The organism is Sporolactobacillus inulinus (genome assembly GCF_006539285.1).
Classification (GTDB): Bacteria; Bacillota; Bacilli; order Bacillales; family Sporolactobacillaceae; genus Sporolactobacillus; species Sporolactobacillus inulinus.
The window spans coordinates 1-54290 of the sequence record NZ_BJMS01000022.1 but is presented as its reverse complement, the minus strand read 5'-3'; the positions used below and the strand labels follow the sequence as shown (position 1 = coordinate 54290).

The following is a 54290-nucleotide window of genomic DNA, read 5'->3' as shown; positions in this document are numbered from 1 at the left end:
ATTTATATTGTTACCAAGTCTTTATATATATTGTTATGATCTGAGAGGGGAATTGCGGATGTCCGCAGGAATATTAGGAATGGGCAAGTTTGTTCCTGAACATGTGGTTACGAATACGGATTTAGAAAAAAGAATGGATACTTCTGATGAGTGGATTCGGACAAGAACCGGCATTTCTGAACGGAGAATTGCCGACGAGCAAACGAATACCTCGGATATGGCGTTTGAAGCAGCAAAAAAAGCAATTCATAATGCCGGTTTGACTGCGAAAGATATCGATCTCATTCTTGTTGCTACGGTAACGCCGGATCATCCATTTCCATCGGTTGCCTGCATGCTTCAAGAACGGTTAGAAGCAAATCATGTACCCGCTATGGATATTAGTGCCGCATGTTCCGGGTTTATGTACGGAATGGTTACTGCCAAACAATTTATCGACAACAATACGTATCGTCATGTACTCATCGTCGGCGTTGAAAAGCTGTCGAAAATCACCAACTGGGAGGATCGCGGAACAGCGGTTCTCTTTGGGGATGCAGCTGCAGCAGCGGTTATGGGTCCCGTTTCGGACGGAAAAGGAATCTTATCCTTTGAACTTGGTGCGGACGGGAATGGCGGTAAATATCTCTATCAAGAGGATCAATTTATCAAAATGAATGGTCGGGAAGTCTTCAAGTTTGCGGTTCGCCAGATGGGTGAATCGGCTGTTCACGTTGCTGAAAAAGCAGGACTCAAAAAGGAAGATATTGACTATTTGATCCCGCATCAAGCCAACATCCGGATTATGGAAGCTTCCCGTGAACGACTTGGGATACCTGAAGAGAAAATGATTAAAACCATACAAAAATATGGCAATACATCGGCTTCATCCATTCCGCTCGCATTAGCCGATGCGCTTGAAGAAGGAAAGATTAAAGATGGTGATCTGATTGTTATGGTCGGCTTCGGCGGCGGATTGACGTGGGGTGCGCTGACACTCAAATGGGGAAAATAAACGCAAGTGGATTCATGAACATTTTATGCATTTTAAATCCTATTGCAAGGAGAGAATTGAATGAACAGAAGAGTCGTTGTGACCGGTCTTGGCGCAGTAACTCCGCTTGGCAACGATGTTGCGACAACATGGACGAATGCGATTAACGGAAAATCAGGAATCGGCATTGTTACACGTGTTAATCCTGATGATTTTCGTGCCAAGGTTGCCGGTGAAGTGAAGGACTTTGATCCTGAAAAATATATCGATCGTAAAGATGTACTTCGCATGGATCGATTTTCACAGTTTGCAGTGGCTGCATCAAAAATGGCTGTTGCCGATGCAAAGTATACAATTGATGAAACGAATGCAGAACGTACCGGCGTGTGGATTGGTTCGGGAATTGGCGGCATGGAAACTTATGAAAAAGAATTGACGGTTGCGATGAAACGCGGATTCCGACGTGTCAGCCCATTCTTCGTTCCGATGATGATACCGGATATGGCTTCCGGCCAAGTGTCGATTCTTTTGGGAACCAAAGGAATCAATTCGTGTACGGTGACTGCTTGTGCAACCGGATCCGACTCAATCGGCAGCGCATATAAAGCGATTCAGCGGGGCGATAATGACGCCATCATCTGCGGTGGCAGTGAAGCGCCACTGACCAATATGTCCTTTGCCGGTTTCACATCGGCACGGGCGCTTTCGACGAATCCGGATCCGGAAACTGCTTGCCGCCCATTTGATAAAAACCGCGACGGATTTGTCATGGGGGAAGGCGCAGGCGTACTGTTGCTTGAATCTTTGGAATCTGCACAAAAGCGCGGCGCACATATCTATGCGGAAATTTCCGGATATGGGGCAACCAGTGATGCATTCCATGTCACACGTCCGGATCCGGAAGGCAAAGGGGCGGTTCGCGCCATGCGTATGGCACTTGAAGATGCCAGAATTACTCCAGACGATGTTGACTATGTGAATGCTCACGGAACAAGTACACAAGCGAATGATTCCACAGAAACAGGCGCTGTGAAGACGGTTTTTGGTGAGAAGGCCTATGATTTGGCCATCAGTTCGACGAAATCGATGATGGGACACTTGCTTGGTGCATCTGGCGGTGTCGAGGCTATTCTCTCCATTAAAGCGATTGGAACGGGGATCGTTCCCCCAACGATTCACTACGAGACACCGGATGAAGCGTGTGATCTCAATTATGTGCCTAACGAAGCGATTAATAAGCCCGTTCGCGTTGCATTGAGCAACTCCTTCGGTTTCGGCGGCCATAATGCAACGCTCGTCTTTAAAAAGTTTGAGGCTTGAAAAAACTGCGAAACAGCGTAAATGTCATTTCCGCAAACTATTTGCGGAGGTGGCATTTTTACGTTTAAAGTGCATCTTAATCGAGCAGACAATAAATGTATGACAGCGAATAAAATCTTCCAATAATGACCATAATGTTGGCAAAACAAACAGAGGAGATGGAATCTCATGGAGATCGTCAGTGATATCTGGGTCAACTGGTTTGAGGGAGAAGAAAACAGTTATAATGTTTGCGAATTTTACGAGTGGCGCAAACATGATTTCATTGAACTGCTTGATCAGACCCCACTAATTCGAGTGGAGAAACCGCTCCTGAATTACATTGAAAACAACTTGCAGGACCTGCCTCAGGAATTGCTAAAGGATGTGCGCAATCGAAGCGTTATCTGTAAGAATAATCAACGAGAAATCATCGAATATTGTTTCATTGCAACCGACGGGGAACGTTGTATTGTCGCTGATACACTTGGCTATACCATCCCCGTTCGCAAGAGCAGACTGATTCCGCGACAAGAAAGTCTGATCTTGCAAAAAGCAGAAAAATTAGAGACCGCTTCTTATCCGCTTCCTGATGCAGCGATCCGAAAGAAAGAATACCACATGTTGTCGCTAGATCCTAAGTGGATGATCGGGTTAACGCGTAAGGAACGGCAGCTGAAGCAGCTGCTGTTCATGGCCCTGGATCAACTTCACGCCTCAAAGAATGTTGAGGAAATGCGCTATTGGTATACAGAATGGTATCCAACACGCTATCTGCAAAGCAGGACGCTGCGTTTTGAGGAAGCATGGCAGGGACTGGTGGAAGGAATGATTCCCGGATGGTCGGCCAAACATAGTGATCTCTGCGAGCGTATGGTAAAAGGACAAGCCTATTTTGAAAAACTGTGGGAACTTGAAAAAGGTTCAAAAGTGAACTAAACGAAAGTGCAGTAGGGAGGGTCAAGTTTTTTACTTGATCCTCTTTTTTTAGTGTGCCGGCATGTGCGACGGCTAGGCGGTGAAAGTTCGCTACAGCCCTCAGCAGTCGGAACTGTTAGCCAAGGGCAAAGGTGTACATCGCGAGGCTGAATCTGAAGGAAGCCGGACGATCAGGTAAGGATAGTATGTGATATTTGGTCGCGGAAAAGACTGTGCATCAAACGCGCAGATGCTCTGGCGCCTGCGGAGCGTCTCTGTTGATCACAGGCCAAAGAGGAGACCCCGCAGATACCTGCCTGTCTGAGGAGGCTCGCGGTGCGCTCGCGGCAAGCGAGCAGCTGGAGTGCCCGTCGTGCATAAGGTAATGAATCAAAACCGCATCCTGCGGAAGTAAGGACTAGGTGTAGCCTGGTTTTTCTTAACTTTTTTTAGACTAACCTTAACGATGCTGATTTTTTTCTCAACAAGTAGTCGCTATAGACAAATGGGTGATAAGTTCGTATTATAGAATTAAAATTTAACTATATTAAAAAGGAGAAGCGATGAAACATCCGGGCGCAACATTACGATTTCTGCGAAAATCGAAAAAAATGACACTTAATGAACTTGCCCAAGGTGAAGTCTCTGTTGCTTTTCTTTCACGATTTGAACGTGAAGACTGTGATATATCCTTCACACATTTGCTTCATTTGCTTGAGAGGCTGCATGTGAGTGTCGATGAATTTCTTTATATTAGTAATGGTTATGAGGTCGGCGACTTTCAAGATTTCTTTACGCATTTAAAAAGATACGTTATGGAAGATAATCTTCATATGCTTCAAGTCACTCGTGAAAAAATGCGTGACTACTATAATAGGAAGAAACGCGATCACTATCTTCACTTTTCAGCGCTCGCAGCCCTTTACGCGCATCGTATTTCAAAGCAGGATCCCGATCCGAACGATGTACGTATTTTAAGCGATTATCTTGAACGCGTAACGATTTGGGGGTATTACGAGCTGGTGGTTTATGCAAACTCAATGTACTCCTTTCCTCCCGAGCTGATCATTAAATTTTCACGAATGGCTTATGAGAAGAGCATGGACTATCAGCCACTTGAGATCGGGCTCGACAAGAAACAACTCATCCTAATGAACACGGCAACCGTTCTGATGGAAGTTGGCCGTTTAGCGGAGGCCAATACGTTTCTTGTTCTCTTAAACGATTCGATTAATAAAGAGAACGACTCTTATATGAAGATTAAACTGATTTATTTAAGAGGGATCTATCTGATTAAACAAGGCTATCGCAAGAGAGGTGAATCGATGGCGCGGCAAGCCATTCAGATCTTTACCGAATTAGAAAGTGTTTCACAAGCTGCGACTCATGCGAACTACCTTCAGGATGTCCTTAATTCTACTATAGTAAAAAAGGATTGAGCGAATAAATAGAAAAGACAGCTGTTTTGATGTCGTCCATCAAAGCGGCTGTCTTTTTGGATTCTTGATTAATGTCGGTTATGACGACCGATCCCCAATGCTTTTTCCGTCTTTCTTAATGTTTCTTTTGCGATTGCGTAAGCACGTTCGGCACCTTCATCGAGAATTCGATCCAGTTCGGAAGACTCGATTAATTGTGCATAGCGTTCTTGAATCGGCTTCAGAGTGCCAACTACTGCTTCGGCAACATCGGTTTTAAATTCACCATATCCTTTGCCTTGATAAGCAGCAACTAACGCATCAACAGAACGGCCGGAGCAGAGCGAGAAGATATCGAGCAGGTTCGAGATTCCCGGCTTTGCGTCGCGGTCATAACGGACAACGGCTTCATCATCGGTAATTGCAGATTTAATTTTCTTGATGATGTCTTTTTCCGGATCCAGTGTGAAGATCGTTGCTTTTCGGTTCGTATCCGACTTGCTCATTTTCTTCGTCGGTTCCTGGAGTGACATGATGCGCGCGCCAACTGGAGGAATATAGGGTTCGGGAATTGTAAACACATCGTCGTATTTATTGTTGAACCGTTCTGCTAAATCGCGTGTGAGTTCCATATGCTGTTTCTGATCTGCACCGACCGGGACAAGTTCGGTTTGATAAAGCAGAATATCTGCAGCCATCAACGGTGGATAAGTAAGGAGTCCAGCAGGAATGGCCTTCTTGCCTTTTGATTTATCTTTGAATTGGGTCATTCGTTCCAACTCACCCATATAGCTTGTACATTGCATGATCCATCCGAGCTGGGCGTGGCAAGGCACTTCAGACTGAATGAACAGAATTGATTTCTTTGGATCGATGCCCATAGCGAGGTACAGAGCAGCCAGATTACGAATGTTCTTTTGAATTTCTTTAGGATCCTGAGGTACGGTAATCGCGTGTTCGTCAACGATGCAATAGATACAATCGTTGCCTTCTTGGAGGGTTACAAAATTGTGCATCGCACCTAAGTAATTGCCAAGCGTCGGGATGGAGGTCGGCTGCACGCCGGAAAATATTTTTGCCAAAATGAATCACCTTTCTGTGTTTTCGATTTTTTTGAATATATAAAAAGGCCTATCCATCCACAAGGGACGAATAGACCGCGGTACCACCCTGATTTTTCTGCAAAACAGAAACAGCTTATCTGATCCTTACAAAACGAGAATCATCACCATGATAACGCATGGATGCGTCAATGCCTACTGACAGATTTGATTCTGAGGTTCGGATTGCAGCTCAAAAGTCCATTCCCATGCAGTCCGTCACCCCGGTCTCACCAAGTCCGAAGTTCTCTGAGGACTTTCTGCAAGGTACTCTTCTTTATCATTGCTTCATATACACTGTTATTGCTGAATATTATAGTCAATATTCTTTTTTCATGCAACTTCACTTTTAAAAAGTTAAAGAGCAAGCGAGATTAAAACCGTTGTAACAAACAAGACCAAACTGGAAAGAATCAGCGGCCAGGTAATCGGCCAGCGCTGCGATCCTTCACGGTGCTTCATCTCGGCAAGCGGCGCCTCAGCTTCCTGCTCCCCAAGCTGTTTTTTTCTAAAGGCACGCGCGACCCGTTTAAAGCTGTACGTCATTCCGTCGAAAAAGCCGCCTTGAATGATGAAAATAATGAGTCCAAGGTTAAGAGAAAGCAGACTGACAACGGAAAGATGGTTGATCAAAGTGATTAGAGAAAAGGAGCGGTCGGATAGTCCCTGCACGACTATGGAAATGAGAATTTCCACAAAAAGAAAGAATAGATACAGATTTTTTGTTTTAAATCTAATTTTACTCATGGAACACCTCGAATGATTTTTTTTATTTGTTAGATAAAGGCCGACTCATGGAACTTTTGTTAGAAATTATAACATAATTTTAAAAAATATATTTTCAAAAAATAGCTTTGCATCAATATATTCTACATTTTCTGTTAGATTAAGATAGCAAAATTCAAAAAAAAAACATGCAAAAATTACAGATAACTTGTATAATAGCTTCTGTAGGTTGAATTGTTCTTGTTATACATACAAATATAGCGGGAACGGGCCTAAAAAAAGATAGCAATTTAGGGGAGGTTATTGCTTTTATGAAAAAGGCAAAATGGTCACTCGTGCTGTCCTTTGTGCTTGCATTGAGTCTTGTACTTTCCGCTTGCGGAAGCTCAAGCAGCAGCGACAGCGGCAAAAAAAGCGGCGCTTCAAACAAATTAGCGTCGAAACAAGAGTTGAAATTTGCGATTACAGCTGATATTCCTACTCTTGATCCAAATCTTGCAACCGATACAACGTCAACAAACGCAATTGATATGACGCAATCCGGTCTGACAAGAATGCACAACAACAAGTTCGAATGGGATTTGGCAAAAGGTGAGCCAAAGGTAAGCGCAGATAAGAAAACGTATACCTTTACCCTTCGCGATCAAAAATGGTCGGACGGCAAACCTGTAACTGCTCAGGACTTTGTTTATGGATGGCATCGTCAGAATGATCCAAATGCAAAACCGGCTTACAACTTCTTATTTGCATCTGTAGGAATTAAAAATGCAGCGAAAATCCAAAATCAGGATGATTCGTTGTATGGCAAGTATGATCAATTAGGCGTTAAAGCCTTGGATGACAAGACTTTGCAAGTAACCTTGGATCAACCGGCCCCGCCATTCTTCTACAGCATTCTGTCTCAACCGCAATTCTTCCCAGTACGTGAAGATGTTGTTAAGAAAAACGGAAGTAAATATGCAACATCCGCAGATACAATGCTCTATAGTGGTCCGTTTGTCCTTTCCGACTGGAAAAAAGGTACTGGCTGGACTTATAAGAAAAACAAAGACTACTGGAATGCAAAAGCAACGAAGCTTGAAACTGTTGACTTCAAAGTCGTAAAAGAACAAGGTACAGCGATCAATCTGTACAAAACAGGTTCGATTGATGAAGTCGGACTTTCCGCTGAATATGTTGATCAATTCAAGAAAACAAACGCAAGTGAAATGAAATCGGCTTTGGAATCCGGTACTTTCTTCCTATACATCAACCAAAAGACAAACAAGAATTTGAAGAACCTCAATTTGCGTAAAGCGCTGAACGCTGCAATTGATCGTGATGGATTAGTTAATTCAATTCTAAACAACGGTTCTGCAGGATCTGATTACATTGTTCCGAAAAACTTTGTCGCGGGTCCGGATGGCAAGGACTTCCGTTCTGCTGACCCGGATGGCTTCTCAGCTGGCTCTGCTTCCGAAGCTAAGGACTATTGGAATAAAGCAAAGAAAGAACTTGGCATTAAGACTCTGAAACTTAACTTCTTAAGCCAAGACAGCAGCTCAACACAACAATTAAACCAATATGTTGCGAACCAGATTAAGAAAAATCTTCCTGGCGTAACGGTAACAATCAATGCTCAACCTTGGGCAAACTATCTGAAACTTAATCAAGAATTCAAATTTGACCTTGCATTCAGCGGCTGGTTCCCAGATTATCAGGATCCAATGACTTACCTGGATATGTGGACCTCTAAAAACCCACAAAATACCACAGGATGGTCAAATAAGAAATTTGACAGCCTGTTACAGTCAGCACTTACAGGTACAGCTGATCAACAGAAACGTTGGGATAATCTTCTTGCAGCTGAAAAACTGATGATGTCCGAATACCCAATTGTTCCTCTCTATCAATCTGGACATACTTGGGTAGAAAAACCTTATGTTAAGGATCTTTCATTCCCATCATACGGTCCTGAAATTGATTTTGCACGTGCTTATATTACACAGCACTAATTTATATAAATCAATGGATGATATGTGAGGTATTTTGAAGGAGAGTATGTGTCGACCCTGACATGTACTCTCCTTTCCATTAATTTTATAATAACTTTATTCATTTACTATGATAAACTATTTACTATTGAATACTAGGAAATACAAGATAGATAATTGTTTTTTAGGGGGTACGTTTGTGGGCCGATATATTTTAAAGCGAATTGGCTATATGATTGTCACTTTTTACGTTGTGGTTACGCTGACGTTTCTGTCCATGAAGATGCTGCCTGGTACACCATTTAAGTTTGCCAATCGTCTCTCACCTGAGCAGTTAAATCAGTTGAAGCATTATTATGGCCTTGATCAACCTGTTCCAGTCCAATATCTGCAGTATATGTGGAACTTTATTCATGGTGATCTCGGTGGCTCGTTTCAGTATGGGATGCAGCCGGTCACTGAATTTTTAATGCAGCGTTTCCCAGTATCGATGCAGCTTGGCATTGAATCGATGATTTTTGGAACGATATTGGGCATCCTCTTAGGGATCATTTCGGGAATTTATCGCGGTAGATTTCTTGATTGGGGTATGGTCACATTGACCGTTGTGTTTATTTCAATTCCTTCGTTTATTTTTGCGGCAATTCTGCAGTATTTCTTTTCGGTACAAATCCGAATTTTCCCTGTAATCGGATGGAGCGGCCCCATGACTCATGTACTACCGGTCATCTCTATTGGTGTCGGAGTCATGGCATCAATCGCTCGATTTATGCGGACAGAGATGGTTGAAGTCTTGAATCAAGACTACATAGTAACAGCGCAAGCAAAAGGGTTGAGCACATCTGCCGTTATTTATAAGCATGCGATTCGTAATGCAATGATTCCGATTGTTACCGTAATCGGCCCCATGACAGCAGCTGTTGTTACGGGATCGTTAGTCATTGAAAATATTTTTGCTATTCCTGGTATTGGATCTCAATTCATTGATGCGATTGTCACCAATGATTATCCGATGATTATGGGGACAACCGAACTGTATGCCGCTTTATTTATTGTTACGATTTTTATCGTTGATATTTTGTACGGCGTGATTGATCCAAGAATCCGCGTGTCTGGAGGGAAGCCATCATGACATCGTCTAATCATGACATAACCAAAGACTTATTTACTCTTGCAGACTTGGGTGATACAGCAGCTGATAAGATCGCTGGTGAAAGCGTCAGTGCATGGAAAGACGCCCTTCGACGATTCGTCACCAATAAAGGTGCCTTTATATCGATGATTATTATTGCCTTAATTGTGTTTTTTGCAATTGTTGGGCCGCATTTCTTTGGCTATGACATCGATAATCAAGATGTATCACGCGCCAACCTTCCGCCTAAAATCAGTGGTTTGGAATGGATTCCGGCGTTCAGCGGTCATGAAAATGGCGTGGATGTTTACAAAGAAAAGAATGTTAAAACCGCCTACTGGTTCGGTACTGATCAGCTTGGACGTGATCTTTGGACAAGAACCTGGCATGGAACGCAGATTTCGTTGATTATTGCCTTGATTGCGACGCTTGCAGATGTGCTCATCGGAGTTGTTTACGGTGGTATTTCCGGCTACTTTGGCGGTATGACTGATAATGTTATGCAGCGTATCATTGAAATCATCGCCGGTATTCCGAACCTTGTCTGGATCATTTTGCTGATTTTGATTATGCAGCCAGGACTATTAGCGATTACAGTTGCTATTTTAGCGACAAGCTGGCTCTCAATGGCGCGAATTGTTCGCGGCGAGATGCTGAAGTTGAAAAATCAGGAGTTTGTTCTTGCTTCGAGAACGCTTGGCGCAAGCGACCGACGTATTATTTTCCGGCATTTGATACCGAATTCGATCGGTATGATTATTATTAACACTATGTTTTCCGTACCAAGCGCAATCTTCTTTGAGGCATTCCTGAGCTTCATCGGTCTAGGAATTCGTTCGCCGCAATCATCGCTCGGTTCGTTGATCAATGACGGGTATCAGATGCTGCAAATTCATCCGTATCAGACACTTTACCCGGGTATTATTATTTCGCTCCTGTTAATTTGCTTTAATATCATGGGTGATGGGCTTCGTGATGCATTTGATCCGAAGCTTCGTCGATAAGTACAGGAGGTGCACTAATGGATCACTTAATGAAAATTACAGATTTAAATGTTGTCTTTCATATATTTGGAGCAGACGTCCATGCGGTTCGCGGTATTGACTTGGAATTAAATAAAGGTGAAACGCTGGCAATTGTCGGAGAATCTGGTTCCGGTAAATCCGTAACATCAAAATCGATTATGGGGCTGATTCCGAACCCACCTGGAGAAATTACATCCGGTGAAATTTTATTTGAAGGAAAAGATCTCGTCCAATATTCACAAAAGCAGATGCAGAAAATTCGTGGAAAAGACATTTCGATGATTTTCCAGGATCCAATGACTGCCCTTAATCCGACCATGAAAATTGGCAAACAAATCATGGAGGGCCTAATTAAACATCAAGGCTTATCTAAGCATGATGCAAAAGAACGCGCCATTGAACTGCTGCAGCTGGTAGGCATTCCAAATCCAGAGAAGCGAGTCGATGAATATCCGCATCAATTTTCCGGTGGGATGCGGCAGCGTGTTGTGATTGCCATTGCTCTTGCCTGCAATCCGAAAATATTAATTGCAGACGAGCCGACAACCGCGCTGGATGTAACCATCCAAGCCCAAATTCTTGATTTAATGCGTGATTTGCAAGAAAAAACCGGAACGGCAATTATATTGATCACTCATGATTTAGGAGTCGTTGCCAATCTGGCCAAACGTGTTGCTGTTATGTACGGCGGCAAAATTGTTGAAACAGGTACATTGGATGAAATTTTCTATAATCCGAAACACCCGTATACATGGGGGCTGCTGTCCTCTATGCCGAAACTGCACGCAAAAACGGATAAGCTTTTGGCAATTCCAGGAACGCCTCCTGATTTGAGCCATCCGCCGAAGGGCTGTCCTTTTGCCGCCAGATGCCCTTATGCCATGAAAGTATGTATTGATCATATGCCTGAGTACACAGAACTGTCGAAGACGCAGAAGGCGGCTTGCTGGCTTCTTGATGAGCGTGCGCCAAAAGTAGATCCGCCGTCAACGATAGGTGTGGGAGGGGAAGCATAATGGCTGCTAAAACTGAAAAATTATTACAAGTGAAGAATCTCAAGAAATACTTCAATGTTTCCCGTAAGGATGTGCTCAAGGCCGTCGACGGCGTGACCTTTGATGTCTATAAAGGCGAGACACTGGGACTTGTAGGTGAGTCCGGATGCGGTAAATCTACTACCGGTCGAACGATTATTCGACTTTATGATCCCACTGAAGGTGAAGTTATTTTCGATGGTCAGGATGTTGGCGGAAAGCTGAACCGCAATGAAAAAAAGAATTTGTCAAAACGGATGCAGATGATCTTTCAGGATCCTTATGCCTCGCTGAATCCGAGAATGATGGTTAAGGATATTATTGCTGAGGGCATTGATATTCATCACTTGGCTAAATCCCCCAAAGAACGGATTGAACGGGTTTACGAAATGCTTGAAACGGTTGGATTGAACCGTGAACATGCGAATCGTTATCCACATGAATTCAGTGGGGGGCAAAGGCAGCGTATCGGCATTGCACGGGCACTTGCAGTAGATCCCGACTTTATCATTGCCGACGAACCGATTTCAGCCCTAGATGTTTCCATCCAAGCTCAGGTTGTCAATTTGATGCAGGAGCTCCAGGAAAAACAGGGATTGACCTATTTGTTTATTGCTCATGATCTTTCTATGGTGAAGCACATCAGCGATCGTGTCGGTGTTATGTATCTCGGGAACATGGCCGAACTTGCATCCAGTGATGACGTTTATGGTCATCCGCTGCATCCGTATACGCAGTCGTTGCTGTCGGCAATCCCGGTTGCTGATCCTAAGATTGAGCGGACACGCGAGCGTATTATTCTTGAAGGCGATGTGCCAAGTCCAATTGATCCGCCAAGCGGCTGCCGCTTCAGAACACGTTGTCCATTTGCTATGGATATCTGTGCAAAAGTTAGACCGAAATGGCATGAAGCAGAAAAGAACCACTGGGTTGCCTGCCACCTTCATGATGAAGAAATAAAAACAGAAAACGTATAAAAAATAATCCTTGCAGGATATTCTGCAAGGATTATTTTTTTCGATAAGTGATGAAAAGATGCACAAAATAAAAAAGAATGTTAAAGAGAAGCAGCACGATAATCATCGGCATCGTCAGCAAGTGAAAAAAATGGTACAAAACGATGGCGATGATCAGAAGCAAGGCGAGAAAGCAGGTAATCCAGCGAGTCATAAAATCAGCTCCATTAAAAGGTTTGTTCCTGTGAATACTTTCTGCGCGCTTCACATATAGTATAAGAGGAATGTCTCGTGAAGACATTTAGCCCAAGGTTCGGTGAAACGGCGATATGTTCCATAACGATGTCCAAGCTTAACATAATCACAGTCGAGTCTCAAGAAGAGGCACTGCTTCTTTGAAATGGGGCATGTCAAAATTTTACCTTGACAACCAAGCGTGTCGGGTTGAGAATAAAGGCAGACAAAGAATACTCTTCTGAGATCCACTTGAGAAGAGATTTGGACGAATGAGTGAGGAGGCGATCATCAGTGAAACCGAAAGACGTCAGACGGAGGCGCAAACATTCTATTCGGAAATGGTTGAAAGAGACCTTAGGACAGCTTCAACCGAAGTCGCAAGATGCACCGTCAGCGAACCTGAAATTACCGGCGTAAGGTGAATATGATGCGGGTAAAACCGAATAAACATAGTGAATGTGTATTGAAGAGCTTCTTTTTTGAGAAGCTCTTTTTGCATCCCTTTTACATACTGAGCGCAAGTGGGTTTCGCAGCGAAATGAGAATCCGCATTTTTATTGGAAATGATCGTAACATGTCGAATCATGGTGCAAAATAGCTTGTTTTCTGGTGAAATATGAAATTATTTTCATACAAAAAAGGGTATAAAATTTATAAGAATTATTATATAATAAAAGAAAGCCTTAGTGAATAGAATGCTTCTATTATTCAAAGGAGGGCGAGATATGGTTACATTGTATACATCACCAAGCTGCACGTCGTGCAGAAAAGCAAAAGCTTGGCTCAGGGAGCATGACATCCCATTTAAAGAACGGAACATATTCTCCGAACCACTATCGATTGAAGAGATTAAAGATATTCTGCGTATGACTGAAAACGGTACGGACGAGATTATCTCGACACGATCAAAAGCCTTTCAGGAACTGAATATTCAACTGGAGACCATGTCAATCCAGCAGTTGTTTGAATTGATCAAAGAAAATCCTGGATTGTTGCGCCGTCCGATTATGCTTGACGACAAACGGTTGCAGGTTGGCTACAACGACGATGAGATTCGCCGCTTTCTTCCTAGAAGGGTACGTACCTTTCAGTTGCAAGAAGCACAGCGATTGGTTAATTAACGCGTGAATGGATTTTTTTAATTGACATACGATTCATTGTTTAAAAATAAGAACGGCCGTCCTTGATTGGGCGGTCGTTCTTGCTTCACGACTCGTGCTAAGACCTCTTTGCAAATCTCCATGAGGAATAGAGGTTGTATAGCCATCCGGTCACAAGCAGAGCAGCAATGAGCAGAACCGGAAAGATATGGGCGAAATGAGGATAAGACTCAAAAATCCAACGAATTTCCTGTTCATCCATGATCATTTCGGAGGCCGTGTAGCCAAGAATGCCGCCGCCAGCATAGATGAGAAGAGGAATATGTTCCATAGCGATTAAAATAATTTTACTTCCCCAAACAATGATTGGAACAGAAAAGATAAGACCGATTGCAATATAGCCGATATGACCTTTCGATGCACCGGCAATTGCAAGCATGTTATCAAAACCCATGACCATGTCTGCAAGCACGATCGTTCGTACAGCAGCTACCAATGATATTCCTGCGCGAATGTTATGTTTTTCTTGTCTATTCGTAATCAGACGGATGGCAATGATGATTAAGAAAAAGCCTCCGGCGAGAAGAAGGTAAGGAATATTCAGCAGTGAAACAACGATTGCGGTCAATGCAATACGGATGATCACCGCTATTCCGGTACCTAAAAGAATTGCTTCATTGCGTTTTTTTTCTTCGAGCCTGCGGCACGCTAAAGCGATGACAACCGCATTGTCTCCGCCTAGAATAATATCGATGAAAATGATTTTTAAGATAAAAAGCAGTGTATCAAGATCAAAAGACATGCGTGATGAGCTCCTTTCTTCTGTCTCCGTTCAATTTATGCGGACTTGTCCCGAATCATTCCGTCAACGCTTGTTTTAAACAATCTTTGTCATTTGCTGCATAATTAGATTAAGCAATCAATAGAATGAAGCAATTAATCGAAACCGTGCTTGTTGATGGGGCAAGTGCGGAATCGTTTAAATACGGATTATTTTTATTTCCATGGTGGACGTTTTATCATACAATAGAGGTACAGGATACATGTTGTCCTATCGGCAGTTGTCACTCCCATACCTATTGATAAAGAAGGGAGAGATCGCAGTGAAAATCGAACGGATTAATGAAAATACGCTGAAGTTCTATATCAGTTATTTGGATATTGAGGATCTTGGCTTTGATCGTGAGGAGATATGGTATAACCGCGATCGAAGTGAAGAACTCTTTTGGCAAATGATGGATGAAGCACACACTCAAGAATCTTTTTCACTTGAAGGTCCGCTTTGGATTCAGGTTCAAGCCTTGGAAAAGGGTATGGAAATTATTGTGACTCGTGCACAGATTTCGAAAGATGGATCCAATCTTCAATTGCCGCTATCAGATGACAAACATCTGGACATACCAATTAACGACCATGACGCCGATCAGAATTCAAACCGGGCCAAGGTGTCCGAAAACAAGGATGAGGAGCTTGATCATTCAGAAGACGATGCTTTTCAGGATGATCAGCCGATTTCATTTATAATCGGATTTGCCGATTTTGAGAATTTGATCGCTTTGAGCCATGCTTTTCCGGCTCATGAGGCGATGGATACCGCACTTTATGCATACAAGAACAGCTACTATTTAAACGTTACGTTTGATGATTGCCTGTCTGATGAAGATCAGGATAATGATTTAAGCAAGATGCTGGAGTATGGGCTTGACACCAATCTTACACAGTATGTACTCGATGAGTATGGAAAAGAAATCATTAAGACAGAAGCACTGCAAACCATTAGGACGCACTTTCCTCTGCTTAAATAATCGTTTCCCTCTGAAAACGAGCCTGCCGATCATCGGCAGGCTTTTTTTCACAGGTAAAGGAAGTTTGTGATTTTGCTTTGTGGTATAACGATAAGCGGCATAAATACGTCCTGTATGCAACGCGAAAGTCATCACATCCTGCGGAAGTAAATAGACGGAGAGATTCCGCTTATCAACCTGAAAAACGTGAAAATGGGGGATTTTCCTTTGCATAACCGGAAAACCTCCCCTTATGTCCCCCTGAAATGAGCTCTGCTTTGCATATAACCGAAAAATCTCCGCTTATTTTTACTTAATTATGGACCGGAATGCTTAATGAAACAGAAGTGAGAGGAATGGGGATCATTTTTTCAAGACACTGAGACAAGCAGATTCTGCATGGAAGCAGGAGTCCAGCCTGTGCGTGCAGAATAAAGTAACATGAAAAGAAGAGGTGGTGATTTTTTGCTCATCGCGTCAACAGTCGATGCGCAGCGTATTTCGCTGGCTGAAAGGGAAGGGTCACGCGAAGAATTAATGCGGTTGCGCAATCAGTCGTTCCGTTGTCCGATCTGCCATGCTCCCGTGCTGCTCAAAGCAGGCGAGAAGCGGCGCTGGCATTTTGCACATCGCCCGCATCATACGTGTCTCGTAGAGAATGAACCTGAGACAGAGGCGCATCTAGCCGGCAAATATGATCTGTTTCATTGGAGCCGTTCCGCCGGCAGAGCGCCCCGTTTGGAATACTATTTACCCGAACTGCGCCAAAGGCCGGATGTGTATTTACCCGGGATCGAACCGACAGCGCTTGAGTATCAGTGCAGCGCGATAGCGGAAAAGCGATTAGCAGAACGGTCAATTGGTTATCTTCACAGACATATAACCCCGGTTTGGATTATTGGTATGCATCATCACAGCTGCAAACGAAACATGATTCGTCTCTCTGGTTTCGTTTCTATGGCGATTCGCCGATCTAGAGCTGCTCCAGCACAACACCCGTTTTCTTCACCCTATTTCATTTGGTTTTATAATGCTTCGACGAAATGTTTTCTTCGATCTTCCTGCCTGACTCCATGGTCAAAAACTTATTTTATTTCCCAGGAAAGTTGCTGTACACTTTCTGAATGCAGGCCCTATCAATTGCTTGCTCCTTATCTCGATTTTTCACCCAAATCATTTATGCGGCTCTGGCTTACCATGAAGAAAAGAAAAAGACTCGCACGTCCTTTGCGGATGACTCGTGAAGAATGTCTTTTGCGCAGTCAAGTCTATCAATTTCGTCAGCACTTTGCTTGGTTCCCGAGTTATGTCGGCTTGCCGCATCATTCGTTCGTTTATTTTCTGAATCCTCCTTTGCTTTGGCAGATGTGGCTGGTTCTTTTGCTCGGCCGAATCCAACCCGGCTATTGGTTTACGCCCGAACGGATGCTTGAAGAAGCAAGCCGAAGAGGGGTTGCTGATTTATTCGCGCTTCGCCCGCTTCCGCTGTGTCCCACTAAAACAGCCGGGCAGCTGATTGCTGTCTATTTAACACAATTGGTACGTTTGCGTGTTGCTGAACAGAGCGGTGCATCTTATCGTTTGTTTCCGTATCAAGTGAACGAAACAACGTTCACTGAATGTCTCAAGCAGGATCGCCAAACGCTGGTACAGTTAGAAGCGGCACTGCTTGATGATCCGCTCAAAGAATAAGCAAATTTTTGCGCAAATGTTCAAAAAGAAGTAGGATATAATTATTGGTAAATACATGAAATACGGAGGTGCCGCAATGGCTGAAGGGAAAACGACCGCCCTCCCAAAACGAGAGGATATACCGGTTGAAGAAACTTGGGATTTGGAAGCGATCTACCCGAGTGTTGCTGCTTGGGAGCAGGCTTTTGAAAAAGTGAAAGAGCTGATCGCTGAAGCCGAACAGTTTAAGGGGAAAATCGGCGAGTCAGCCGATTCCTTATATGCATTATTGAAAAAGCAAGATGAAGTCACCGAATTGTTGTACAAGGTTTATGTGTATGCACATATGAAAAATGATGAAAACACGGCAAATGCAACGTTTCAGGCTCTTCATGACCGGGCGAGCAGTCTTGCTGCAGTTGCCGGCAGCAAGCTGGCCTTTATCGTTCCGGAAATTCTGGCAATTGATCCCAAACGGCTGAATCAATTCGTTGAAGGAAGCACGTCATTGCAGCTCTATCGCCATGCACTTGACGAAATCATCAGGACGCGCCCCCATGTGCTTGACAGTGAAAAAGAAGCACTGCTTGCTGCTGTTGAAGAGGTTACCGATGCGTCATCGACTACGTTTGGGATGCTGAATAATGCGGACTTGAAGTTTCCGACGATCAAAGGCGAAGCCGGACAGGATGTTGAAATTACACATGGTCGCTACGGCACGCTTATGGAAAGCGAGAACAGACAGGTGCGCAAAGATACGTTTGAAGGCGTCTACAAAACGTACGGTGCGTTTAAAAATACACTCGCTTCCACTTTGAGCGGACAAATCAAACGCGATTCGTTCTATGCTAATGCGCGCAAGTATACATCGGCACGTGAAGCTGCTTTGTTCCGAAATGATATTCCTGAAGCAGTGTATGATAACTTGATTAAAACGATTCATGAACATTTGCCATTGATGTACCGCTATGTAGCACTGCGTAAGAAAGCATTGCAAGTGGATGAGCTGCATATGTATGATCTTTATGCGCCGCTGGTGCCGAATGCAAAAATCAAGGTCACCTATGATGAGGCAAAAGAAATCGTGCTCAAAGCGCTTGCACCGCTTGGTGAAGACTATTTGGATAGCATTCGAGACGGATTTAAGAAACGCTGGATCGATGTCCGTGAAACGCAAAACAAGCGGAGCGGCGGCTACTCGGGCGGAAGCTACGGCACGATGCCGTACATCTTGCTGAACTGGCAGGATAACATCGACAGTATGTTCACGCTGGCTCATGAACTTGGCCATTCGATGCACAGTTACTATTCACGCACCAGCCAACCTTATCCGTACTCTGATTACTCGATCTTTGTTGCAGAAGTAGCTTCCACCTGCAACGAAGCATTGCTGAATCACTATTTGCTCAATCACACGGATGATAAGAAAAGAAAACTGTATTTGCTCAACAATCAGTTGGAAGGCTTCAAAGGCACGGTCTTCAGGCAGACCATGTTTGCCGAGTTCGAACACATCATCCATGAAAAGGTGCGTGCGGGCGAAGCACTGACAGCGGATCTTTTGACTGAAACCTATTACAGTTTGAATAAAACTTATTTTGGACCGGATATCGTTGTTGATCCGCAAATCGGTCTGGAATGGGCACGAATCCCGCATTTCTACTACAACTATTATGTTTACCAATATGCAACGGGATTCAGCGCTGCCTCAGCACTGTCTGCGCAAATTCTTCAGGAAGGGACAGCGGCTGTTGAACGCTACAAGAACTACCTTAAATCGGGAAGTTCGGAATCGCCGATTGAAATTCTTAAAAAAGCAGGCGTAAATATGGCTGAACCGAAACCGGTGCAGCAGGCAATGGATGTATTTGCGAACGTTCTTGATGAAACGGAACGCTTGCTTTTCAGCTAATTGAACCACAATTAAAAAACAAGGACTGAAGCAAATTGCTTCAGTCCTTGTTCGCTTAGTGCAAGATAAGAACCCGCCTGCGGAGCGGCTCTGTTGATCACGAGCCATGGGAGATCCCACAGGCAATAGTGCGCTCGCGGTGCGCCCGCGGCAAGCGAGTAACCGAAGCGACGATTCAGCACCGAAAAGACACGAATCCATCACACATGGCTGGAGATAAAGGACCAAGCACAGCTTGGTTTTTCTTATAAGCTACAAGCCATTCAGCGGCTGCGTTTCTGATTCCACGTGAGCATGCGAACGATCAAAAAAATAAGGGTAAAGAAAAGGATTCCGGACAAGAACAGGGACTCTAAATGCAGCAGTCCAAGCAGAAAATAACCAAAACAAAGGACTGCCATTGCGGACAAAAGACAGAGCATAACCAATTTCATCGGGTTCAACCTCCGTAGCTTGTTTAAAACAAGCTTATGACGACTTGTACGAAAACATGCAGCGGAGGGCTTAAGGCCTAAGGTAACCGCGTACACGCTCGTAAATCCAATCCATTGCTACACTTTTTTGATAGACCAATTCAAATAAACGCCCGCGTGCATATACCTCATAGCAGAACCAGTCATGACGAATCATCTGCATATGGCGGTCAAAAAGTTCTTGTTTATTCTTTATCAGATCTGCTCTGACCTGTTCTGTCATGTCGTCAAGAACTTCTAAATAAAGGTGCTTAAATTTGGCACCCGAAGCTGCAAGCGCTTTGCGATCATGGACGAAAGCCCTTTTAATCAGCGGCAGAAGCATGTATTCAGCAGCAATACGGGTTTCATCTTTGCTCATTTCCGATGCGGGAAGAAATACATCATGATCGTTCATTTGAAATGACCCCCAATTTTACCTGCACGTACACGAAGCTGACTGGCCGGCAGGAGGGATGCACCGCGAAAGAGTGCTGTTCTGCCATACTTGCAGTGAATACGGTCCACTGCAGCACTCAGCTTTGCTTTTTCTTCAATCCGTGCAAACAGATCCAATTGAAAAGTTTCCGTGCTTTTTTGAAGATCACTGAGCGTTACGGCTGCCGCGCGAATGGGTTGGTGGGCCCAACTTTCGCTGAAAAGACGATGAACCGCATGGTAAATGTCCAAACCAAAATTTGTTGCATAAGGCAATCGAATTTGGCGATGAAAGCCATTGTGCTGCTCAAAGGGACCGGACACGCCTATAGAGACGACACATCCCATATACCTTTCTGAGCGGGCACGAGCAGCCACTTCTTCGCTTAATTCAAGAAGAATGACACGAATCGCTTGTTGATCGGTGTAGTCATAGGGAAGGGTTATATGATGTCCGATTGCTTTTTGGTCGATAAATGTATTTGGCGAGACTGGAGATGGGTCCAATCCATGAGCGGTTTGCCAGAGCAACTCCCCGTTCACGCCCCAGCGTTTGCGCAGCAGTTCGACCGGGAAACGGGCGAGATGGCCGATTTTGCGAATGCCCATCCCGATGAAGTGCTGTTCCATACGGTGCCCGACCCCAAAAAGTGCACCGATCGGCAGCGGCCATAATTTTTTTTCCATATTTCTTTTCGTTAATAGAGAAATGCCCGTTTGATTCTTTTTGCTGAAATGGTCGCATGCCATTTTTGCCAGTGCTTTATTTGGTCCGATTCCAATTCGCGCGTAGATCCCGAAGCGCTGCTGCATGTCTCGTTGGATTTTTTGAGCAATAGTCAGCGGATCACCAAAAAGGTTCAGACTTGAAGTCACATCCATAAACTGCTCATCGATCGAATAGGGCTCAATCAAATGGGTATAGTGTTGAAGAAAGCGGGTCACTGCGGCAGATACGTTAATATAGCGCTGCATGCGCGGCAGACGGACGATGGCCTGTGGGCATTTGTTCAATGCCTGCCCGAGCGGTTCGGCGGTCAGCACGCCGAATTGCTTGGCGATGGGGCAGGCGGCAAGCACGATGCCGCTACGCTGCTTTGGGTTGCCCGCAACAATCAAAGGTTTGCTCCTAAATTCCGGAAAGTCCATCTTTTCAACAGAAGCATAGAACGTCTGCATATCGATCAGAAAGATTATATGATCCATCTGCACCACCTCAATTCATTGACTATGGATTTATTATACACGAACGAATGTTCTTTTAACACTGGAAATAAAAACATATGTTCTGTATAATGAGATAAGCGGTTTGAAAGACAAGAAAAAACCCTGTTTCCAAATGGAAGCAGGGCGATCGATCAGTTTCTATGTGCAGCTTTTAGTTCGCATGAGTAAGATAGGACCAGTATTGTCCGGTTTTTAACATAATTGGCTCGATCACTTGTTGCAGCTGCAGTTTGTGCAATTCTTTTAACGCCTCGTCTTCGGATAGATCATAGATAACGGCAACTTCCTGAGTGGTTAGGAAAAATTGCTGTTTAAAATAATCTTTGAGCGGAATCTTCGAGGCGGGGATCGGCCGCTCGTTTAATAATTCGCTAAGAATCTGTACATAGACTGAGTAAGGATAATGACCGTTCACCTTAATGGCTTCTGAATCATTACATGGTGTTGAACAGACCAGAGTCGGCAATTCGGTAATGGACAGTTCATTAGCTAATTTACGATCGCACTGAAATGCTTTGAGCGGCCGGCAAGAGTGAAAGTCACTTGAGAATTCCTGTTCATTTAGTCCGGCGAGACGAGCGACCTTGAGCAGCTCGTCAAATTGATTTAAGCCTTGTTTTCTCAAAAAGATTTGTTCACGCACACGCTTTAGAAACATTTGACCTGCCGCGCGCCCTTGAAATTCGGCAGCCTTAATGGCATAGGCAATCGAATAAAGCGAGGGCGGGTTTTCAAGCCATACGTCGCTGTCGCAGCACATACCGGTCAGACGCGCATATTTGTCCCATTCCTCAGCAATTTTTTTGGCTTGGTGAAACCGGCAGCAGTTTGCCGTATCATGATTGGTTGTCAGTAAGATGCGAAAGTCAATATACTTATGATATTGAAAAAGAAACTTTTTGAGCAAAGGTTCAAATCCCCAGCACTCCGGACAAAGTGGATCAATAAACATCAGAATCTCGACGCGTTGAAAAGACCGCGTTTTGCCGTTTCTTAGGGAACAGGATTCGTTTCCCAGTGCTCCCTCACATGTCATTCCTTCATTAAAGTGTGTCATGAAATCCCACCTCTCGAAGAAATTTTAAATAAACGGGCTCAAAAAAAGACGCTGGACTCAAACAAGCATTGCCGATAGTCGAAGTAGTCCCTCTCATTATAGCGTGATTCATTATTGCTAAATTCAGCCTTCCTTTATGATATTCTCGTCAACTTGATTCATTGACTCAGACAAAACACGTGTGAAAAAAGCACTGTTTAAGCTTTATCTATTGTAACAAGTTCCGATCGTGGAGGGCAACTCAGGGGCTTTTTAATCACTTATTTTCACGTTGAATCAATGGCCGAATCATTCATTTAGTGCGACAAATAAAATAATTAGGAAAATGTTTTCCAACCTTGAATCCAATACTCATGGTGTTATAATTTGAGACCCGGGGAATTAAGGGAGCTAAATAATAAGTGAATCAAATCAAATGAAGAAGGAAGTACAAGATGCTACCTGGCGTTACAATTGGAGAACTAATAAAAAAATTAGTGATTGCGGTTTGTGCTGCTTTTTTGTGTGCATTGAGCATGAATCTATTTCTTGTTCCAGCCCATGTTTATGCGGCAGGTATCAACGGCGCAGCCCAACTGATTTCCGATATTTTGCTTGACAGCGCACATATTCATCTTTCCATTGGCTTGCTGGTCTTGATCTTGAATATGCCGATTGCTCTTCTGGGATGGTTCAAGGTAGGAAAGAGCTTTACGTTGTTTAGTTTCATTACCGTCGTCTTAACATCGTTTTTCCTGACCGTTTTGCCGCTACACCCACTGTCTTCAGACTTGCTGCTCAATTCTATTTTTGGCGGCATGATTTCCGCGATTGGAGTGGGGGTCGCACTGAAATATGGGATTTCGACCGGTGGGCTGGATATCATCGCGATCTATTTGACGCGGCGTAATCGCAATGCCTCTTCAGGAAAATACTTTCTGATCTTAAACGGGATCATTATTGTGATTGCGGGTGTGGTCTATGAGTGGCAATATGCTCTGTATACATTAATTTCGCGCTTTGTAAACAGCTATGTGATCGACATGATTCACACGAAGTATCAAAAGTTGACGGTTATGACGGTTACCGGCGAGTCAGAGCGTCTGACTAAGGCGATACAAGATCAATTTGATCGCGGCATGACGGTGATTCCTTCATACGGCGGGTTTACCGGGTCTAAGAAGACCACTCTGATGATCGTCATCAGCCATTACGAACTCTACAAGATCGAACGCCTGATTAAAACAATTGATCCTAATGCCTTCACAAATATTTTGGAGACAAACAAGATCATCGGTACCTTTCACACAGAAGAGCAGCAGCGAGCGGTTCAGGCGATGAAACACGGCGACCACACGCAAAAAGTGCAAAAAACATTAGGATATCAGGATTATGAACATTTCCAGAAACTCTTTCATTCATCAGCAGTAAAATAAGTGTATTTGAGTAGTCATTGCAGTCTCGCACTTCTGCTTAAACGAATGCAAGCTGCTGTTACTATTGATTTGATAGGATAACCAAAAAGCGCTTCTTGGCATTTACTGAGCCAAGAAGCGCTTTTTTATTTTCGATAATGCGTAAAGACAAAACGTTTAAAGTGAGCAGCGGCTGGGGACAGCGGTCGATCTTCATACCAGGAAAGCCCGATCTGGCGCGAACAGCTCGGCCAGCGAACATGAATCTTGGCCACTTTGCTATGGTCGATATCCTTTAAATCCGGCATCAGAGCGGCCCCGAGTCCTGCGGCAACCAGTCCCGCCAGTGTCGTCACTTCCTCGCCTTCAAATGTGATGTTTGGTGTGAAGTTTGCTTTGCGACAGAGTTTGTCCGCAATTTTGCGCAGCTCAAAGCCTTCTTTTAGGACAATCATCGGCTCCGATTGAAGTTCATCTAGTGTAATCGATTCCCGGCGCGCGAGCGGATGCGATGCAGAGACCATCAGAAACAATTCTTCATCCCATAATTTTTCCCATTGGATGTGCGGGTCTTCATAGGAGTGATGAACAAGACAGAGATCAATTTCGCCTGCTTGAAGCTGCTTCAATAACGAGACGTTGTTGTTTTGATAGAGTTTAATTTTAATGTTTGCATGCTCTTTTTGAAATGTGCGGAGGATATTGGGGATCATATTGACACCCAGCGTGTGAAGAAAACCAAGCGATACTTCGCCGTACTCAGGATCGAGCAGCGATTGTATTTCTTTTTTTGTATCGTCAATTTCTTTAAGGATTCGGTTTACATGCTTTAAAAGCACTTTGCCGTACTGATTTAAAATAATGCTTCTTCCCTGTCTTTCGAAAAGAGGGATGCCAAGTTCTTCTTCCAGCCGGGCAATTGACCGACTTAATGCGGGTTGTGAGATTGACAGATCTTCCGCCGCTTGCGTCATATGTTGCAGCTGAGCGACCTTTTGAAAATATTCAATCTGTTGCCACTCCATGAATGATCACTCCTAGAATATAGGAAAATAGTATCGTAACGGGATAATGTTCCTGTTTATTTCTGGCCCTAAATAATCCGTCACAAAATTGACGGCTTTTTTTATTATAAGGTGTACCCTATATAGTACCATAGTTGCAGTGGAAAATCGCTTATATCTTGCCGAGAAAAACAATTTTCGGCATGTCACTCATTGACACGTTCTGTGCATCAATACGATTCACAGAATTTATTAGACAATGAATCGATATTGTCATAGTATGAATGTTACAAACAGAAACAGAAAGGATGTCGTTTTACATGGATTTTATATCGCCTGAAAGTAAAGCCTTTAAAAAGACATTAGTGGCTTTATTTTTGGGGAGCTTTATTATGTTTGCCGATCTTTATTGTACGCAACCGGTCATTGCTGTTATTGCCGCGCAATTTAACGTTCCGCCGGCTGCAGCAAGTTTGTCTTTGTCTGCTGCAACCGGTGCATTGGCCCTCTTCCTATTATTTGTCTCGTTTACCTCAGGTATGTATGATCGAAAGCGAGTTATGATTCTTGCTCTTGTGTCGTCTGCATTTCTTTCAATCACCGTTGGCTTTATTCAGAACTTGCCGCTTTTAATTGCGGTTCGCTTTGTTCAGGGCGCTCTGCTTGCAGGCTACCCGTCCATTGCGATGGCTTATATAAACGAAGAATTTGATAAGAAGGTACTCGGTTATGTGATTGGCATTTATGTTAGCGGCAACAGTCTGGGCGGATTAGCCGGGCGCTTAATTGTTGGTTCGCTCAGTGATGCTTTTTCTTGGAATACGGCTATTGCTCTATTAGGTTTGCTCAACTTAGTCATGTGCGTGCTGTTCATGATCCTGCTCCCAAAATCAAAACACTTTGATTCAAGACACGGATCGATGAAACGAACAACGGCCGGATTTCTTGAAAATATTGAGTCACCGGCTCTGGTTTTCTTATACTTAATCGGTTTTATTCTGATGGGCAGTTTCGTAACGATTTACAATTATTTCGGTATCCCGCTTTTGGAGCCACCCTATAATTTAAGCCAGACATTGATTGGGTTTATTTTTGTTATCTTTCTTGTTGGAACATTCAGTTCCACTTGGATGGGCCGATTGTCCGATCATATGAGCCGTTCCGGGGTGATTGGTCTCTGCCTGATCATGATGATCTGCGGGCTAGCGCTTACAATGTCGCCGCTCCTGGCTGTTAAAATTTTCGGATTGGCGATGTTTACGTTTGGCTTCTTTGGCGGACATTCGGTGGCCAGCAGCTGGGTTGGTATCCTGGCAAATCGGCGTGAGAAGGCGCAATCTTCTTCGCTGTATCTGCTGTTCTATTATGTGGGCTCCAGCGTGGTTGGATCTGTTGGCGGATTATTCCTTGAATGGTACGGATGGACGGGCTTGGTTATTGCAATAGCACTGTTATGTACCATCGGGATGACGCTTTGCTACTTTGTACGGAGAATGGTGCTGAATGGAGCATGTCACCGCTATCGCCGGCATCATCACAATCACCGTCACAGCATGGCAGGCCAACATATCTGATTACTCGTCTTGAACATGCGAAACCGGTGCTGCACCGATCAATAAAGCAGCATCGGTTTTTTTGTGTAAATTGTGGCGATGCGTCTGAAATTTGAGGTTGCTCATTTTTCTTTATATAATAGTTAAGATATGGAAAGAAGAGAAGGAATGGAAAAAGGGGTGGTTTTGCAGTGACGGTGTTTGAAGATTATAAGTATGAGCGCCCGGATGTCGCAAACTATGAAGAGGCATTCCGCAAGGCTTTTGATGCGTTTGAACATGCTGCAAGCTTAGAGGATGCGCTTTGTGCGGCTCGAGAGATCAATCGTATGCGCAAGCATTTGGATACCATGTTCCAGCTTGTTGGAATTCGGCATACCATCAATACAGAGGATCCCTTTTATAAAAAGGAAAATGACTTTGCTGATGAAACCATGCCGATTTTTGAAGGGAAGACGACAGAGTTCTATAGACTGCTGCTTGACTCGCCATTTCGCGCAGAGTTGGAGAAAAAATGGGGAAAACAGCTTTTTGCACTTGCCGAAGCGCAGCTTAAAAGCTTTTCCCCTGAAGTGATTCCGCTGATGCAGCAGGAAAATAAGTGGACTTCCAAGTACACCAAGCTAATTGCCGCTGCGAAGATTCCATTTAAGGGCGAGGAACGGACGCTGGCTCAGCTCACGCCTTTCCAACAATCTGCCGATCGTAAAGAAAGAAAGGCGGCACTTGAAGCTTATTTCGGTTATTTTGCCGAGCATGAACAAGCCTTTGATGAGATCTATGATCAGTTGGTGAAGATTCGGACGGAGATTGCCCGGAAGCTCGGTTTTTCAAACTATGCCGATCTGAGCTACTACAGAATGGCGCGTATCGGTTATGACCGCGAGATGGTCAAGAATTATCGCGAACAGATTCGCAAATATGTCGTGCCGGCGGCAAGTAAGCTTTATGAGCGGCAGCGCAAACGGATTGGTACGGATCAATTATACTATTACGATGTTCCGTATCAATTCACCACAGGAAATGCTGTTCCAAAGGGAAATTCAGAGTGGATTATTGAAAATGGAAAGAGAATGTACGCGGAACTTTCGCCGGAGACAGGAACGTTTTACCAATTCATGCTGGACCATCATCTGATGGATCTTCTGGCAACTAAAGGAAAAGCGGGCGGCGGTTATTGTGAATATATTTTTGACTATGACTCGCCATTTATTTTTTCGAACTTTAACGGCACAGCTGGTGATATTGACGTGCTGACTCATGAAGCCGGACACGCATTTCAGGTTTATACGACACGCACAGAGATTCCGGAATATCGCTGGCCAACATTTGAAGGGGCTGAAATTCATTCGATGAGTATGGAATTCTTTACCTGGCCGTGGATGGATCTGTTCTTCAAAGAGGATGCGAACAAGAGGAGATTCTCACATCTAAGCGATGCACTTCTGTTCCTTCCTTATGGGGTGAGTGTTGATGAATTCCAGCATGTCGTTTACGAGCACCCGGAAATGACCCCGGCCGAGCGGAAACAAGCGTGGAAGGAGATTGAGAAAAAATATTTGCCGGATCGTGACTATGACGGGATTGAATTCTTGGAAAAGGGCGGTTTCTGGCAGCGTCAAGGTCATATTTATGAATCGCCATTCTATTATATTGACTACACTTTGGCCCAAGTATGTGCGTTTGAATTTTGGAAGAAATCACAGGAAGATTATGATGCGGCATGGAAGGACTATTTAAACCTGTGCAAGCAGGGCGGAAGCAAGTCTTTCTTGGAGCTCGTGAAGACGGCCGGATTAGAATCGCCGTTCAAAGCGGGCTGTGTTGCGTCGGTTGTCACATCTGTGACCGATTGGCTCGATCAAGTCGACGACAGCAGCTATTAAAAGGATGTCTTTAAAGAAACACCCTCGAATCCATTGGATTCGAGGGTGTTTTCTAGCAATAAGATGGTCAGAAAAGTCCTTGAAGGCCCCACATGATGATTGCAGCAATAGGGATCAATGCCCATACGGTATTCGGATCAACGAACGGCCTTTGTTTCGCTTCATTTAATTCGTGAAGCTCCTTTTCAATGGCAGACAGCTTGGTTTCAATTGCTTTCAGTCTTTCATCATCCATGATTGGCTACCGCCCTTCATCCATAGGTTTGTTGAGCCTTATTCAGCACTTTGCTGACATAAGTCTGAGTTTCAGGAAATGGAGGAACGCCTCCGTATTTTTGTACAGCTCCTGAGCCAGCATTATAAGCAGCGAGCGCCAAGCGGTCATCCCCGTTGTAGCGCTTGATCAAGTGACTCAGATAACGAGTGCCGGCTTCGATGTTTTGTGCAGGGTCGTAAGGGTTTGTAACCCCCAACTCGGCTGCTGTACCCGGCATCAGCTGCATCAGGCCCATTGCTCCAGATGAACTGGTTGCATTTGGATTTCCCCCGGATTCCGTATCGATAACTGAGCGAATTAGCGGTGCAGGCACGGAATATTTTGCGCTCATCTCTTGGATGATCACGTCATAATCTGAATTTGATTTTTTTAAAGAATCCGTGATGTTCCGCGTCGGAAGCGTATCGGCTAATTGTTGCCACAGCATCTGATCCGTATTTGTGCTTGAAAGGGACGAAGCAGATGAAGAACGTTCGGAGGGGATCGAGCGACCCGAACTGCTGTTTGAATAGGAGCCGTTCATCATCATTGTGAGCAGCGAACCGAATAACTGCGCAGCATCATGATCCGTACTGGAAAAAGGTGATTGCTGATCGGATGATTGACTTTGAATTCCGGAATAGAGTGACAAGGACAACAGTTGTGCCATTGTACTTGGATTGACGGCCATTATTCTCTCAGCTCCCTCTTCTGGCTTTAATGGCTTGATTCAGGCGCATCATTTTGCTTTGTGAGGGCCTGCGTGGAATCGCAAAGGTGTGCAGCAAAGCGTCAAAAACAGATGGTCCGGATTGTGCATCCGCAGCTTCAAATTCTAATTCATAATCATTGTGGTCAAGGTAGACGCTGTGGTCGAGAAAGAGTTCTCCGGACTGATAGGGGAACTGGCAGCGTTTTGTCGTCAGTTCGCCGATAAGAACAAGCTGATCAACATCGACGCCGATTTGAGTAATGGCCTGTTCAATTTCTCCTGACGGGACAACCCCTAACTGAATCATTGAACGGCTGTCTTCGTCGCTCAGCTGCTGGTGTGTCTCCAGAATCACCCCGTTATGAGGCTGCTTTAGGGTGAAGTCATGTGTTCCGCCGCTTTCACGGATGCGCAGTACCGTTTGCTTATTTTTCAAGGCGGAAGTCGGTGTATCAAAATAGTAATTTATTTGTTTAAAGAAGGATGGTTCGTCTTTTTTAAATGCTGTGCAGAGTTTGGTGAATTCCTCAGCCGTCAGCATATTTTTATATTCAATTTCTAATTCGTGACTCATCGCGTTATTTCCCGCCTTCAAATCGATCACATAAATTCGTAACTTCTTCTAAATTATGACATAATGGGGGGGAAGAAACAACTGAGAGCTGCTCATTTTCGGGCAGAGAGCGCAACATTTGAACGTATGTTGTTCTTGTTTTGGACGAGATGGAGTGATCGAAATGGAGTGGGAGATTTTTCTGGCGCCTTACAAACAGGCAGTTGATGAACTCAAAGTGAAACTACGCGGTTACCGTGAATTATATGAAGTAACCTCAGAAAATACGCCGATCGAATTTGTCACTGGTCGTGTGAAACCAATACCAAGTATCATTGAAAAAGCTCGGCGCAAGAGGATTCCCTTGACGCAACTCAACACGCAGATGCAGGATTTGGCGGGCATTCGTGTGATGTGTCAATTTGTCGACGACATTCGCCGGGTGGTTGAACTGATCCGAAGCCGTACCGATCTTATCGTTGTGGAAGAACGTGATTACATTAGCGAAAAGAAAAAGAGTGGCTACCGCTCCTACCATGTAGTCGTTCAGTATCCGGTTCAGACGGTAAGCGGAGAGAAGAAAATTCTTGTTGAAATTCAAGTCCGCACGCTGGCGATGAATTTCTGGGCAACAATTGAGCACTCATTGAATTATAAATATAATGGCAAAATTCCGACAGACGTGAAAAAAAGATTGCTGCGAGCGGCTGAAGCTGCTTTTCGACTTGATGAAGAAATGTCGCAGATTCGCGATGAAATTCAGGTGGCTCAGCTGCGCTTTAATCAGAAAAATAGCGAACAGGAGTCGTGAATCAGGGCTAAAGAGGCTTCCGTACTAAGCAAATAGGAAGGAGTTCACAGAAAATGAGTGATTCAGCGCTTCATATAAGAAATGTTCCCGCAGGAAGTTTAAAAAAGTTTGCGATTGAATACAAAGACGATCCATTATCATCTGAATTACATAGGCAAATACTGGATCAACTAAAAGCAAAGCAAATGATTTATGACGAGAATGAACCGGATTTAGTGATTTCAATTGGCGGCGATGGGACACTTCTACATGCGTTTCACACCTATACGCATCGTTTGAACACGACTGCTTTTGTAGGCGTACATACCGGGCATTTAGGTTTCTATGCAGACTGGACCTCGGGAGAAGTAGACGGATTGGTCGAAGCGATCATTGGAAAGAGCTTTGACTTGGTGGAATATCCGCTGCTGCATATCGGTGTGCATTATAGCGACAACGCGAAACCGGACGATCTGCTGGCGCTCAATGAATGCACGGTACGCAGCGCTTCGGGTTTGCTCGTTGCGGATGTTTTGATCAAAGGTGAGAAGTTTGAAAGCTTTCGGGGAGATGGGTTGTGTTTTTCAACACCGACCGGATCGACCGCATATAACAAAGGATTGTCCGGTGCGCTGGTTCATCCTTCATTGCCCTCAATTCAGCTGACGGAAATCGCATCCATTAATAATCGCGTTTTTCGTACGGTGGGTTCACCGCTAATCTTGCCGCAGCACCATCGCTGTCAGGTTATGCCGGTTGCCGATCGAGCGTTTACCCTTTCCGTCGATCATTTGTCGCGTGTGCATGAGGATGTGAAAAAAATTGAATTCGGTGTAGCGGAAGAAAGGATTCGTTTTGCTCGTTTCCGTCCGTTCCCGTTCTGGCGGCGCGTTCGCGACTCGTTTATTGGTTAAACTTTAGAAGATAAGGACGTGAATGAGGAACCTTGTTCCGGTTGTCATGGAAAAGTGTTTTATGATTGAGAAAATCATGAGTGCATCAGAACACGGCATGATCATGCGTGACTATTTAAAAAAAGAAATCCGTATTTCAAGGCGCGCCTTATCGGCGATTAAATACAAAGGCGGTAAACTGCTTGTGGATGGACAAGAACGTTCCGTCCGTCATGTCCTTCAGGAAGGCGAAAAATTGAAAATTATTTTTCCTCCAGAGACGCCTAGCGCGTTTCTGGCAGAAGATGAGTTGCCGCTTGATCTTGTTTATGAAGACGACGTTGTGCTAATTGTCAATAAACCGGCGGGTATCCCGGTGATTCCCTCACAGCTGTATCCGTCGGGAACCTTAGCAAATGGGCTGCTTTATTATTTTCATGCGCAGAATTTGGCGTCAACGGTTCATATCATCAATCGGCTGGACCGTAATACGTCAGGCTTGATGCTGGTTGCGAAAAATCGGTTCAGTCATGAGCGGTTTTTTAAAATGCAGAAAAAAAGAGAAATTCATCGCAGATATCTTGCCTGCGTGCAAGGGACGATCGATCAAGATCAGGGCGTGATTGACGCGCCAATCGGTCGGAAAGAAGGGAGCGCGATTGAGCGATGTGTCGATTGGCGCGAAGGGCGGCGCGCGATCACGCATTACAAAGTGTTACAGCGATCGGCGGATTGGACACTGGTTGCTGTCCGTCTGCAAACCGGACGAACCCATCAGATTCGCGTGCATTTTGCTTCAATTGGCCATCCGTTGCTTGGCGACGACTTATATGGTGGCCCGTTGACGCTGATCAACCGGCAGGCACTGCACAGTTTTGAAGTATCATTTATTCATCCATTTACAGGGAAGCTGATGCATGTGCACCAGCAATGCCCGGGGGATATGCTGCGCCTGATGCATGAACCGATCAATCTGGAAAAAATCTAAAACGCTCTGGAAGGCGCGGCATGGTTGAGTCCACAGAGACTAGCTCCATTTCCGGATAGCGCAGTGCACTTAATTGGCCACCAAAGACGCATCCAGTGTCTAAATTAACTGTATTATTTTTCCAACGCGGACGCATGACGGGCGTATGTCCATAAGCAATCAGCGCTTCACCGTGGTAATAGGCCGCCCAGTCGCGACGTTCAGGAAGACCGTTCGCATCCTTTTTTCCGGTCACGTCGCCATAGAGCGCAAAACTTTTGATTTTCTTGTTTATCGGTTTAAAGAGATCCTGCTGCCTGATGCCGGCATGACAGACCACCAAGCGCTGCTGATCAAGATACAAGATCAGCGGCGCTTTCTGGTACAGCTTCTGAAATTGTTCCGCTATTTCTTTGTACGATTGCCTGTCCAGCTGTTCCAACTCGTGAACCGTTGTTTCAAGTCCATGGGCAACTTGAACGCGGCGGCCAATTAAGTAGCGATAAAGTTTATCGCAATGATTGCCAGGCACATACAAAGCAAGCTCATGATCGACCAAATCAACGACGGTCCGGATCATTTTCAGAGAATCCGGACCGCGGTCGGCAATATCACCGACAAACACCAGCTTTCGCCGATTGGGATGAATGGGCAGATGCTGCGTCCACTGATAGCCGAGCTTCTCTGTGAGACGAACAAACTCCCGATAACAACCATGAACATCACCAATTACGTCGTACATATCCCTCATCCTCCGTATCGAGCCTTCTCTCCTATTTTCTCCAATTGCGCCTGCTTCATAAGTTTGATTTCTGTATCAGAAAAGTCGGAAGTTCCCTTCAGCAAGTTCAAAGCCATGTACTTGATTTCTTTATTAAAAAACAGCCGCGCGCGGCTGTTTAGGAGAACATAAATTTTTGCGTTTGAAGGCGGATGCTTTGCACCAAACCGATACAGATCATACTGGAGAGCAGTGAACTTCCCCCATAACTGAGAAAAGGAAGTGTGATCCCGGTGACCGGCATGACTTGAATCGTCATCCCGATGTTTTCGAAGACCTGAAACATGATCATGCCAACGATTCCTGTACAGATATAGCCGCCAAACGGATCATGCGTTTCTGCTCCGGCCTTGATCACACGCGAAATTAACAGAAAGAACAGCAAAATAACGGTTACTGCACCGACAAAACCAAATGAGCCGCCGATCACAGCAAAAATAAAGTCATTGTATGATTCTGGGAAGACAATCGCTGAATTAAATTGATGATTAAAAAATTCTCCTGATCCAATTGATTTCATTGATTGAAGAAGCTGATAGCCTTCATCCATTGAATAGCGTTCCGGATCCTGCCACGCCAGAAAACGACCCTTCTGGTGCGATTTCAGGAAAAAGTTTATGACCGTTGGAAAATGAAACCAGCTGATTGCGAAGAATGCAAGACCTGCCGTCAGTGTTGTCAGAATTGAAACGATTATTTTCCAGTTAATGCCGCTGACGATTGTCATTGAAAGAATAATGCTGAACATGACTAACGCTGTTCCAAGGTCAGGCTGAATAAACACGAGAATAAAAGGCGGAAAGGAAACCAGCGCAATTTTACCGAGCAGCAGCAGGTCTTCTCGTAAACCACGGATGGAATAAACTTCATTATGCTTGTCAATCGTCGTCGCAATCGAGACAATCATAAATAGTTTCATGAACTCAGAGGGCTGGAGTTGCCCGATCCCAGGCATCGCATACCAGCTTGTCGCCCCGTGCGACTTATCAATCATAGGAATGGGCAATCCGAGTTGAGCGAAAGTGAGCCCGATGAGCAGAAACATGCCGATTCCATAAAAGATCCAGTGCATGCGTTTCAAACGTTCATAGTCAAAGAACATAATTGCTACAGCAATCATAGTACTGAAAACATACCAGATCACCTGACGATACGCCAATCCGACAGCGGGAGCACCTGATTTCAACGACGCCATGGAGATGGAAATATAGCTGATGCAAGCAAGCAAGAATACAATAAAAAACAGTGTGTAGTCTATTTTAGCTAGAGAATCTCGATTTAACATGAATTTAATCCTTCTTCTTTATAATAGATCTCAACTATGGTACTTAGCCGTTTTGGTAATCCCTAATCATGATAGCGTAAAGCGGATAAAAAAGAAACAAAATGGTGAAATGAAGTCATTAAGGGCACACCGTATCATTGCTAATTAAAAACATTCGTCTCTGTTCGCGATTTTGTATCCGATAAACGAAGAAAATTTCGTGGATTTTTTCATGATCACAAATCAGCTGCTACGCCTCTTGACGTAATACGGGGACCGAGCGCGAGTGCGAAAGGGACGCGCGCACGCTTTCATGATATAATAACGTTTGGACTGAAGGGATACAGGGAGGTTTGGTAATGGAATTAACACTTAAAGGGCGTACCTATGTTGTTATGGGCGTTGCGAATAAACGAAGCATAGCATGGGGCATTGCGCAAGCGCTGGATCGTGCCGGAGCACGTCTGATTTTTACGTACAATAATGAACGGTTCCGCGAACCCGTCGAAAAGCTAGCGGCAACACTTGATGGCAAGGACAGCCTTTTTTATCCATGCGATGTAACCATTGATGAAGAAATTCAAGCAACTTTTGCACAGATTAAAGAGGATGTCGGCGTGATTCACGGCTTGGCGCACTGCATCGCCTTTGCTAAGAAGGAAGAACTTGACGGCGATTACATGAATACGACGCGCGACGGCTTTCTGCTCGCTCAAAATGTCAGTGCCTATTCGCTGACTGCAGTACTTAAAGAAGCAAAAGGACTGATGACCGAAGGCGGCAGTGTCGTGACAATGACCTATCTCGGTGGTGAACGTGTCGTCAGAAATTATAACGTCATGGGCGTTGCCAAGGCGAGCCTAGACGCGAGTGTCAAGTATTTGGCGAACGATCTTGGCAAAGATAACATTCGTGTGAACGGTATTTCTGCCGGACCGATCCGTACGCTTTCTGCAAAAGGTATTTCAGATTTCAATGGTGTACTTAAAGTGATTGAAGAGAAAGCACCACTTCGCCGCTCAATTAGCCCTGAAGATGTCGGCAATACGGCATTGTTCCTATTCAGTGATTTGTCTCAGAACATTACAGGCGAAACGCTTCATGTTGATGCCGGATTCAACATTATCAGCATCTGATTCTTAAGCGAGAAAAAAGAACTGTCTTCCTTCGAACGAAGGACAGGCAGTTTTTTCATCTCAGAAAAAATGTCAAGAAACATGCAAGTGCTGCATAAACTGAATTCTATCCGTAAACGTTTCAATTAGATATAGTAAAATAGCTAGTTGCTCATCTTTTGGACGAATAGCCCTTCATCATCGCGCCACTCGGCGAACATCACTTGTTTTGCCTCCGAAACCGCGTAGTTTTTTAGTTCATTCATGAGCCAAGACTTTGTTTTGCCAAGCGTGTCTAAATTTCTTTCAATGATGACCCCGTCACTGATGAGCGTCACGGGAAGACAAACATCCTTTGCCTGCAGTGAGAAGTCGCTTCGAACGGTTGGTTCATGATCGGATTTGCGAAGAACGGAAACCTTGCCGTTTGGCTCAAGAATAGCAAACTCGATATCGCGCAGAGAAAAGATGCTTCGATCGCGCAGCAGCATTTGCAAGTGATTCATATCAACACGATTTTTCTTCATCACATTTCGATCAATGCGACCTTTATTTATGATGATTGCCGGCTGACTTTCGAAAAAACGGCGTGTTTTGTTGAATTTTAATGTGATCAGGTCAATGGTATAAATGACGATTCCCCAAAAAAATATGGCATAGATAACCTTGAAGACATGCGTGTTTGGGTCATAGATCGCATCGCTCACGAAATCACCGACGACGATCATGGAGATAAAATCAAAGGGTGTTGATTCGGACATTGAGGCTCTGCCCATTACCTTAGTAAGCAGGAGCAGGCAGAATAAGCCGACAATGAGTTCCACAGAGATTGAGATAAGTTCATGCATGATACGGCCACCTTTACTAAATCATCATAAATCTAGTTTGAGAGCAAACCCTCTCATTTATGCGCCTATAGGTATGTGTTCATTGGAATTTCTTGATTCGACACGAGCCATTGGACTAGAATAGCGGTACAGGTCTTCGCGTGCATCGCAAAGTCTGCTGCCAAACACAAGGTAAAGAATTTGTGTTTTACGCAACATGGTGGTCATTTTTTAAATGAGTTTTGCATAAAATGAGGGGAGGAGAACTGCACGCTGCAACTTATTGATTGCTCGATGCAGGTTCGAATTCCTGTGACGAGCTGCTCGGAAGGAGAAAATAGATGGAAGATCAATCATTTTCAAAAAGCATGACGTACGCTCCGGGACTTCCGGAGGATGCAACTTTTTACTCAGCGCATAAAAAAAGGGTCACCTCTGAGGCGGTCGAACGTGCAGCTGAAAAAGCTTTAGCAGAACGAGGCGTGCGAATCGACGATATCGCCGAGATTGTATTTGATCTGCAAAAACCGTTTATGTCCGGATTAACAAAGGCACTCTGCGTGGAAAATGTTCGGGCAGTTCTTGCAAAGCGTGAACTGCAGCATGCAATCTTGGTCGGCATCGAACTTGATCGTTTTGCTGAGAAGAAAATGTTATCCGAACCGCTGCAATCTTTGATTGATCAGGATGAAGGATTGTTCGGAGTCGATGAAACGATTGCTTTGGGGGCTGTTTCAAGTTTTGGAAGTATTGCGGCGACTACCTTTGGTTATTTAGATAAAGTAAAGCCGAAGATTATCGGAAAAGTGGATTTGGCTAAAGGTGGTCGGGTCAACACATTTCTGGATGATTTGATTGCGAGTATTGCTGCGGACGCCTCAAGCCGTCTCGCACATCGTGTTCGGGATGATGAGGAGAAAAGAGCTGCTCAATCCCATAGAAAATAAGCGGATCCGGATCTCTCGGATCCGCTTATTTGTTGTATAATAAAAAAAGTTGCATTTATGAAATGGATTTAGTAATTGAGGTGCATGTGATGAATTACCTTGTGCTGCACGGGCTTGGCGGAAGCAAGGACGGGCATTGGCAAGAATGGCTGACGGAATCATTAAGAAGAAAAGGGAAGAAGGTCTGGTTCCCTCAATTTTCTGATTGGGATCGACCGATCAAAAGCGTATGGCTCAAACAGCTGAATCGAACGATTGAGCAGATACCCGACGAACCGTTAACGGTCGTCGCGCATAGCTTAGGGTGTATCCTGTGGATTCACCATGCTGCGCAGCGCCTTTCCCGACGCATTGATCGTGTGATTATGGTTTGCCCGCCTTCTCCCTATCATGAAAAAGCAGAAATTCAAGATTTTTTCCCGCTTCCGGAAGCGAAACAACCGCTTGCAGCAGCTGCTAAGAAAAGTCTGTTTGTCTTGTCTACCAACGATCCCTTTCTACCGCAAGAGGATATGGCTCACTTTTTGTCTTACCACTTACCCTGTTTTATTATTCCTGAACAAGGGCATATAAACCTTGATTCCGGTTATGGTCCATGGCCATGGATGCTTAAGCTTTGCCTTGAGGATCGAATGGACTGGAAAAATAGTTAAGAAAGAAGGGTACCTCAAGTCATGATCGACTTAGGAGATACCCTTCTCTTTTCCACATGTTATGGCTGAAGGATCTTCTTATATAGCGTTTCAAGTTCATTGAAGGACAGCTGATAAAGCTGACGATTCTTTGTTTTATAAACCCCTTTATTCAACAGCTTAATGATAAGATCGTTCTTTTTTTTATCTTTATTTTGTGTGAGGGTCTCCGTCATTGTACACACCTCTTCGTGTCTGCATTAATCCTATAAATAGGATAGCGCGTTTTCATTTTTTCGTCTAATAGTACGTTATAAAATCTTACATAGTTATTGAACTGTATCGGTTATAGATGTAATATTATCTTACACGCAATTGTGCGATTTTTGAAAACATTTGAACGAAAGTGGAGGGGTGAACGAGTGGCGACGCATTCTCAGAAAGATGCTTATCTCTATAAAAAGGTGATCACGATTGGAACCGTTTGCGAGCTCACAGGTCTGAGTGAACGGCAGATCCGCTATTATGAAAAAAGAAAACTGATTTTTCCAGAACGAACGGAACGCGGAAATCGCAAATATTCTTTTGCTGATGTTGAAGCGCTCATGGACATCGCCAATAAGATGGAGGACGGCATGCAAACCTCGGAGCTGCGTAAAGAAATGCAGCGAAAAGAGGAGAAGCGGTACGATACGAAACTTAGGGAACGGATGATTCGCGGTCAGCTGAATGCCTATTTTAATAAGAGAGATTAATCGAAGCAAGCAGACCCGGCAGAAGTGCCGGCTTTTTTTATACGGGAAGAAAGTATATGATTTTGCCTTGCTGGTACGACGATTAGCGTCAAGAGGAACTTCTGCTCATTGAAAAGGAACTTTCGCTAAGCACGCATATGTCCTGTATGCAACGCAGAAGTCACCACATCCTGCGGAAGTAAGGACCGGGTGTAGCCCGTTTTTCTTACAGGTAAAGAAAGTATGCGTATCTGAGATCAAAAGGATCCGCACCTATCGGTTGGTGGATCAGGTTAAGTGCCCAATCCGATAAATAGGCGGAAAAATTCCTTTTAATTGTTCAGGATCTTCACTAATTGTAAAAGGAACTTCCGCTAAAGGCGTGCACGTCCTGTGCACAACGCGGAAGTCACCGCATCCTGCGGAAGTAAATAGACGGAGAGATTCCGCTTATCAACGTGAAAAACGTGGAAATGGGGGATTTTACTTTGCATAACCGGAAACTCTCCCCTTATATACCCTTGAATCGCGCTCCCTTCTGCAGATAGCCGAAAAATCTCCGCTTATTTCACGAGTTACTTAATCAGGGCCAGAATGCTTAATGAAAAAGAAGTGAGAGGGATGGGATCATTTTTTATTCACTCAAAAAGGTCCAATTGACATAAAGTTGGGGGACCATCCGTTTGTTGTTCTCGCCTCGGTTCTGTTCCAGGTAAAGAAAGGATGTGATTTTTGGTCATGCAAAAGACGGTGCATCAAACATGCAGATGCTCAGGCGCCTGCGGAGCGTCTCTTCGCATTCAGCCTTGGAAAATTTTTTTAAAAAGTTTTACATCTCTCTTAATTTTTTTCCAGTTGTCAAAAGGTAGAAGAAAAAAATTCACTCATGTCAACTAAATATGGTTCATACGCGAATAATGTCACAATTTGGATAAAAATGTGTCACGATATGTTCACAAAATTGTCATGACCAACAGGGTGAATTGTGCCATAGAAGTTGTAAAGTAGGAAGTGGATTGTGACATCTGTTACACTTTTAATCCGATCGGTCGGATCATTTTAGATGATTGCTGCTTTTAGTGATAAAAGGTAACCGCCACCAAAGGTTACCCACTTGAAAAGAGGAGAGAGCATGTTTGATGTATTGAGTTTAGCGAGATTTCAGTACGCGGCAACGACGATTTTCCACTTTTTTTTCGTACCGCTCTCAATTGGTCTTGTACTTATCATTTCAATTATGGAGACCATGTATGTCGTTAAGAAAAATGAAATCTACAAGAAGATGGCTCAATTTTGGGGGAAGTTCTTTTTAATTAACTTTGCAATCGGTGTTGTTACCGGTATTCTGCAGGAATTTCAATTCGGAATGAACTGGTCGGAATATTCACGTTTCATGGGGGACGTTTTCGGAGCTCCGCTTGCTATTGAAGCATTGCTCGCATTTTTCATGGAATCGACGTTCATCGGCATTTGGCTGTTTGGATGGGATCGATTGTCGAAGGGCGCACATTTAGCCTGCATTTGGCTGGTGACGGCCGGAACGACCTTATCCGCATTGTGGATTTTGACCGCGAATTCGTTTATGCGTCACCCTGTCGGTTTTCAAATCAATAACGGCAGAGCAGAAATGAACGACTTTTTTGCGCTCTTAACCAATCCACAACTATGGGTCGAATTTCCACATACGATTTTCGGCTCCTTTGCAACCGGTGGGTTTGTGGTTGCCGGAATTAGTGCAATTGCCTTACTTAAAAAAAGGCAAGTGTCCTTTTATTTGAAATCATTTAAGCTTGCGATCATCGTTGGCGTGATTTCCAGTCTGGGGATCGCCTTTTCCGGGCATGCTCAGGCACAATATTTGGTTCAGACGCAGCCAATGAAGATGGCCGCTGCTGAAGGGCTTTGGAAAGATAGTGGAAGTCCCGCTGCATGGACAGTTATTGCTTCCATAGACACGAAAAATCATAAGAACAATCAGGAAATGAAAATTCCTTACCTGCTTGACTTCTTGTCTTACGGAACGTTCAGCGGCAACGTAGAAGGCATGGAGACGCTGCAGAAAGAGTATGTTGCGAAATACGGAAAAGGCGATTATATTCCGCCGGTTAAGACAACATTCTGGAGTTTCCGCGTCATGAGCGGTTTCGGCGGTTTACTTTGTGTCATTGGCCTTGTCGGTGTGTTCCTCCTTTGGAAAAAGAAATTGCAAGACAGCAAGTGGTTCTTGAGAATCATGGTCGCGTCGATTGCTTTTCCATTCATCGGGAGCACGTCCGGATGGTTGATGACTGAAATTGGCCGGCAGCCGTGGACAGTTTTTGGATTTATGCAAACTGCGGCCAGTGTATCACCAAACGTTACGGCAGGACAATTGCTCTTCTCGATCATAGCGTTTATCACGATGTATTCTATTCTCGCAGTGGTAATGATCTACCTTTTTGTACGCACCTTTAAAGAAGGTCCATCGTTAAATGCTAAGAAGGATGTATCATCGAACGATCCATTTGATGGGGAGGCGTATCACGTTGTTACTGAATGAATTGTGGTTTTTACTGATCGCTGTTTTGTTCATCGGATTCTTTTTTCTTGAAGGATACGATTTTGGCGTTGGCATGGCCACGCGTTTTGTCGCGCGAAATGAAACGGAACGGAGAATGTTGATCAACACGATCGGCCCATTCTGGGATGCGAATGAGGTTTGGATGATTACCGCGGGCGGTGCGATGTTTGCGGCATTTCCAAATTGGTATGCGACGTTATTCAGCGGCTTCTATGTGCCGCTTGTGTTCCTTCTATTGCTCTTAATCGCGCGCGGTACGGCTTTCGAATACAGAGCAAAGGTAGACCATCCGAAATGGTCAGGTACTTGGGATTGGGCAATATTCATTGCCAGTCTGTTATGCCCGTTCCTATGGGGCGTCGTTTTCTCGACGCTTGTGTATGGACTGCCGATTGATAAAAATATGAACATGCACGCGACGTTTACAAGCATTGTTCATCCGTATTCCGTACTCGGGGGCATCCTAATCACGCTGCTTTGTCTCTATCACGGACTCATGTTCCTCTGCCTGAGAACGACAGACGAACTTCAACTGCGCGCACGTGCGCTGGCCAAAAAAGTATTCTGGATTCTAGCGGTTGCAGCGCTCGCATTTATCATTGTGACGTACTTTGTTACGGATTTGTTTGCGAAACGTGGCGCACTCCTTTATCCAATCTATGGCCTTGATGTCATTGTCCTGATTCTGTCAGTTGTCTTCTTGAGCAAAAAGCGTGATGGCTGGGCATTTGGTATGAATGCCGGTGTCATTTTGCTGACCGTCGCTTCGTTGTTTGTCGGGTTGTTCCCTAGACTGATGATTAGCAGTGTTACGCCTGCGTATAATCTAACCGTTTATAACTCAGCGTCCGGATCTTATTCACTGACCGTAATGACCATCGTTGCCGTCACTTTACTTCCTTTTGTTCTCGGGTACTCTATTTGGAGCTACTACGTTTTCAGAAAAAGAGTGACAAAGGATCATCATCTGGAATATTAAGTTCAGAAAGAAAGGATGTGTACGCTTGGCACTCATGACAACCTGTCGGAGTCTTTGCCAAGCTTAACTATGGATCGGGAATTGTTGTCTTACAAAGGTGCCAAGCCTCTGTTTGCAGTCACTGCGCTGCTTACCGTCATTCAGGGTGTCTGTATTATATGTCAAGCTGCACTACTCGGCCGGATTGTATCCGGTCTTTTTTCTGGAGGACAGATTGCGAGCATCCGCTCAGATCTGCTCCTTTTTTTCGTTGTTGTGCTGGTGCGTTATTTTACCGTTTTGGTTATCAAACAGGCATGCTATCGTTTTGCGGAGCGGACAAGCGCGGATTTGAGAAAAAAGTTCTTAAAGAAGCTGTTTGCATCGGGGCCGGAACTTGCCCGTAAGGAAGGGACCGGTTCGCTGGTGGCACTTGCCTTGGAAGGGGTTGCTCAGACACGCAGTTACCTCGAACTCTTTATTCCCAAAATGGCGGCAAATGGAATGATCCCGGTACTCATTCTTGGCTTTGTCTTTTGGAAGGATCGCATGAGCGGGATCATTTTGCTGCTGACCATGCCGGTACTGATTATTTTTATGATTCTCTTGGGGCTTGCTGCACAAAAAAGAATGGATGATCGCTGGGCATCGTATCGGGTGCTCTCCAATCACTTTATTGATTCGCTGAGAGGGTTACCGACGCTCTATTATTTGGGAATCAGCAAACTTCATAAAAAAACAATTGAACGTGTCAGCGACAAATATCGAAGTATGACCATGGGTACGTTGCGTCTTGCTTTTCTGTCATCCTTTGCATTGGACTTTTTCACCATGCTGTCGATTGCATTTGTAGCGGTTGCCCTCGGTATTCGTTTGATCGACGGCCACATTTTGTTAGAGCCGGCACTGACGGTCCTCATTCTGTCGCCGGAATATTTTCTGCCAGTGCGCGAACTTGGTCAGGACTATCACGCGACCCTCGATGGTAAAGAGGCAGCTCGTCGATTGAATGCATACGCAGCGTCAAAAGGATCAAATGAAGTGGCGCTGCAGTCGGGACAAAACAAAATGAAATGGAATGAGCGGGCCTGTGTTGTGCTTAACGGTTGTGATGCTGCGCATGAAGGGGCGCACAAAAAGGCACTTGAGGGCATTTCTGTTGCCTTTTCGGGGTTTGAGAAGGTTGGCATCATCGGCGCAAGCGGAGCAGGAAAATCAACCTTAATTGATCTGATGGGCGGGTTTATCGAGCCCACTTCCGGCTCGATTAAAATCAATGAGGCACCCGGACGGTTTACATCGGACCAATGGCGCAATCAGGTAACCTATATTCCGCAGCATCCGTATCTATTCAGTACCACGCTGCGAGATAATCTCGCATTTTATAAACCGGAGGCATCTGATCAGGAAATTCTTTATGCGGTTCGTGCAGCTGGATTGGAAGACTTGATTCGCCGCCTGCCTAATGGTATGGATGAGCGAATCGGAAGTGGCGGAAGACCGCTTAGCGGCGGTCAGGAGCAACGGGTTGCTCTTGCACGCGCCTTCCTTTGTGAACGTCCGATCCTGCTGCTGGATGAACCAACAGCGCATCTGGACATTGAAACGGAGTATGAACTGAAAGAACCGATGCTGCGTTTATTCGAGAATAAATTAGTGCTGCTGGCAACCCACCGACTTCACTGGATGGAACAGATGGATCGGATTGTGGTTGTTCGCGACGGGCGAATCGTTGAAACCGGGATTCCGGACGAGCTTATAAGGAAAAACGGGGTCTATCATGCGATGGTTCGCGCTCAATTGGAGGGGATTTAATGAATGAATGGCTGACTCCATCATTGAAAAAGCATTGGCGCGGGTTATTGCTTGCAACGGTGCTAAGTCTCTTTGCTCTGCTCTGTGCAGCAGGATTACTCTTTACTTCAGGGTATTTGATTTCAAAAGCAGCACTGCGTCCGGAGAATATCTTAATGATCTATGTCCCGATTGTCGCCGTTCGTACTTTTGGAACGTTCCGTGCTGTTTTTAATTATGCTGGAAGACTTGCCAGTCATAACACGATTCTGAAAATTCTTTCTGAAATGCGTGCGCATCTCTATGAAAAATTGGAGCCGTCCGCACTTTATATCCGTTCTAAATACAAGACAGGGAAAATCCTGAGCGCCTTATCTGATGATATTGAGCACTTGCAGGATCTGTTTCTGCGCACGATACTCCCTTGCTGCTGCGGGCTGATCATCTATGCTGCTTGGATTGCCGTACTTGGTTTTTTTGACTTAAGGTTCGCCTTCCTTATGGCGCTCTATCTGCTGCTTCTCGTTGTTGTATTTCCTCTTGTTTCACTGATTCGGATGCGGCACCACTATCAGAGAATAGCCAAAAGCAGGCATGAATTGTATGAACAACTTACCGATGCGGTGCTAGGTGCTGCGGATTGGATGATGTCAGGACGGCAAAACCAGTTTTTGCGCCACTATGAGCAGCTTGAAAACGAAACAAGACAAGAGGAGCGCGCGGTCAGTTCTTTCAGAAAGAGACGTGATTTTATCGCCCAAGTATTGATCGGGATCTGCGTTATTGGACTTGTTGTCTGGTCTGGAGGCATGTCCCATACAGGTGCCTTGCAGCCGACATTAATTGCTGCATTTTCCTTAGTCATCTTTTCCGTTGCTGAAGCATTTGTGCCGCTCTCTGAGGCTGTCGAACGTGTTCCTCAGTATGAACGCGCGCTTGCACGGCTGAAAGAGATCGAAGCACCAGCGCAACATGAATCAGATGAGACCTGCGACCGCCGAGAATTGCCGGAGGGGTCGTTGACGATTGATGTGAGCCACGTTTCATTTCGCTATTCCCAGAACAGCGATTGGGCCGTGCATGACGTATCGCTGCATCTTGAGCCTGGAACAAAGCTCGCGCTTATTGGGCGAAGCGGTGCTGGAAAATCCACACTGACTCATTTGATTTATGGTAATCTGAAGCCGGATGAAGGCGCGGTAACCTTGAACGGTTTGGCTGCTCAATCGCTTGGACCAAATCGATCACTTCAGTTTTCAGTGCTCAGCCAGAATCCGCATCTCTTTGATACCTCCGTACTGAATAATCTAACGCTCGGGAGTCCGGATGCAACGTTTGATGAGGCTGTGGCGGCGGCAAAAGAAGTGGGGTTGCATCAATTGATTGAACAGCTTCCGAACGGTTACCAGACACAAGTGCATGAAGCCGGCACGATTTTCTCCGGCGGAGAGCAGGAGCGCGTCGCTCTGGCACGAACCTTATTACGGGATACGCCGGTCGTTATTTTGGACGAACCAACCGTGGGACTCGATCCAATAACCGAACGAGAACTGCTGCAAAAGATTTTTGATACGCTAAAGGGAAAAACACTGATTTGGGTGACTCATCATCTGATTGGTGCAGAACAAATGGATCATATTTTGTTCATGGAGCATGGCAGGGCAATGATGCAAGGAACCCACGAGCAGCTGCTTCAAAAATCGAGCCGATACGGCAAACTCTATGAGCTTGATGTTCCTGTGAGACTGAGGAAGTCGATTATCGAATGAACAAGTCATAAGCTCCGCTTTGATTCTTAGCCGAGACACTGGTCTATTGGTTTGAAGACGAGGCAAAAATCATCTACTTTCTTATTCTGTGATCAAAGAGGGGATCCAAACGTTGATTTTGGGTCCCCTCTTTGATTATTGCGCTTTATTATCTTTTTGCGATCGGTTTATGGCGAGTGATCATGATCTTGCGAATTTGATGAGCTTCCATTTCGCGCACTTCGAAAGTAGCTTGACCATAATGCAGCGTTGATCCCACTTTTACATTTGGTATTTCCACCATGATCCAACCGCCGATTGTATCAATGCCTTCTTCTTCTATGGCGGTTTTGAACAGTTGATTTACGTGAGCAATCAAAAGCTTTCCGTCTACAAGTGTCTTCTCAGCATCAATACTTTGAATCATCGGTTCTTCCCCATCATCATATTCATCGCGAATTTCTCCGACAATTTCTTCCACAATATCTTCAATGGTCACTAAGCCGGAGGTGCCCCCATATTCATCGGTAAGAATCGCCATGTGAATGCTTTCTTTCTGCATTTGCTCGAGCAGCACACGAATCGGTGTCGTTTCGAGCACAGATAGAATCGGGCGGATATAGTGGATCATTGGTTTCAGATCCTTATTCAGGACGTCGGTAAACATGTCTTTAATATTAATCATGCCGACGACGTGATCTTTATCTTCTTCGACAACTGGAAATCGTGTGTATTTCTCATCATGCAAGGTTTGCAGCCACTGTTCCAAAGGATCTTCTTTATACATGCAGACAAGTTCAGTTCGAGGAACCATGATCTCACGAGCCGTTCGATCGTCAAAATCAAAAATGCGCGTCATGTAGCGCATTTCGCCTTGGCTGATTTCACCGCTCTTAAAGCTGTCGGCTAATGTCAGACGCAATTCGCCCTCGGTCAGTGCACTGTCATGCTGATCTTCCGGTCTTATACCAAATAAACGGATGACCCCATTCGAAAGTGTATTGAGCAGCCAAACGAACGGAAACAAAAGCCGGTGCGTCCAAATGAGCGGATAGGCAATAGCTAATGTTATTTGTTCTGCTTTTTGAATCGCGATTCCTTTTGGTGCCAATTCACCGAGTACAACGCTTGAGAATGTAATGAAGAAAAATCCGGTTAAAACGGAAAGGGTGTGTACAAGCGTATCGTTTAATCCGAATAAGGCAAATACCGGATTGAACAAGTGAGCGACTGCGGGTTCGCCGATCCAACCCAGAACGAGTGCAGTCACTGAAATACCTAACTGGGTTGTTGAGAGGTATGCGTTTAAGTCATCAACAATTTTTTTCGATGCGGCGGCGCGTTTGTTTCCGAGTTTAATCAATTCATTTAATCGAGTGGTCCTAATTTTAACAATTGCAAATTCAGCAGCTACAAAGAAAGCTGTCAATAAAATTAAAAGGACGACAAGGATCAGGCCGATTGTACTAGTCAAATGCATCCCAAGCCGTTGTTGCCAACGCTTAGGTGTCACCTCCAATTATGCAAACGTGCTTCATAAATTTAATTATACACAAAAGCGGATGTCAATTGCACGAGGAAAAGGCGAGGAAGTCTTGTCCTTTAGCGGCTTGCTTGCCGCAGGCAGTCCGGCTCGCGCAAGAAAAAAACCTTGGCGGTTCAATCCGCCAAGGTTTTTTGATGCCTCTTAATCAGCAAACAAATGCCGCACCAACGATAATCAACAGGATGAACAGTACGACGATCAGCGCAAAACCGCTGCCGCAGGAAGCACCACCTACTGGATAAGTTGGGTAGCCGCCACAGCCACAGCCTTCGCTAGCTCCGCCGTACGGAGCATTAGACGGATATCCGCCGAAACCAAAGTTGCCCATTCAGATCACTCCTTTATCACGAGATACCATATACTATGTAACCCCGGTACATTTGGCGATCATTAAAACGCCCAATCTTGCGGCGAGGCTTGACAAGCGCACAAGAATCACCCACCCTTGTGTTAGAACGTGCAACTTGGAGGAACGATTAATGGGAAAAATGGACGAACAAATTATTGTTGTAAAACGATCACAATTATTTGATGAAGCAGGCAATGACCTGACGTTTCAAGGAACGGAACAAGATCGAAAAGCAGTTGCTGCTTTAAGTAACAGAATGGCTGAACATTACCGAGTCATGCGCCGTGGTGATGCGGAAGAGAATCCGCAATTTAAACAGCCGATTCCTTACGCAGTGCTTAAAAAGGGTGATCACTACTTTACTTATAGAAGGCTCGGCGGTGGCGGCGAGCAGCGATTACATGGGAAACTCTCCATTGGTGTCGGGGGACATATGAACAGGGTTGAGCATGCCGCGGACTTCGAGCAAGTGCTGAAGCAAAATCTGGATCGGGAAATTAATGAAGAACTGCTTGTACAGAGCGCAGAGCCTGCTGAATATCACACGATTGGATTGATTAATGATGATCAGACAGAAGTCGGAAAAGTACATATCGGTGTGCTTGTGGCGATTTCACTGCCGGATGATGCTGAGGTAACGGTTCGTGAGAAGGATAAACTTGAGGGCAGCTGGAAAACGCTTCAGGAGCTTAGTGATCCGCATCGTTTGGAACGAATGGAGAGCTGGTCCGGCTTTGCGATTAAAACATTACAAAGACACTAAGCGCTTAGTTGTGAAAAGAATTTCATTTTGCCGGAATCTTAGAGCAGCAACGGTATACTATCAATTGATTCGATGAAGAAAAGTAATCGCTATTGGAAATGGTATTGATTAGAAGGAATGGAGCAGATGGTGACAATGAATGAAGAAACGCTGCTTAGTATCGTTGTTCCCTGCTACAACGAAGAAGCGGTTCTTCCGGAGACTTTTAAAGAATTAAGTGAACAGCTTCGCAAATTGAAGATCAATGATAAAATCGATAAGTCAAGTTTTATTGTGTTTGTTGATGACGGCAGTACGGATCGGACTTGGGCGCTTATTCGTGAAAAAGCGGAAACCGATGCATTTATTCAAGGCGTGAAGCTGAGCCGAAACTTTGGACATCAGCACGCACTGATTGCAGGAATGGAAACGGTCAGCAACCAAGCCGATTGTGTCATCACGATTGATGCAGACTTGCAGGACGACATTCGGGCGATTCATGCGTTGATTGACAAGTATCACGAAGGGTTTGACGTTGTTTACGGCGTAAGAAAAAGGCGTAATCAAGACAGCTTTTTCAAAAGAAACTCAGCCTTAGCCTTTTATAAATTAATGGCCAAGATGGGCGTAAAGCTGGTTCCAAATCACGCAGATTTCCGATTGCTCAGCAGAAGAGCCATGCAGGAGTTTAAACGCTATCAAGAGGAGAACGTTTTTATTCGCGGGATCATTCCACTGCTTGGCTTTAGATCAGCCAAGGTTTATTATGATCGCCGCAAAAGGTATGCCGGAACATCGAAATACCCACTGAAAAAAATGTTCGCTTTTGCCGCTGACGGGATCACCTCTTTCAGTATTGTTCCAATTAAATTAGTCATGAATATCGGATTCTTTTTTGTATTGATCGGCACAGGAATCGCTGCTTACGCATTGATCAACTGGCTGCTTGGCCACACGATCAGCGGATGGACTTCTCTGATTTTGTCGATATGGCTGATTGGCGGTATGCAATTAATTGCCATTGGCGTCATTGGCGAATACATTGGAAAAATTTTTACGGAAACAAAAAAGCGACCGAGGTATACTATAGAAATCACGACATGGAACAAGAACAAATAACTTGATGACAAAGGAATGCGGCGATTATGGGCAGTAAATCGGAACAGTATGAACGGGATGAGATGCGTGCGGGTCATTTTCACTGGCGCTGGCTGAAGCAGGCAATCCTGTTCGGTTTCGTCGGGGTAAGCAATACAGCTGTGGACTTTATTGTTTTTTACTTACTGACGCATTTTGTATTGATCGATTATGTGATCGCGCAAATTGTTTCGTATGGAGCCGGCATGCTAAACAGCTATCTATTGAATTCGAAGGTAACCTTTGCCGAATCGATGCATTCGCGAGTTAGAGCAATAAAATTTGTGGTGTTAAATGCGGCTGTATTAGCGATTACCTTAGCTGCAATGCACAGCATGCTGTTTTTGCCCTTGTACTTGAATAAAGTGATCAGTACGCTTATCGGACTTAGTGTTAATTTTATTTTAAGTAAACGATGGGTGTTCAAATCTTGATGCCGCAGGGACATTGACATTTAGAAGCGCAAAATGTAGAATGCATGTATTCATAGGTGTATGAAATAAAGTTGCAGCAGAGGTATCTTGTTTCTACGGATCAGAATGCTTTTTAGTGGTTTTATACATGCCGTTGATCATGATTTTGTACACTATGGTATTAAGGAGAGCGTATGAAAAATGAGAAAAGTATTAACGTATGGAACTTTTGATTTGCTGCATTACGGGCATATAAATTTACTGAGACGTGCGAAGAAATTAGGCGATTACTTGATTGTTGGGCTGTCCACGGATGAGTTTAACGCAGTAAAACATAAAGAAGCCTATCATAGCTATGAGAACCGTAAATTAATTCTTGAGGCGATTCGTTATGTTGACGAGGTCATCCCGGAAAAGGATTGGAATCAAAAGATTTCGGATGTCCAGAATAATGATGTTGATGTTTTTGTTATGGGTGATGACTGGAAAGGAAAATTTGACTTTCTGAAGGATTATTGTGAAGTCGTTTATTTACCGCGTACGGTGGGCATATCAACGACAAAGATTAAACAGGATTTGTTTACGATCAAAAATGGTTAAGGAATTATTGATTGACGGGTACCTTTTTCTTTTTAAGGTACTTTTTAATGTGTGTAAATTTTTTTCGTTAAAGGAAAAAGTGGTTTTTGTCTGCTCCTATACAGATAATAGTCAATATGTTTATGATGAGTTGACGCGCAGAGAAGAAAAAACAGATGTAGTCTTTCTTTGCCGTGGAAAAGCCGCGTGCGACCATTTTGCTGAAACAGGAGAAAGGGTCGTCCCGATTGAAACAATGCGCGTGGGCGCTATGGTACGTTCGGCGTATCATTTGGCAACTGCAAAAGTCATTGTCATTGATAACTACTTCGGTTTTCTCGCCGCTGCGGCATTTAAAAAGCCAGTCGTCTGCATCCAACTTTGGCACGCATGCGGTGCCTTTAAAACCTTTGGTTTGGAAGACCATTCTGTTGCATTGAGAACAGTGAGAGCTCGAAAGCGCTTTTTAAACGTATATCGGCATTTCGATAAGATTGTGGTTGGTTCCGATGCGATGCAAGAAATTTTCAAGCAATCATTCGGTTTAGACGAGTCCCATTTTATTCACTTGGGTATTCCACGGACCGATCTTTTTTTTGACTTAAACCGGGAAAAACAAGCCGAAAAATCTTTGCATCGGTTAAGCAGCGGAAAAAAACTTCTTTTATATGCACCGACATTTCGTGATCCTCCGATGCATCAACTCGCTTTAAATCTGGAGGTCATGAAAAAGGAGTTGGCAAGCGACTATGTGTTGATTCTGCGTCTGCATCCTTTGGAGCAAAAGGAAGTTGATCGCACTATTTTTCGTGATCCATTTATTATGGACGGATCGAAGTGGGAGAATGTTAATGAGTTGTTGCTTATCACGGACCTGCTTATCACGGATTATTCATCAATCCCTTTTGAATTTGCGCTGTTAAAACGACCAATGATCTTTTTTCCTTATGATTTGCATCACTATGAAAAAAGCAGAGGATTAAGGGAAAACTATACAGACATGGTTCCAGGACCAATTGCATCATCAACTCAAGAATTAGTTCACATGATCAAGGAACATCGCTTTGATGAACAAAAAACAGCACAATTCTCAGAATACTGGAATCAGTATTCAAAGGGACAGTCAAGCAGACATGTCGTTGATTATCTTTTCGACTGTTTAAGGAAATAAACGACAGCATTCAAAAAATGAAGCAATCGGTAAAAGGTTCATGTGTTCTTTCATGACTGGAGAGACATCGGAAGTAGACTTTAGATTCTACAACAACCAGGAGGAACAGGGGAAATGATCAGTGAGCAAGCTGAAAAACAAATTAAAAAGATAATGAAGCCGAGGATCACGCATTTTAATGCCAGTCCAAATGATTGGACGCTCACGATTCGCTTCGATCCAATGGCGAATGAGGAGTACATAAAACGCATGGAGGTACATCTCTGTGATCGTTTTGGCGATGAGTCCTTCAGCGCCCCTATTCGTTCTGTGGAAAGGGATGAAAATGATTATTGGTCTGCTCAAGCTGTTTTGGCATTGGAGCCCATACAGCAAACGCTTTTCAAAAGGGACTATTGGGATTTTTTTATTAAAGTTCCTATTGATCAACCGCTCTTAGGGCAGGTCTATGCTGAACTGGATGAAGTCGACGCTGATGCATCAGCAAGTATTCATCAATCAGATCCGAATGGGACGGTTGCATTGGCCATTCGCTTACAGGCAGTAGGGAAAAGGCAATTTTTAGATGTTTTCAGCATTTATAACGAAGTGAACGATCAAATGCTGATTCCTTATTACACGGGTCGCAAATGCCTCTCACTGCGTGTTGAAGCGGTTCATGTCATGTCGCGTATCGATCGTGTTGCAATGAGCAGAAACTTCATGCTTACTTTGGAAGGACATGTTGTCTTTCCTTTTTCCGATGTTCTTTCTCGACCGGACATTCAAAAAAAAATATCGCTTGTAAATACTGATGAAGAAATCATTGCTGAATGGCGTGCTGAAAATGTTGAACGCCTTGACTTGACGGAACAAGCAAAATCACTTGGAAGAAATTATGATTGGGCCGGTTTCTCGCTCGTCCTTGATCTAAAGTCGATTGCGACGCAAATTGCTGATGCGGAAGAACCAACTTTGCTTTACTTCCGAATGGAGCTCACGCATAAAAAAAACGGTATGCTGTTTACTGAACACCCGGTTCGTATCCTTGCGCGTCGCAAGGTAATTACCGGGCGGCATATTATAAAATTGAATGGACTTAAAAAAAGTTTAATCGTGAAACGCAACTGTAATCACAGCCTTGTATTCCGAATTGCTCCTTATACGCTACGTGATGCTGTAAAAAGAAAAGTACGTCGGGGCATCGGTCGAGTTCGAAAGAGCAAAGCGCTTACCGCTGTTTATCATCGCCTGTTTCAAACGCTTTCTCACCTCCCCCAAAAAAAGAATCTGGTCATGTTCGAGAGCTTCTTCGGCAGGCAATACAGCTGCAATCCGAGGGCAATTTATGAATATATGAAGGATCATTGTCCGGAATATCAGTTGGTCTGGAGCGCAAACGCGAATTACATCGATCTGTTTGAACAGCACCAGCTTCCTTATGTAAAAAGATTCTCATTAAAATGGCTCATGCTTATGACGCGAGCAAATTATTGGGTAACCAATGTGCGTCTGCCTCTTTGGATGTCTAAACCAAAAGATACGATCTATCTGCAGACCTGGCATGGCACGCCGCTCAAACGACTGGCTATGGATATAGAAGAAGTGCATATGCCGGGTATAAATACAGAAAAGTATAAACGTGATTTTCTTGCAGAGACTGCCCGCTGGGACTATCTTATTTCTCCGAATGCCTATTCATCAGAAATCTTTGCTCGAGCATTCGGTTTTGAGAACGAGATGATTGAATCGGGCTATCCAAGAAATGATTTTCTCTATAAAAGCAACAATAAAGAGACTATCGATGCGATTAAGGATCGTGTTGGTTTACCAAAGGATAAAAAAGTTATTCTCTACGCGCCGACTTGGAGAGATAATCAATTTTACGGTAAAGGGCGTTATCGTTTTGAACTTGATCTTGACTTGCAGCGTATGCGGGAGTCGCTTGGCGAAGACTATGTGCTGATCATGCGCATGCATTATTTGATTGCCGATCATCTGGACTTGTCTGAATTCGAAGGCTTTGCTTATGATTTCTCGCATCACGAAGATATCCGCGAGCTCTATTTGATTTCGGATCTGCTCATTACCGATTATTCATCAGTATTCTTTGATTACGCGAATTTGAAACGGCCGATGCTCTTTTTCACTTACGATATTGAAGACTATCGCGATCATCTGCGCGGTTTCTATTTTGATTTTGAAAAGAAGGCGCCGGGACCTCTTGTGTTGACGACGGACGAATTGATTCAGGCCGTTAAGAAAATCGCTGAATCTGGATTTGCGGTATCGGATCATTTCGATGAATTTTATCAAAAGTTCTGCTCGCTGGAAACAGGTCATTCCGCAGAAAAAGTTGTGAAAAGCGTTTTTAAATGAGTCCAAGTTCTTATACAGCGACACCGTGCAGTTTTAAAGCAGCTTAATCGCGCAGACCGTTGTTTGGGTTGATGTAGGCGAACAAAGCATAGGTAGGGCGTTTCAAGGTCCAACATGGACGGTTGAACGTCCTATTATCACTTACTTTGCTGCTTATTTTATTTGCTGTTTATAATGTAAACTGGACAGTCAAAA

At 44.4% G+C, this 54290-nt stretch carries 52 protein-coding genes and 1 other annotated feature; of the genes, 33 read left to right on the top strand and 19 right to left on the bottom strand.

Translation table 11 applies throughout. The annotated features are described in order from the left end of the window. Positions 1-58: 58 nt before the first annotated feature. The 4 genes from SIN01_RS04540 (at position 59) to SIN01_RS04525 (ending at position 4629) form a co-directional block, all read left to right on the top strand. Positions 59-994: a beta-ketoacyl-ACP synthase III gene (locus SIN01_RS04540; RefSeq protein WP_010024731.1), complete on the top strand. Its 936-nt coding sequence runs from the start codon at positions 59-61 to the stop codon at positions 992-994. 60 nt (positions 995-1054) lie between these two features. After that, positions 1055-2293, top strand: coding sequence for a beta-ketoacyl-ACP synthase II (gene fabF, locus SIN01_RS04535; RefSeq protein ID WP_010024733.1), 1239 nt, complete (start codon positions 1055-1057; stop codon positions 2291-2293). Positions 2294-2461: 168 nt separating this feature from the next. Then, the gene (locus SIN01_RS04530) at positions 2462-3211 is read left to right on the top strand and encodes a YjbA family protein (protein WP_010024734.1); all 750 of its coding nucleotides are present in this window, start codon (positions 2462-2464) and stop codon (positions 3209-3211) included. A gap of 542 nt (positions 3212-3753) precedes the next feature. Further along, positions 3754-4629 (top strand): helix-turn-helix domain-containing protein, encoded by an 876-nt coding sequence (locus SIN01_RS04525; RefSeq protein WP_010027731.1) that lies wholly within the window; start codon positions 3754-3756, stop codon positions 4627-4629. Between the two features lie 68 nt (positions 4630-4697). Here the strand turns inward: SIN01_RS04525 and trpS are convergent, their stop codons facing one another. Both trpS and SIN01_RS04515 read right to left on the bottom strand, forming a co-directional pair. Beyond that, positions 4698-5690 (bottom strand): tryptophan--tRNA ligase, encoded by a 993-nt coding sequence (gene trpS / locus SIN01_RS04520; protein ID WP_047034868.1) that lies wholly within the window; start codon positions 5688-5690, stop codon positions 4698-4700. A 59-nt stretch (positions 5691-5749) separates the two neighbouring features. Continuing rightward, positions 5750-6001, bottom strand: a binding site (T-box leader). 64 nt (positions 6002-6065) lie between these two features. Then, positions 6066-6455 (bottom strand): DUF3899 domain-containing protein, encoded by a 390-nt coding sequence (locus tag SIN01_RS04515; RefSeq protein ID WP_010026927.1) that lies wholly within the window; start codon positions 6453-6455, stop codon positions 6066-6068. 290 nt (positions 6456-6745) lie between these two features. Here SIN01_RS04515 and SIN01_RS04510 point away from each other — a divergent pair, with 290 nt between their 5' ends. The 5 genes from SIN01_RS04510 (at position 6746) to SIN01_RS04490 (ending at position 12575) form a co-directional block, all read left to right on the top strand. Further along, the gene (locus tag SIN01_RS04510; protein ID WP_010027721.1) at positions 6746-8428 is read left to right on the top strand and encodes a peptide ABC transporter substrate-binding protein; all 1683 of its coding nucleotides are present in this window, start codon (positions 6746-6748) and stop codon (positions 8426-8428) included. A gap of 178 nt (positions 8429-8606) precedes the next feature. Next, the gene (locus SIN01_RS04505) at positions 8607-9539 is read left to right on the top strand and encodes an ABC transporter permease (RefSeq protein ID WP_010027719.1); all 933 of its coding nucleotides are present in this window, start codon (positions 8607-8609) and stop codon (positions 9537-9539) included. Beyond that, complete coding sequence (gene opp3C / locus SIN01_RS04500; protein WP_010027717.1) at positions 9536-10543, top strand: oligopeptide ABC transporter permease; 1008 nt, start codon at positions 9536-9538, stop codon at positions 10541-10543. Before SIN01_RS04505 ends, opp3C begins: the two co-directional genes overlap by 4 nt. A 17-nt stretch (positions 10544-10560) precedes the next feature. Continuing rightward, positions 10561-11580 carry an ABC transporter ATP-binding protein gene (locus SIN01_RS04495; protein WP_047034867.1) on the top strand — a complete coding sequence of 340 codons (1020 nt, stop codon included), beginning with the start codon at positions 10561-10563 and terminating at the stop codon, positions 11578-11580. Further along, entirely contained in the window at positions 11580-12575 is a 996-nt protein-coding gene (locus SIN01_RS04490) for an ABC transporter ATP-binding protein (protein WP_010026364.1), read from the top strand. Before SIN01_RS04495 ends, SIN01_RS04490 begins: the two co-directional genes overlap by 1 nt. Before the next feature lie 31 nt (positions 12576-12606). Here the strand turns inward: SIN01_RS04490 and SIN01_RS14965 are convergent, their stop codons facing one another. Next, entirely contained in the window at positions 12607-12768 is a 162-nt protein-coding gene (locus SIN01_RS14965) for a hypothetical protein (protein WP_156994738.1), read from the bottom strand. A gap of 748 nt (positions 12769-13516) precedes the next feature. On the opposite strand from SIN01_RS14965, the gene spxA reads away from it, so the two are divergent. Continuing rightward, positions 13517-13912, top strand: a complete 396-nt coding sequence (spxA, locus tag SIN01_RS04485; RefSeq protein ID WP_010026365.1) for a transcriptional regulator SpxA — start codon at positions 13517-13519, stop codon at positions 13910-13912. Positions 13913-14009: 97 nt separating this feature from the next. Here the strand turns inward: spxA and SIN01_RS04480 are convergent, their stop codons facing one another. Continuing rightward, a complete protein-coding gene (locus tag SIN01_RS04480; RefSeq protein WP_010026366.1) occupies positions 14010-14693 on the bottom strand; it encodes a TerC family protein in 684 nt (227 codons plus the stop codon). A gap of 301 nt (positions 14694-14994) precedes the next feature. Here SIN01_RS04480 and mecA point away from each other — a divergent pair, with 301 nt between their 5' ends. The 3 genes from mecA to pepF all read left to right on the top strand — a co-directional run bounded on the left by mecA (position 14995) and on the right by pepF (position 19258). Continuing rightward, a complete protein-coding gene (mecA, locus tag SIN01_RS04475; protein WP_010026367.1) occupies positions 14995-15696 on the top strand; it encodes an adaptor protein MecA in 702 nt (233 codons plus the stop codon). Positions 15697-16140: 444 nt separating this feature from the next. After that, entirely contained in the window at positions 16141-17367 is a 1227-nt protein-coding gene (locus SIN01_RS04470; protein ID WP_010024535.1) for a competence protein CoiA, read from the top strand. Positions 17368-17443: 76 nt separating this feature from the next. Then, the gene (pepF, locus tag SIN01_RS04465; RefSeq protein ID WP_010024537.1) at positions 17444-19258 is read left to right on the top strand and encodes an oligoendopeptidase F; all 1815 of its coding nucleotides are present in this window, start codon (positions 17444-17446) and stop codon (positions 19256-19258) included. An 11-nt stretch (positions 19259-19269) separates the two neighbouring features. Here the strand turns inward: pepF and SIN01_RS14960 are convergent, their stop codons facing one another. The 5 genes from SIN01_RS14960 to SIN01_RS04450 all read right to left on the bottom strand — a co-directional run bounded on the left by SIN01_RS14960 (position 19270) and on the right by SIN01_RS04450 (position 22432). Next, on the bottom strand, positions 19270-19440 hold the full coding sequence (locus tag SIN01_RS14960) for a hypothetical protein (RefSeq protein ID WP_170214995.1): 171 nt from the start codon (positions 19438-19440) through the stop codon (positions 19270-19272). An 81-nt stretch (positions 19441-19521) separates the two neighbouring features. After that, positions 19522-19692 (bottom strand): hypothetical protein, encoded by a 171-nt coding sequence (locus SIN01_RS14955; RefSeq protein WP_156994723.1) that lies wholly within the window; start codon positions 19690-19692, stop codon positions 19522-19524. 70 nt (positions 19693-19762) lie between these two features. Next, positions 19763-20128 (bottom strand): YhjD family protein, encoded by a 366-nt coding sequence (locus tag SIN01_RS04460; RefSeq protein WP_010024706.1) that lies wholly within the window; start codon positions 20126-20128, stop codon positions 19763-19765. After that, positions 20125-21354, bottom strand: coding sequence for a DNA polymerase IV (locus tag SIN01_RS04455; protein ID WP_010024704.1), 1230 nt, complete (start codon positions 21352-21354; stop codon positions 20125-20127). Before SIN01_RS04455 ends, SIN01_RS04460 begins: the two co-directional genes overlap by 4 nt. 172 nt (positions 21355-21526) lie before the next feature. Beyond that, entirely contained in the window at positions 21527-22432 is a 906-nt protein-coding gene (locus tag SIN01_RS04450; RefSeq protein ID WP_010024703.1) for a DsbA family protein, read from the bottom strand. A gap of 434 nt (positions 22433-22866) precedes the next feature. On the opposite strand from SIN01_RS04450, the gene SIN01_RS04445 reads away from it, so the two are divergent. Continuing rightward, positions 22867-23847: a YitT family protein gene (locus SIN01_RS04445; protein ID WP_010024702.1), complete on the top strand. Its 981-nt coding sequence runs from the start codon at positions 22867-22869 to the stop codon at positions 23845-23847. Between the two features lie 125 nt (positions 23848-23972). Here the strand turns inward: SIN01_RS04445 and SIN01_RS04440 are convergent, their stop codons facing one another. Then, a complete protein-coding gene (locus SIN01_RS04440) occupies positions 23973-24851 on the bottom strand; it encodes a LysR family transcriptional regulator (RefSeq protein WP_010024700.1) in 879 nt (292 codons plus the stop codon). Positions 24852-25150: 299 nt separating this feature from the next. Here SIN01_RS04440 and SIN01_RS04435 point away from each other — a divergent pair, with 299 nt between their 5' ends. Together SIN01_RS04435 and SIN01_RS04430 are read left to right on the top strand one after the other, a co-directional pair. Then, positions 25151-26404 carry an MFS transporter gene (locus SIN01_RS04435; protein WP_010024698.1) on the top strand — a complete coding sequence of 418 codons (1254 nt, stop codon included), beginning with the start codon at positions 25151-25153 and terminating at the stop codon, positions 26402-26404. Between the two features lie 170 nt (positions 26405-26574). Beyond that, positions 26575-28269 (top strand): M3 family oligoendopeptidase, encoded by a 1695-nt coding sequence (locus SIN01_RS04430; protein ID WP_010024696.1) that lies wholly within the window; start codon positions 26575-26577, stop codon positions 28267-28269. Between the two features lie 67 nt (positions 28270-28336). Here SIN01_RS04430 and SIN01_RS14950 read toward each other — a convergent pair whose 3' ends face one another. The 3 genes from SIN01_RS14950 to SIN01_RS04420 are packed head-to-tail and all read right to left on the bottom strand — an operon-like array spanning position 28337 to position 29811. Continuing rightward, the gene (locus SIN01_RS14950) at positions 28337-28504 is read right to left on the bottom strand and encodes a hypothetical protein (protein ID WP_156994722.1); all 168 of its coding nucleotides are present in this window, start codon (positions 28502-28504) and stop codon (positions 28337-28339) included. Between the two features lie 16 nt (positions 28505-28520). Further along, positions 28521-29216, bottom strand: a complete 696-nt coding sequence (locus tag SIN01_RS04425) for a lytic transglycosylase domain-containing protein (protein ID WP_010024695.1) — start codon at positions 29214-29216, stop codon at positions 28521-28523. Between the two features lie 7 nt (positions 29217-29223). After that, positions 29224-29811, bottom strand: a complete 588-nt coding sequence (locus SIN01_RS04420; protein ID WP_029548152.1) for a CYTH domain-containing protein — start codon at positions 29809-29811, stop codon at positions 29224-29226. A gap of 163 nt (positions 29812-29974) precedes the next feature. Here SIN01_RS04420 and yjbM point away from each other — a divergent pair, with 163 nt between their 5' ends. The 3 genes from yjbM to SIN01_RS04405 all read left to right on the top strand — a co-directional run bounded on the left by yjbM (position 29975) and on the right by SIN01_RS04405 (position 32461). After that, positions 29975-30601 (top strand): GTP diphosphokinase, encoded by a 627-nt coding sequence (yjbM, locus tag SIN01_RS04415; RefSeq protein ID WP_010024692.1) that lies wholly within the window; start codon positions 29975-29977, stop codon positions 30599-30601. Between the two features lie 53 nt (positions 30602-30654). Continuing rightward, positions 30655-31494, top strand: coding sequence for an NAD kinase (locus tag SIN01_RS04410; protein ID WP_010024690.1), 840 nt, complete (start codon positions 30655-30657; stop codon positions 31492-31494). Between the two features lie 61 nt (positions 31495-31555). Next, the gene (locus SIN01_RS04405) at positions 31556-32461 is read left to right on the top strand and encodes an RluA family pseudouridine synthase (RefSeq protein WP_052766809.1); all 906 of its coding nucleotides are present in this window, start codon (positions 31556-31558) and stop codon (positions 32459-32461) included. Here the strand turns inward: SIN01_RS04405 and prpE are convergent. Both prpE and SIN01_RS04395 read right to left on the bottom strand, forming a co-directional pair. Next, complete coding sequence (gene prpE / locus SIN01_RS04400) at positions 32442-33182, bottom strand: bis(5'-nucleosyl)-tetraphosphatase PrpE (RefSeq protein WP_010024686.1); 741 nt, start codon at positions 33180-33182, stop codon at positions 32442-32444. The two genes, SIN01_RS04405 and prpE, sit on opposite strands and share 20 nt — an antisense overlap. A 157-nt stretch (positions 33183-33339) precedes the next feature. Further along, positions 33340-34506: an FtsW/RodA/SpoVE family cell cycle protein gene (locus SIN01_RS04395; protein ID WP_010026142.1), complete on the bottom strand. Its 1167-nt coding sequence runs from the start codon at positions 34504-34506 to the stop codon at positions 33340-33342. Between the two features lie 338 nt (positions 34507-34844). On the opposite strand from SIN01_RS04395, the gene fabI reads away from it, so the two are divergent. Next, on the top strand, positions 34845-35621 hold the full coding sequence (gene fabI / locus SIN01_RS04390; protein WP_010026141.1) for an enoyl-ACP reductase FabI: 777 nt from the start codon (positions 34845-34847) through the stop codon (positions 35619-35621). Between the two features lie 143 nt (positions 35622-35764). On the opposite strand, the gene SIN01_RS04385 is transcribed toward fabI, so the two are convergent. Further along, entirely contained in the window at positions 35765-36448 is a 684-nt protein-coding gene (locus SIN01_RS04385; RefSeq protein ID WP_010026140.1) for a DUF421 domain-containing protein, read from the bottom strand. Positions 36449-36795: 347 nt separating this feature from the next. Between SIN01_RS04385 and SIN01_RS04380 the strand changes: the two genes are divergently transcribed. Then, positions 36796-37374: a phosphatidylglycerophosphatase A family protein gene (locus SIN01_RS04380; RefSeq protein ID WP_373864394.1), complete on the top strand. Its 579-nt coding sequence runs from the start codon at positions 36796-36798 to the stop codon at positions 37372-37374. Between the two features lie 62 nt (positions 37375-37436). Further along, the gene (locus SIN01_RS04375) at positions 37437-38027 is read left to right on the top strand and encodes an RBBP9/YdeN family alpha/beta hydrolase (protein ID WP_039746140.1); all 591 of its coding nucleotides are present in this window, start codon (positions 37437-37439) and stop codon (positions 38025-38027) included. A 59-nt stretch (positions 38028-38086) separates the two neighbouring features. On the opposite strand, the gene SIN01_RS04370 is transcribed toward SIN01_RS04375, so the two are convergent. Then, positions 38087-38242 (bottom strand): Fur-regulated basic protein FbpA, encoded by a 156-nt coding sequence (locus SIN01_RS04370; RefSeq protein WP_084688873.1) that lies wholly within the window; start codon positions 38240-38242, stop codon positions 38087-38089. 186 nt (positions 38243-38428) lie between these two features. On the opposite strand from SIN01_RS04370, the gene SIN01_RS04365 reads away from it, so the two are divergent. The 5 genes from SIN01_RS04365 (at position 38429) to cydC (ending at position 45821) form a co-directional block, all read left to right on the top strand. Further along, positions 38429-38761: a MerR family transcriptional regulator gene (locus SIN01_RS04365; RefSeq protein ID WP_010026872.1), complete on the top strand. Its 333-nt coding sequence runs from the start codon at positions 38429-38431 to the stop codon at positions 38759-38761. A gap of 1111 nt (positions 38762-39872) precedes the next feature. Continuing rightward, complete coding sequence (locus tag SIN01_RS04360; RefSeq protein WP_010025298.1) at positions 39873-41279, top strand: cytochrome ubiquinol oxidase subunit I; 1407 nt, start codon at positions 39873-39875, stop codon at positions 41277-41279. Further along, positions 41266-42279: a cytochrome d ubiquinol oxidase subunit II gene (gene cydB / locus SIN01_RS04355; protein WP_010025300.1), complete on the top strand. Its 1014-nt coding sequence runs from the start codon at positions 41266-41268 to the stop codon at positions 42277-42279. The genes SIN01_RS04360 and cydB overlap by 14 nt, the downstream gene beginning before the upstream one ends. Before the next feature lie 69 nt (positions 42280-42348). Then, a complete protein-coding gene (cydD, locus tag SIN01_RS04350; RefSeq protein ID WP_047035017.1) occupies positions 42349-44073 on the top strand; it encodes a thiol reductant ABC exporter subunit CydD in 1725 nt (574 codons plus the stop codon). Further along, positions 44073-45821 carry a thiol reductant ABC exporter subunit CydC gene (gene cydC / locus SIN01_RS04345; RefSeq protein WP_010026771.1) on the top strand — a complete coding sequence of 583 codons (1749 nt, stop codon included), beginning with the start codon at positions 44073-44075 and terminating at the stop codon, positions 45819-45821. Before cydD ends, cydC begins: the two co-directional genes overlap by 1 nt. A 148-nt stretch (positions 45822-45969) precedes the next feature. Here the strand turns inward: cydC and SIN01_RS04340 are convergent, their stop codons facing one another. Beyond that, positions 45970-47280, bottom strand: a complete 1311-nt coding sequence (locus SIN01_RS04340; RefSeq protein ID WP_039746356.1) for a hemolysin family protein — start codon at positions 47278-47280, stop codon at positions 45970-45972. 211 nt (positions 47281-47491) lie between these two features. After that, a complete protein-coding gene (locus SIN01_RS15525) occupies positions 47492-47674 on the bottom strand; it encodes a YjcZ family sporulation protein (RefSeq protein WP_010026685.1) in 183 nt (60 codons plus the stop codon). Between the two features lie 151 nt (positions 47675-47825). Here SIN01_RS15525 and SIN01_RS04330 point away from each other — a divergent pair, with 151 nt between their 5' ends. The 6 genes from SIN01_RS04330 to SIN01_RS15520 all read left to right on the top strand — a co-directional run bounded on the left by SIN01_RS04330 (position 47826) and on the right by SIN01_RS15520 (position 54095). Then, positions 47826-48458 (top strand): hypothetical protein, encoded by a 633-nt coding sequence (locus tag SIN01_RS04330; protein WP_010026684.1) that lies wholly within the window; start codon positions 47826-47828, stop codon positions 48456-48458. Positions 48459-48584: 126 nt separating this feature from the next. Next, positions 48585-49556 carry a glycosyltransferase family 2 protein gene (locus SIN01_RS04325; protein WP_010026683.1) on the top strand — a complete coding sequence of 324 codons (972 nt, stop codon included), beginning with the start codon at positions 48585-48587 and terminating at the stop codon, positions 49554-49556. Between the two features lie 26 nt (positions 49557-49582). Next, entirely contained in the window at positions 49583-50008 is a 426-nt protein-coding gene (locus SIN01_RS04320; protein WP_010026682.1) for a GtrA family protein, read from the top strand. 180 nt (positions 50009-50188) lie between these two features. After that, the gene (tagD, locus tag SIN01_RS04315) at positions 50189-50587 is read left to right on the top strand and encodes a glycerol-3-phosphate cytidylyltransferase (protein WP_010026681.1); all 399 of its coding nucleotides are present in this window, start codon (positions 50189-50191) and stop codon (positions 50585-50587) included. A 49-nt stretch (positions 50588-50636) separates the two neighbouring features. Then, entirely contained in the window at positions 50637-51737 is a 1101-nt protein-coding gene (locus SIN01_RS04310; protein ID WP_237760148.1) for a CDP-glycerol glycerophosphotransferase family protein, read from the top strand. A 114-nt stretch (positions 51738-51851) separates the two neighbouring features. Beyond that, positions 51852-54095, top strand: a complete 2244-nt coding sequence (locus SIN01_RS15520) for a CDP-glycerol glycerophosphotransferase family protein (RefSeq protein ID WP_010026678.1) — start codon at positions 51852-51854, stop codon at positions 54093-54095. Positions 54096-54290: the final 195 nt, after the last annotated feature.

Coding starts and splice junctions, on each gene's coding strand:
- SIN01_RS04540 (WP_010024731.1), top strand. CDS start 59: ATGTCCGCAGGAATATTAGGAATGGGCAAGTTTGTTCCTGAACATGTG.
- fabF (WP_010024733.1), top strand. CDS start 1,055: ATGAACAGAAGAGTCGTTGTGACCGGTCTTGGCGCAGTAACTCCGCTT.
- SIN01_RS04530 (WP_010024734.1), top strand. CDS start 2,462: ATGGAGATCGTCAGTGATATCTGGGTCAACTGGTTTGAGGGAGAAGAA.
- SIN01_RS04525 (WP_010027731.1), top strand. CDS start 3,754: ATGAAACATCCGGGCGCAACATTACGATTTCTGCGAAAATCGAAAAAA.
- SIN01_RS04515 (WP_010026927.1), bottom strand. CDS start 6,455: ATGAGTAAAATTAGATTTAAAACAAAAAATCTGTATCTATTCTTTCTT.
- SIN01_RS04510 (WP_010027721.1), top strand. CDS start 6,746: ATGAAAAAGGCAAAATGGTCACTCGTGCTGTCCTTTGTGCTTGCATTG.
- opp3C (WP_010027717.1), top strand. CDS start 9,536: ATGACATCGTCTAATCATGACATAACCAAAGACTTATTTACTCTTGCA.
- SIN01_RS04495 (WP_047034867.1), top strand. CDS start 10,561: ATGGATCACTTAATGAAAATTACAGATTTAAATGTTGTCTTTCATATA.
- SIN01_RS04490 (WP_010026364.1), top strand. CDS start 11,580: ATGGCTGCTAAAACTGAAAAATTATTACAAGTGAAGAATCTCAAGAAA.
- SIN01_RS14965 (WP_156994738.1), bottom strand. CDS start 12,768: ATGACTCGCTGGATTACCTGCTTTCTCGCCTTGCTTCTGATCATCGCC.
- spxA (WP_010026365.1), top strand. CDS start 13,517: ATGGTTACATTGTATACATCACCAAGCTGCACGTCGTGCAGAAAAGCA.
- SIN01_RS04480 (WP_010026366.1), bottom strand. CDS start 14,693: ATGTCTTTTGATCTTGATACACTGCTTTTTATCTTAAAAATCATTTTC.
- pepF (WP_010024537.1), top strand. CDS start 17,444: ATGGCTGAAGGGAAAACGACCGCCCTCCCAAAACGAGAGGATATACCG.
- SIN01_RS14955 (WP_156994723.1), bottom strand. CDS start 19,692: ATGAAATTGGTTATGCTCTGTCTTTTGTCCGCAATGGCAGTCCTTTGT.
- SIN01_RS04460 (WP_010024706.1), bottom strand. CDS start 20,128: ATGAACGATCATGATGTATTTCTTCCCGCATCGGAAATGAGCAAAGAT.
- SIN01_RS04455 (WP_010024704.1), bottom strand. CDS start 21,354: ATGGATCATATAATCTTTCTGATCGATATGCAGACGTTCTATGCTTCT.
- SIN01_RS04450 (WP_010024703.1), bottom strand. CDS start 22,432: ATGACACACTTTAATGAAGGAATGACATGTGAGGGAGCACTGGGAAAC.
- SIN01_RS04445 (WP_010024702.1), top strand. CDS start 22,867: ATGCTACCTGGCGTTACAATTGGAGAACTAATAAAAAAATTAGTGATT.
- SIN01_RS04440 (WP_010024700.1), bottom strand. CDS start 24,851: ATGGAGTGGCAACAGATTGAATATTTTCAAAAGGTCGCTCAGCTGCAA.
- SIN01_RS04435 (WP_010024698.1), top strand. CDS start 25,151: ATGGATTTTATATCGCCTGAAAGTAAAGCCTTTAAAAAGACATTAGTG.
- SIN01_RS14950 (WP_156994722.1), bottom strand. CDS start 28,504: ATGGATGATGAAAGACTGAAAGCAATTGAAACCAAGCTGTCTGCCATT.
- SIN01_RS04425 (WP_010024695.1), bottom strand. CDS start 29,216: ATGGCCGTCAATCCAAGTACAATGGCACAACTGTTGTCCTTGTCACTC.
- SIN01_RS04420 (WP_029548152.1), bottom strand. CDS start 29,811: ATGAGTCACGAATTAGAAATTGAATATAAAAATATGCTGACGGCTGAG.
- yjbM (WP_010024692.1), top strand. CDS start 29,975: ATGGAGTGGGAGATTTTTCTGGCGCCTTACAAACAGGCAGTTGATGAA.
- SIN01_RS04410 (WP_010024690.1), top strand. CDS start 30,655: ATGAGTGATTCAGCGCTTCATATAAGAAATGTTCCCGCAGGAAGTTTA.
- SIN01_RS04405 (WP_052766809.1), top strand. CDS start 31,556: ATGATTGAGAAAATCATGAGTGCATCAGAACACGGCATGATCATGCGT.
- prpE (WP_010024686.1), bottom strand. CDS start 33,182: ATGTACGACGTAATTGGTGATGTTCATGGTTGTTATCGGGAGTTTGTT.
- SIN01_RS04395 (WP_010026142.1), bottom strand. CDS start 34,506: ATGTTAAATCGAGATTCTCTAGCTAAAATAGACTACACACTGTTTTTT.
- fabI (WP_010026141.1), top strand. CDS start 34,845: ATGGAATTAACACTTAAAGGGCGTACCTATGTTGTTATGGGCGTTGCG.
- SIN01_RS04385 (WP_010026140.1), bottom strand. CDS start 36,448: ATGCATGAACTTATCTCAATCTCTGTGGAACTCATTGTCGGCTTATTC.
- SIN01_RS04380 (WP_373864394.1), top strand. CDS start 36,796: ATGACGTACGCTCCGGGACTTCCGGAGGATGCAACTTTTTACTCAGCG.
- SIN01_RS04375 (WP_039746140.1), top strand. CDS start 37,437: ATGGATTTAGTAATTGAGGTGCATGTGATGAATTACCTTGTGCTGCAC.
- SIN01_RS04370 (WP_084688873.1), bottom strand. CDS start 38,242: ATGACGGAGACCCTCACACAAAATAAAGATAAAAAAAAGAACGATCTT.
- SIN01_RS04360 (WP_010025298.1), top strand. CDS start 39,873: ATGTTTGATGTATTGAGTTTAGCGAGATTTCAGTACGCGGCAACGACG.
- cydD (WP_047035017.1), top strand. CDS start 42,349: ATGGATCGGGAATTGTTGTCTTACAAAGGTGCCAAGCCTCTGTTTGCA.
- cydC (WP_010026771.1), top strand. CDS start 44,073: ATGAATGAATGGCTGACTCCATCATTGAAAAAGCATTGGCGCGGGTTA.
- SIN01_RS04340 (WP_039746356.1), bottom strand. CDS start 47,280: ATGCATTTGACTAGTACAATCGGCCTGATCCTTGTCGTCCTTTTAATT.
- SIN01_RS15525 (WP_010026685.1), bottom strand. CDS start 47,674: ATGGGCAACTTTGGTTTCGGCGGATATCCGTCTAATGCTCCGTACGGC.
- SIN01_RS04330 (WP_010026684.1), top strand. CDS start 47,826: ATGGGAAAAATGGACGAACAAATTATTGTTGTAAAACGATCACAATTA.
- SIN01_RS04325 (WP_010026683.1), top strand. CDS start 48,585: ATGGTGACAATGAATGAAGAAACGCTGCTTAGTATCGTTGTTCCCTGC.
- SIN01_RS04320 (WP_010026682.1), top strand. CDS start 49,583: ATGGGCAGTAAATCGGAACAGTATGAACGGGATGAGATGCGTGCGGGT.
- tagD (WP_010026681.1), top strand. CDS start 50,189: ATGAGAAAAGTATTAACGTATGGAACTTTTGATTTGCTGCATTACGGG.
- SIN01_RS15520 (WP_010026678.1), top strand. CDS start 51,852: ATGATCAGTGAGCAAGCTGAAAAACAAATTAAAAAGATAATGAAGCCG.